This window comes from Pectobacterium polonicum, from assembly GCF_005497185.1.
In the GTDB taxonomy this organism is placed as follows: Bacteria; Pseudomonadota; Gammaproteobacteria; order Enterobacterales; family Enterobacteriaceae; genus Pectobacterium; species Pectobacterium polonicum.
The window spans coordinates 288357-345769 of the sequence record NZ_RJTN01000002.1 but is presented as its reverse complement, the minus strand read 5'-3'; the positions used below and the strand labels follow the sequence as shown (position 1 = coordinate 345769).

The following is a 57413-nucleotide window of genomic DNA, read 5'->3' as shown; positions in this document are numbered from 1 at the left end:
GTACGTGATACTTTCATGGTCATAGAAGACCAGTCAGTTAGCTTGAAGCGCAGGCCTGCATCCGCTTTCAGATAGATGGGTGCCGTGCCGTCAAATGAACGTCCCAATTCACCGTTGGTGAAGGCTTCAACGTTTTTGCTGAACAAATAGCGGTTGTACGCCCACTTTATCGCGCCAGAGTAGAAGTCATCATCGCCCTGATCGCGGTACACGAAGGTTTGGGAGTTGACCAGCGACGTCAGTGAGAACGCGCCTAAGTCGTTATCCCAGAACTGATAACCAGGACCGAGACCGAAAGAGCGGTTGATTTTAATGCTTTCAATCCAGTCACGTTTGTACTGATAACGGCCCTGCCAGAACCAGTTTTCATCCACGAATTTATCCAGCGCATATTCGCCAGCCGCATTCTTGGTGCTCTCGACTTTATCCTCTTTTGCCAAATGATAGCTGGCATCAAGGTTGTGTCGCCACGTATCGTGACGCGCTTTGGTGTTCAGCGTCACATCGTAATTATCGGTTTCTGTCGAGCTTTTCTTGTGCGACATGCCAGCATCGATGTTGCCTTTCCAGGCGAAATCGGTCACCAGCGGCTTCTGTGCCACGATGGAGGTGATCTCAGAAAGCGGCAATGTTTGCGGACCAGTTGCTTCGTTAGCCAGCGATGGGCTCGCGACGATGGCGCGGTTCTCACCGGCTTTCACCGCTGGGTACAGTACGCCTTTCTCGTAGCGTTCACCCTGAATCACCAGGCCATGATCGCTTTCAAAGGTTTTCACCTGATCCCAGGCTACCGAGATGGAGCCTGCATAGTCGGTGTTGACAAAGAGTTTGCCGCCGTCAAGCAGCGTGATTTTCCCTGTGACCTTGTCGCCATTGTTCAGCCAAATGGTGTCAGCGTGGCTTTGCGTAATGCCTGCGGAGAGGGCGATGACCAAGCTGAGGGAAGAAATTGCGTGTTTGGATAGTGTCATTATTGCCAAATAAACCGTGGTGACATGTAGTGAGACGTCCGTCAGAGACGAAGACGTGCAGCCGTTGATAACGAACCGGTTTAGCCCGGAACGGCAAACATTAACAGGAATCTGAGTGATGCTCTACCCGAAAACGATAATTGATTAGAATGTAAATAGTTATAAAAGTTGCTATTGATGATTAACCGCTATAACGCGATGTCTGTCACATTTTTAGCGGTGGCAGAGGACGCCGATGTGGGGGGGATCTCTGGCCCTGCGTGTTTCAGGCCAGAGAGCGTGTGCGATGATTGTGCTACGCGGTACGCTGCGTGCGTGATGTATTGCTGCTAAGGAAACGTGAGGTCAGGAACGTCCTTACGCGGAACACAATTCGTTCCTGGAAGAGAACGCATAGCGTCACGGTGCTGAGCAGGAAAATGATGTAGCCCGTCATGGACAACTGTACTTGACCGGCAGCGGCAATACACTGGTCCCAATCGCTGAAACAGGCCATTGGATTACCGCGTATCAGCTGTTCCAACGTGCGGAACAGATTGAAGAGCGGAACATGTAGCGCAAAGATGGAGAGCGATGCAGCCCCCAGTCGTGGTGACCAATGCCGCAGCCACTCGCTGTTAGGCTCACGCGCCAGTGCACTGAGACACACTAAACCAACCTGAGCTGGCAACAGCAAACCGTTGTGCAGCAGAAAGTACCAATAAGCATCACCTTTCGTGAATAGCCAGGTCGCCACGAGGAAGTTTATAGCGATAAACAGGGCAACGCTGTAGCGCTGGCCCTTGCTTAACGGTGAGCGATCTTTCTGGCGATAATGACGGAACAGCGCATAGCCTAAAATCCCGGCCAGAAATTCCGGCAAACGGAAGATCGGCCCACGTTGCAACAGTCCGGTGTACGGCATGCCGAACTGCTGCTGCCAGATCACCCAAATCGGCGGTAGCAGATACAGCAAGCAGACGATGCCCATCCACAGCCACGGATGACGGCTGTTCAACAGACGCGGAGCCAACAGCGGAAATGCCAGATAGAAAAAGAACAGCGTAGAAAGCGACCATAACGGGGCATTGAAGGTCAGGAAGTAAGGATTCCATGCCTGCAACATCAGTACCTGCAATAACCCGTTGAACGCCAGTTGTGCATTCGTCATGTAATGGCGCAGCGTTTCGGGGTCGGCAGCGGGGTCGTTGGTGTCATAAATGACGAACCGCGCACTGGCGACTTGTCCTTCCGGCGGCACCGCCAGCCACTGCATGAGCGTGACGACGGCAATAGAAGACAACAGGGCGATGATATGGATAGGGTAAAGATTAAAGAAGCGTTTAGCCCAGAACTGGCGAACAGGTTCGCGCAGACGCCCGTCCTTAATGTAGACATGCGCGAGCAAAAAACCAGACAGGACAAAGAACGTGCTGGTGGCGAAGAACCCCATACTCGTGAGTTCGCTCAAAAAAGGGATGCGCTCACGCTGGGGGTAGATGTGAACCGTGTGATAAATCATCACGTAGCAGCCGAGCAAAAATCGTAACCATTCCAGGCCGATAAATCGCTCCTTACTGACCTTCTTCATGTTGTTCCTCAACGTTAAACTCGGTGTAAAAGCTTAAAAATGCGATTACAAACTAGTTTAGACGAGAGCAACGTCACATTAATTAGGATAATGGCTATAAATGCCGGTATCGTTTAGCAACCGTTTAATTTGGTAGAATGGTGGTGGTATTTCCACCAACTTCTGCTGCATCCTCGCTCGCGCGAGGATAATCTCGATGGGAGGGGCGCCTGGGCGCCTTATCCTTACCGCTGATCATAACTGCCGGTTTTACACTTTGATTAAATAATTTTGTTACGATTTGATTAAATGACTTTTTCTTGCAATACCCAGACTGCCGCTTCAACGCGCGATTTGAGCTTCATTTTCTTCAACAGGTGTTTGACGTGAACTTTCACGGTACTTTCCGTAATGGTGAGCTTACGGGCAATCACTTTATTGGAGAGTCCCTGAGCCAGCAATTTCAGAATATCGCGTTCGCGTGGCGTGAGTTGCTGAATATCCCGGTCACTGCTGTGGCGACTTTCACGCAGGCTGGCGGCCAAAATTGGGGTCAACGTTTCACTCAGCACCATTTTCCCAGATGCCGCCTGATGCAGCGCGGCTAATAAATCTTCCGGCTCCATATCTTTCAGCAGGTAACCATCGGCACCATTCTTTAATGCATTGACCACATCGTCTTCATGGTTAGATACGCTAAAGACGACAATACGGCCGGACAGTGACTTTTCCCGCAGGCGATTTAGCGTTTCCAGACCATTCATGCCGGGCATATTCAAATCGAGCAAAATCAAATCCGGGTCCAACTGTTCCGCGAGTTCGACACCCTGTTCGCCGTGACTGGCTTCACCGGCCACCTGTAATTCTGGGTCCATACTGATGAGTTGTTTAACGCCATTGCGCAACATGGGATGGTCATCAATCAGCAGTAGGGTGGCGGCGTCTTCGTTAATCATGTGTTTCTCCTGTTAATGGTAGCCGGTGACGGTATTCGGAGAGGAAACTGACATTGACTTCAGTCCCCCCCAGTGGCCGGCGTCGAACAATGCATTCGCCGTGCAAACCTCGTGCACGGTCGCGCATGATAATCAGTCCATAGTGGTTGGCGCGGCTGGCATCATCGGGAATGCCGATGCCGTTATCTGTCACGCTAAGTTCGATACAACCCTGACGTAGTTGCAGCGTGATATCGACCTGCGTGGCCTGCGCGTGTTTATAAATATTGCTCAGTGCTTCACGCACAATTTGTAGAACGTGAATGCCTTGATGAGCAGAGACCGACTGTGGTGGCAAATGGTAATGCAGTTCGATGGGATACCCTAACCGCTTGCCGAATTCATCGACCGATGCCCGCAGCGCGGCAAGTAAGCCAGACTCAGAAAGTTTCAGCCGGAAGGTGGTCAACAGTTCACGCAGTTGGCGGTAGGCGGTGTTCAACTCTTCCCGCATTTCCGTCAGCAACTGCTGGGAAGCTGGGGGCAAATCGCCGCCCTGCATTTGCAGGCAGCTCACCTGAATTTTCAGGCAGGAGAGGGATTGTGCGATAGAGTCGTGTAGTTCGCGGGCAATGGTGGCGCGTTCTTCCATCAGCATCAACTGCTGCTGATGGTTGGACTGTCGTTCTAACGCCAGTGTACTGGTCAACTGCTCTAATAAGGTATTCAGCAACTGATTCTGATCGCGACTTAATGTGGTATTACCCGGCAAGGTGGCCAGCACAACACCGTATTGCCCGTGTTTATCGTGGAGATCCCAACAGTGAGGTTCACCCGGCAATTCTTCACGTTTTGCCTGCATACCGCAGCTCTGACAGCTGTTATCCGGGCAGTGGTCCGGTTGTAATTGGTTGCAATCGCTAAACTGGTGAAACTGTTCTTGATTGTTATCTTCATACAGCCGTAGTTGAATATTGCGCAGCGGCGTTAATGAAGGTAATTCGTTCAAGATCGGCATCAGCCGACTACACAGCGGCGCACCGGTATGTAGGCGTCGGCTGGCGCGATAAAGGAAAGAAAGCAGATCGTTCTTCTGTTGCAGATCGGCGGTTTTCTCTATCACTCGCTGTTCCAGACTGTGGTACATGGCGGAAAGCTCATCCGACATGCTGTTCAACACCTGTCCCAGCGTGCTCATTTCATCATGCCCGTTGATGGTGACGCGTTGGGTGAAGTCACCCTGTCCGATAGCCTGCGCCATCGAAACCAGACGCCGCCACGGTGTCAGCAAGCGGCGACGTAGATAAAAGAACGTGGTAACCAGCAGGATAAACATGATGCCGATGAAGATACGCTGCACCAGCGTGACCATCATTAACCGCTGCTCGGTTTTATGATCGATAGCGGAAACCAGATCGTCTAATTGTTTCACGAAACGAGCGACATCCGGCGCGGCATCGGCAGAGTGCGTCGCCTGCCGCAGATGCGGTTGCAGGCTCTCCAGCCAGAAAACGCGCAGCGCAGTGAATTGTTCACTAAGCCCTTCCCGGCGCACCGCCTGCTGAAGGTCGCTACTGATTTCGTCTTCTTCCAGTTCTTGCAGATAAATTTGATTCTCGGCAGAGAGTGGCACCATCGATAGCAACCGGTAGCTTTGCATACGCAGCGAGCCTGCTTTATTAATGGCGTGCGCATTCCCTTGGATGCTTTGTGACATCCAACTGGAAACCGACATGCCTGCAATACCCAACAAACCGAGTAGCAGCATCAACAGTGCAACCTGATTGACGAGCGACAGCGGCAGCAGGAAACGTTTCAACATAATAAAGCGACCTCTGCTGGAGGAGTAGAAAACCAGTACCGAGAAGGATAACCCTTTTGGCATTTTTCCCGATCCTACATGATAACCCTATACCCACTAGTGAGTACCACCGAATATCCATGTCTTGAAAGGGGATATGGCAGTAAGAAAAAAGAGAGATATAACAGATTGAATTATCGATGCTTATTTTTCTATTTTTATTACTCATTAAGGAGTGTGGTTATTTTTACCCGGTTTTTTTACCTGACAGCGCGTTGATTTGCATCAACTTTACCTGCTGTGTAATCCCTAATGTTGCGCCTTAATTCTACCGCGTTTTTATTTATCGAGGTTTTTATGACGCAGCCTTCATCACCCGAAAAAGTATCGCAAAGCACGCTGATAAGGGAATGGAATCCTGAAGATGCAAAATTATGGCAATCTGGTGGACAACGGATAGCACAGCGTAATCTTTGGATCTCCGTACCGTGCCTGCTGTTGTCGTTTTGTGTCTGGATGATTTTCAGCACCGTGGCCGTTAACTTAAACAAGGTCGGATTTAGTTTTACCACAGACCAGCTCTTTTTGCTTACCGCGCTGCCTTCCGTTTCCGGTGCGCTGTTGCGTGTCCCTTACTCCTTCGTTATCCCCATGGTTGGCGGCCGCCGGTGGACGACGTTAAGTACCATTATTCTGGTTATCCCGTGTATTTGGCTTGGGTTTGCCGTACAGAATCCGCAAACGCCTTACAGCATTTTCGTTACGATTTCCCTGATGTGTGGTTTCGCGGGGGCGAATTTCGCGTCCAGCATGGCGAACATCAGTTTCTTCTTCCCCAAATCACGTCAGGGCAGTGCATTAGGTATTAACGGCGGATTGGGCAACCTCGGCGTGAGTGTGATGCAGTTGCTGGTGCCGGTGGTGATTTTTCTGCCGATTCTGGGCTTTTCCGGTAATGGCGTTGTTCAGCCAGACGGTAACCAAATTTGGCTGCACCACGCCGCGTGGATGTGGGTACCGTTTCTGGTTATTGCTGCAACGGCTGCCTGGTTTGGCATGAACGATCTGTCGACGGCCAATGCGTCGATACGCAAGCAGTTACCGGTGTTGAAGCAAATGCACCTGTGGGTACTCAGCTTCCTGTATCTGTCCACCTTTGGCTCATTTATCGGTTTTTCGGCAGGTTTCGGTATGCTGTCGAGAACGCAGTTTCCCGACATTGTTATTCTGTACTACGCGTTCTTCGGGCCGCTGTTGGGGGCGCTGGCGCGTCCGGTTGGCGGAATGCTGTCCGATCGCTTTGGCGGTGTGAAAGTCACGCTGATTAACTTCATCCTGATGGCGATTTTCTCGGTGTTACTGTTCCTGTCTTTGCCGAGTGCGAACTCTGCCGGTTCATTCGGGATGTTCTTTGGCATCTTCATGATGTTGTTCCTGACGGCGGGTTTGGGGAGTGGGTCAACGTTCCAGATGATTGCCGTGATTTTCCGTAAATTAACGGGAGACCGGGTTAAAGCACAGGGTGGCAGCGATGCGGATGCACAGAGTTCTGCCGCTACAGATACCGCTGCGGCGCTGGGCTTCATTTCGGCCATTGGCGCGATCGGCGGCTTCTTCATCCCGCAAGCTTTCGGGATGTCGCTTGAGTTGACCGGTTCACCCACCGGCGCCATGAAAGTGTTTGTGGTGTGCTACGTGGTGTGCATTCTGGTGACCTGGTTGTTTTATGCCAGAAAGAAAAGCTGATTCGCCAGAAAGAAAAGCGGATTCCTCTCGCCGACGGAATTTCTCTATAACGTTCGGGGAGTAATCATCAGAACGTTCGGTGTCCGTTTCTCAGCGCCTCCTCCTTTTCGGGGAGGCGTTTTTTTTGCGCTGCATCCAGCTACCCCCTTTACTGAATCTGCACGATTTTTCGTCGCCTCCCGACTACTACCTCTAAATAGTCGTGTGTATGAATTCAGTATAAACACAAAATCAGTGGTTTTATTTTTATCCTTTAAAATCATTTATTTATGTGTTTTTTGCATAATAATTCTTTGGTGGTAGATGGTGATGTACTCCGTTTTTTACCGGGGGACACTCTTGATCGTTATCAAGTTTGGCGACGCGGTTGCTGGATACCCTAGCGCCAATTTGAGCGATGTGTCGTCAGCAAAAACAGATGTCTGCTACGAGCATTTCATAACGACAGGGGCCAGCAGGCTTCGCAGCAGGAGAGTCCGGATGAGCAAATTCCTTGACCGGTTACATTACTTCAAACAACTGGCCGAACCGTTTTCTGATGGTCATGGCCAGACCCTCAATACCAATCGTGACTGGGAAGACGGCTATCGCAGTCGCTGGCAGCATGACAAAATCGTACGTTCTACCCACGGGGTAAACTGTACCGGTTCATGTAGCTGGAAGATTTATGTGAAAAACGGTCTGGTGACGTGGGAAACGCAGCAGACTGACTACCCGCGTACCCGCCCGGACCTGCCTAACCATGAACCTCGCGGCTGCCCGCGCGGCGCCAGCTACTCCTGGTATCTGTACAGCGCCAACCGCCTGAAATACCCGATGATGCGTAAACGCCTGATGAAGCTGTGGCGTGAAGCGAAACTGACGCACAGCGATCCGGTTGATGCCTGGGCATCCATCGTCAATGACCCCGAAAAAACCAAATACTACAAACAAATTCGTGGCCGTGGTGGTTTCGTTCGTTCTGACTGGAATGAAGTTAACGAGCTGATCGCTGCCTCTAACGTTTACACCGCCAAAACCTATGGCCCAGACCGCGTTATCGGCTTCTCACCGATTCCTGCGATGTCGATGGTGTCCTACGCGGCCGGTGCGCGTTACCTTTCTCTGCTCGGCGGCGTGTGCCTGAGCTTCTATGACTGGTACTGTGACTTGCCACCGGCGTCACCGATGACCTGGGGTGAGCAGACTGACGTACCGGAATCGGCAGACTGGTATAACTCCTCTTACATCATTGCCTGGGGCTCTAACGTTCCGCAAACCCGTACGCCAGATGCCCACTTCTTTACGGAAGTTCGCTACAAAGGCACCAAAACCGTTGCGGTGACGCCGGACTACGCTGAAATCGCCAAGCTGTGCGACCATTGGCTGAACCCGAAACAAGGCACCGACAGCGCGATGGCGCTGGCAATGGGCCACGTTATTCTGAAAGAGTTCCACCTCGACAAACCGAGCCAGTATTTCAGCGAGTATGTTCGTCAATACACAGATTTACCGATGCTGGTGCTGCTGGAACCGCGTGAAGACGGTTACTACGCGGCAGGCCGTATGCTGCGTGCCTCCGATCTGGTGGACAACCTCGGCCAAGACAATAACCCGCAGTGGAAAACCATCGCGATTGACGATGAAAGCGGCAACCTGACGGCGCCGCAAGGATCGATCGGCTACCGTTGGGGCGATCAGGGCAAATGGAATCTGGAACAGCGCGACGGCGTGAGCGGTGAAGAAGTGAAGCTGCGCTTGAGCCTGCTGGGGTCGCACGACGATGTGGTTGATGTCGGCTTCCCGTATTTTGGCGGCGCGGTCAGTGAACATTTCAACAACGTTGCGCTAGAAGAAATCCTGCTGCACAAACTGCCGGTTAAGCGTTTGACGCTGGCTGACGGTAGCGAAGCGCTGGTGGCCTGCGTGTATGACCTGACCATGGCGAACTACGGCCTGGATCGTGGTCTGGGCGACGACAACTGTGCGCGCGATTACGACGATGTGAAAGCGTATAGCCCAGCCTGGGCTGAGAAAATCACTGGCGTTTCTCGTCAGAACATCATCCGTATTGCACGTGAATTCGCGGATAACGCCGATAAAACGCACGGTCGTTCGATGATCATCGTCGGTGCCGGTATCAACCACTGGTATCACATGGACATGAACTACCGCGGCATTATCAACATGCTGATTTTCTGCGGCTGTGTCGGTCAGAGCGGTGGTGGTTGGGCGCACTATGTCGGACAAGAAAAACTGCGTCCGCAAACCGGTTGGACGCCGCTGGCGTTTGGTCTGGACTGGCAGCGTCCGCCTCGTCACATGAACAGTACGTCGTTCTTCTATAACCATTCCAGCCAGTGGCGTTATGAAACCGTCGCGCCGCAGGAATTGTTGTCACCGCTGGCGGATAAATCCCGCTTTACTGGCAGCATGATTGACTTCAACGTGCGTGCCGAACGTATGGGCTGGCTGCCATCTGCACCGCAGTTGAACGTTAACCCGCTGGATATCGCAGAAAAAGCGCGTGCCGCTGGTGTCACGCCGCAGGAATATACCGTTGCCGCGTTGAAATCAGGTGAAATCAAATTTGCCGCTGAACAGCCGGATAGCCCGCAAAACTACCCGCGCAACCTGTTCATCTGGCGTTCTAACCTGCTGGGTTCCTCCGGTAAAGGCCACGAATACATGCTGAAGTACCTGCTGGGTACGGAGCACGGTATTCAAGGACAAGATCTGGGTACGGCGGGCAGCGTGAAGCCGGAAGAGGTGGAATGGCGCGATCAAGGCGTTGAAGGCAAGTTGGATCTGGTGGTAACGCTTGATTTTCGTATGTCCAGTACCTGCCTGTACTCCGACATCGTTCTGCCAACGGCAACCTGGTACGAAAAAGACGACATGAATACTTCGGATATGCATCCGTTTATTCATCCGCTGTCTGCGGCTGTCGATCCGGCGTGGGATTCCAAAAGCGACTGGGAAATCTACAAAGGCATCGCGAAAACCTTCTCCCGCGTCTGTCAGGGACACCTTGGTCAGGAAACCGATCTGGTTACGTTGCCGATTCAGCATGACTCCCCGGCAGAAATGGCGCAGCCGTTCGGCGTGGATGACTGGAAAAAAGGCGAGTGCGATCTGATTCCGGGCAAAACGGCACCCCACCTGATGATGGTGGAGCGCGATTACCCGAACCTGTACGAACGTTTCACCTCGCTCGGTCCGTTGATGGACAAGCTGGGCAACGGCGGTAAAGGCATCGGCTGGAACACACAGACCGAAGTCGATTTCCTGAAAAAACTGAACTACACCAAGGCTGACGGTGCGGCGGCGGGTCGTCCGAAGATTGAAACGGCGATCGATGCGGCAGAAGTGATTCTGTCTCTGGCCCCGGAAACCAACGGGCAGGTGGCCGTGAAGGCGTGGGAAGCGCTGAGCAAATTCACCGGTCGTGACCACACGCATCTGGCGTTGAATAAAGAAGACGAGAAAATTCGCTTCCGCGATATTCAGGCGCAGCCGCGCAAGATCATCTCCAGCCCGACCTGGTCTGGTTTGGAAGACGAACACGTCTCTTATAACGCCTGTTATACCAACGTTCATGAGCTGATCCCGTGGCGTACGCTGTCCGGTCGCCAACAGCTGTATCAAGACCATGAGTGGATGCGTGCCTTCGGTGAAAGCCTGCTGGTGTACCGTCCGCCGGTTGATACCCGTGCGGCTGAGCCGGTGATGAATAAGAAGCCTAACGGCAACCCGGAAAAACCGCTGAACTTCCTGACGCCACACCAGAAATGGGGCATTCACTCCACGTACAGCGACAACTTGTTGATGCTGACGCTGGGGCGCGGTGGTCCGATTATCTGGCTGAGTGAAGACGATGCCAGCGATTTGGGTATTGCGGATAACGACTGGGTAGAAGCGTTTAACGCCAACGGTGCGCTGACGGCGCGTGCGGTTGTCAGCCAGCGTGTGCCTGCGGGAATGACCATGATGTACCACGCGCAGGAACGCATTATTAACCTGCCGGGATCGGAAATTACTCAGCAGCGCGGCGGTATTCACAACTCGGTGACCCGTATCACGCCGAAACCGACCCATATGATCGGCGGCTACGCCCAACTGGCTTATGGTTTTAACTACTACGGCACCGTCGGGTCAAACCGCGATGAGTTTGTCGTGGTTCGTAAAATGAAACGCATCGACTGGCTGGATGATGAAGGCCAGGACTATGTTCAGAAAGCGGTACAGCAGGAGAAAGCCTGATGAAAATTCGTTCACAAGTGGGCATGGTGCTGAATCTGGACAAATGCATCGGCTGTCACACCTGCTCCGTTAGCTGTAAAAACGTCTGGACCAGCCGTGAAGGGATGGAATACGCCTGGTTCAACAACGTCGAAACCAAACCGGGCGTGGGTTATCCCCATGCCTGGGAAGATCAGGAAAAGTGGAAGGGCGGCTGGATACGTAAAATCAGCGGCAAGCTCGAACCGCGGATGGGTAACCGCATCAGCGTGTTGTCCAAAATTTTTGCTAACCCTGATGTGCCGGAAATCGACGACTACTATGAACCGTTCGACTACGACTATCAGAACCTGCGTAAAGCGCCGGAAGGTAAGCATCAGCCGGTTGCGCGTCCGCGCTCGCTGATTACCGGTCAGCGGATGAAGAAAATCGAAACCGGCCCGAACTGGGAAGACGATCTGGGTGGTGAATTCAGTAAACGCTCTAAGGATAAGAACTTCGATCCTGTCCATTTCAACGAAATGCAGAAAGAGATGTACGGCCAGTTCGAAAACACGTTCATGATGTATCTGCCGCGTCTGTGCGAGCACTGCCTAAATCCAGCGTGTGTGGCAACCTGTCCGAGCGGCGCGATCTACAAACGCGGCGAAGACGGCATCGTCCTGATCGATCAGGACAAGTGTCGCGGCTGGCGTATGTGCTTGACCGGTTGTCCGTACAAGAAAATCTACTTCAACTGGAAGAGCGGCAAATCAGAGAAATGTATTTTCTGCTACCCGCGTATTGAAAGCGGTCAGCCGACGCTGTGTTCAGAAACCTGCGTCGGACGTATCCGCTATCTGGGCGTGCTGCTCTATGATGCCGATCGCATCGAGCAAGCGGCCTCGGTGGAAAATGAGAAAGATCTGTACCAGAGCCAACTGGATGTGTTCCTTGATCCACACGACCCGAAAGTCATTGAGCAAGCGCTGAAAGATGGCATTCCAAACAGCGTGATTGAAGCGGCACAGAAGTCACCAGTTTACAAAATGGCGATGGACTGGAAGCTGGCGCTGCCGCTGCACCCAGAATACCGCACGCTGCCGATGGTGTGGTACGTGCCGCCGTTGTCACCGATTCAGTCTGCCGCAGACGCGGGTCAATTGGCGCACACTGGCGTATTGCCGGATGTCGAAAGCCTGCGTATCCCGGTGCAATATCTGGCGAACCTGCTGACCGCAGGCGATACCGAACCCGTATTGCTGGCGCTGAAACGTATGCTGGCGATGCGTCACTACAAACGTGCAGAAACCGTAGAAGGCAAAATCGATACCAGCGCGCTGGAGCAGGTTGGGCTGACTGAGGCGCAGGCGCAGGAAATGTACCGCTATCTGGCGATTGCTAACTACGAAGATCGTTTCGTGATCCCGTCAAGCCATCGTGAACTGGCGCGCGAAGCCTTCCCAGAAAGCAAAGGTTGCGGCTTCAGCTTCGGCGATGGTTGCCACGGTAGCGATACCAAATTCAACCTGTTCAACAGCAAGCGTATTGATGCCATTGATGTCAGCAACAAAACGCGCGACATGAACAGCAAAATCATGCGGGAGACGAACCATGATTAGCCTGCGGATTATTGCCCGCCTGCTGGACTATCCCGATAGCGAGCTGTGGGAAAATAGAGCTGAGCTGATCGAAGCTGTAGAGCAGGCTGACGCTTTACCGCTGCGTGAGGGTCATCAACTCATGCAGTTCATCAACACGCTGTGTGCGCAGGATCTGCTGGACAAACAGGCGGAGTATAGTGGCCTGTTTGACCGCGGTCGGGCGACGTCACTGCTGCTGTTCGAACACGTTCACGGTGAGTCTCGTGACCGTGGTCAGGCGATGGTCGATCTCATGCAGCAATATCAGGATGCCGGATTGGCGCTGGATTGCCGTGAGCTGCCGGACTACCTGCCGCTGTATCTTGAGTACCTTTCTCGTCTGGAACCCGCGCAGGGTCGTGCGGGTTTGATCGACATCGCGCCGATTCTGGCGCTGATTGGAGCGCGTTTGCAGCAGCGTGACAGCAGCTATGCCGTACTGTTCGATCTGCTGTTGACACTGTCTGGCAGCGACCTGAAAAGTGACGACGTCACACATTCGGTGGCTGACGAAGCGCGTGACGACACGCCACAGGCGCTGGATGCGGTGTGGGAAGAGGAACAGATTAAGTTTCTCGGTGAAGAAGGCTGCGCATCGGCCCAACAAACGCAACACCAACGCCGCTTTGCTGGCGCGGTGGTGCCGCAATATCTGAATCTTGACGCGACATCGGCGGGAGGGCAACGCTAATGAGTGCAATCACGAATTATTTTAATGTGTTCTTTTTTGACATCTATCCTTACCTGGCGATGGCGATTTTCCTGATTGGCAGTTGGCTGCGTTATGACTACGGCCAGTACAGCTGGCGCGCAGGTTCTAGCCAAATGCTGGATAAGAAAGGGATGCGTCTGGCGTCTAACCTGTTCCATCTGGGGATTCTGGGCGTATTTGCCGGGCACTTCCTCGGTATGTTGACGCCACACTGGATGTACGAAGCCTTCCTGCCAATGGATGTAAAACAGAAAATGGCGATGTTCGGCGGTGGTGCGGCAGGTCTGCTGACGTTTGTCGGTGGTGCGCTGCTATTAAAGCGCCGTCTGACTAATCCACGTATTCGTGCCACGTCCAGCGTTGGCGACATTCTCATTCTGTCTTTGCTGGTGATTCAGGCGGGTTTGGGGGTACTGACCATCCCGTTCTCTGCACAGCATATGGACGGCAGTGAAATGCTGAAGTTGGTCGGTTGGGCACAGAGCGTGGCGTACTTCCAAGGTGGTGCGTCTGCACATCTGGTGGGGGTCGCACTGATCTTCAAACTGCACATCGTGTTGGGACTGACGCTGTTCGTCCTGTTTCCGTTCTGCCGCTTGGTTCACATTTGGAGCGCACCGGTCGAATATCTGACTCGTCGCTACCAGCTTGTACGTAACCGCCGCTAGATATGATAGAAAACGGCGGCGTTATCATAACGCCGCCGTTTTACGTTATTCCTTTTCATTTTTCCCCGCCAACAGCACTCACCATTGGCAGTTCAATCGATTATTTGCTTCGTGACGTCGTCCATTGTACGGCGAAGACGCTGGCTAGTACGATCGCCAAACCTAAGAATGCGGTTCCCGTCATCGACTGGGAAAGTAACACCCAGCCTAGCACCACGGCGGTTAGCGGGCTCAGTAACCCCAATGACGCAACGGCAATTGTCGGCAAACGGGTTATGCCACGAAACCACAGCCCATAAGAGATCACAGCACCAGCCAAGCAGAGATAGATATAGGCGGCGTATTGCGACAGCGTTAACGCAGGCAGAGGCGCATCGACTACCCATGCAACGGGAGCCAGCATCAATCCGCCGAGGAAGAGTTGCCAGCCGGTCAGTGGCAGCACGGGTAAATCAAGTTGCCAGCGACGTGTTAACCAGACTCCCGTCGCCATACAGACCGCGCCCAGCAGTGCGGCCGCAACGCCCACGGGCTCAAATGTCGTCTGCGGTGACAGCAGTAAAATAGCCATGCCGACCACACCGATTATCGCCGACCACAGTGTCGCCAGTCTGGGCGCGCGATGATCCACTGCCCAGACCAACACCATCACCAGCAGCGGTTGGATCGCGCCGAGGACTGCCGCCAGCCCACCAGGCAAGCGATAAGCTGCGACAAACAGCAGTGCCTGAAAGACGCCGATATTCAAAGCGCCGAGCACAAGCACGCGCCACCAGTCTCGCCGGGCGGGGAAGCGGCGAGTGAATAAGAGCAGCAACAGGCCCGCAGGCAGCACGCGGATAAGTGCCGCGGTGAAGGGGCGATCCGGCGGCAGGAGTTCTGATGTCACAATATAAGTGGAGCCCCAAATCGCGGGAGCCAGCGCCGTGAGTATGACGTCACGCCAATAGTGTGGTGAGGATGTAGTGTTCATGACTTTACCTTTAATTCAAGATACTATGATAGTGTTGAATAATTACCTTGAAGTCAAGATAAATGAAAAATCAAACCAGCGAGCACGATGCGGTAGATGTCATTCTTGAACAGTGGCGGCGTGAGCGACCCGATTTGGATGCCAGCCCGATGGGGCCGATTGGACGGCTCAGACGCTGTGCTGTGCTTATGGATCAGCGTCTGGAATCCTGCTTTTCCAAATTCGATCTGAGCAGTTGGGAGTTTGATATGCTGGCTACGCTGCGTCGTGCGGGTGCGCCGTACTGCCTTAGTCCGACTGATTTGTTCTCCACGTTGATGGTAACGTCAGGCACCATGACCCATCGGCTCAAACGTCTTGAAATCCGAGGATTTATTGAGCGCGTGCAGAACGAACAGGATGCGCGTAGTACGCTCGTTCAACTTACCAGCACGGGGCTTGAGCTAATTAATCGCGCCGTTGAGGCGCATATTGAGAACGAGCGGCAGGTGCTATCTGCGTTATCTACGGATGTGCTGGCTGCACTTGATGCCAATCTCGCTACGCTGTTACGCGCGTTGGAAAGTCATAACAAAGGGAACTGATCCATGTCTGAATACCGTGCTTCAATCAGTTGGCAGCGTGATGGGCAAGATTTTATCGATAACCGCTACAGCCGACTGCATCAATGGCAGTTTGACGGCGGTATTACGCTGCGCGCCTCATCGTCGCCCCATGTCGTTCCGCTGCCTTTTTCGCGGGAGGATGCAGTCGATCCTGAAGAGGCTTTGGTGGCCTCTCTGTCCAGCTGTCATATGCTGTGGTTTCTGTCGATTGCAGCCAAAAAGCGGTTTTGCGTGGATGATTATCAGGATCACGCGGTGGGAACAATGGGCGTGAATGCGGCGGGAAAAATGGCGATGCTCGATGTCACGCTACATCCACAGGTCACATTCAGCGGCGAAAAACAGCCTACTGCCGAACAATATGCTACGCTGCACGAGCTGGCGCATGATGCCTGCTACATTGCGCACTCGGTGAATTTCCCGGTGAACTGCGAGCTGACGTTAGGGACGAACAATTGAGCCTAACGGATTGACGACGCACCGATATAGACGTGTGTGACACAAAAATCACCGCCCGGCCTGTTCTGGTCGGACGGTGCAGCAGATGCCGTTTGGCATGCCATTACCAGCCGGTAATACGCTGCCAGGTCTCTTGCTCACTCCTGTGTGATTTCAGTACTTGATAGTGTTGGTGCATAGCGGCCGTCGCACAGGCGTGGTTAGGCAATATCCGCAGTCGGGTGCCGACGGGGAAATGATCGACCGAAAATCCACGGCCGGCGGGTAGCGTGATGATGCCGTGTTCTTGATTGGTGATGGTTACGCAGAGGTCGTGGTAAGGGCTGCCATACCGGTCGCAAACTAGCCCGTAACCGTAATCTTTCGCCTGAGAGGCCGTACCGCGATCGCGAGAGAGCGCCATCCAGCCTGCGTCGATAAATACCCAACCTTTTTCGCGGTTGTGTCCAATCACGGTGCTAACGACCGACAGGGCGATATCATCCAGCGAGCAGACGCCGACATTTTTCATCACCAGATCGAACGTGGTGAATACGCCCGCCCTGACCTCGGTAACGCCAGTTAAGTCTTCAGCAAAGTGCGCCGTCGGTGTGGCACCCACGCTGAGCACAGGGCAGGCAATTCCCAGCGCTCGCACACGTTGTCCTGCGGTGTTGATGGCTGCGCATTCGGCACGCGCCGCCGCCCTGATCGCCTCGTCCGTGCGGCAGGCGTACGATTCCCCGGCATGAGTCAGTAGGCCGGTGAGCGTCGCGCCGTTGCCGTCGATCTGCTTCGCTAGCTCAAGCAGCGCATCGCTTTCTGGCGGAATACCGCCACGATGCCCGTCGCAGTCAATCTCAATAAACACCGAAAATATCACGCTATTGGCGCGTGCATAATCGGCCACCGACCGTGCCTGTACTGCACTATCCAGCAGAATATGAATATTCACGCCTTTACGGATTAAGTTGGCAATACGCGGCAGCTTGTGCGGGGCGATCCCGACAGCGTAGAGCAGGTTGGTATAACCGGCTGCGGCAAAGGCCTCCGCTTCTGCTAGTGTCGAAACGGTTGCGGGTGAGGCGAAATCTTTGAGCAAATAGCGACCCGCTTCAATCGAGCGTAGCGTTTTGAGATGTGGGCGAACCTGGCTGCCCAGATTTTCCGTACGCTGATAAAGCCTATCGATATTGCGTTGAAAGCGGAACTCATCAATCAGCAAAAAGGGCGTTTCCAGCGTGTTAAGCCACTCGACGTTACTCATTGCATGTCTCCATTTTGTTTCGCTGTCTGCCAGGCGGCAAGAATGCGTTGACCGATATATAAGTCCTGAATGGACAAGCCAGAACTATCAAAAATGGTGATGTCATCCGGCGTCTGTCGTCCCGCGGTGTTCTCGCTGATTACATCGCCGATGGCGGTCAGCGCCACATGGCCTGGCGCGTGTTGGAATTCACCGATGGTTCTGGATTGGGAAGGCAGGTCGCAAAACAGGCGGCCAGCGATGAACAATTCCGGCGGTAATTCCTGCTTGCCAACGGCGTCCGATCCCATGCTGACGACGTGCGTTCCTGCTTTAATCCATTCGGCATTAAACAGCGGCATGCGCGATGGCGTTGCAGTCACGATAATATCTGCGGCGCGGCACGCGCTTTCGGCATCGCTGACTTGTGCATCCAGCCCAATAGCTTTGAGTTCTTGTGCCATTTCTGCGGATTTGCTGTTATCACGCCCGACAATCAGCACGGTACGAATGGGGCGTATTCTTGCCAGCGCGGCGCATTCATAGCGGGCCTGGTGACCGGTTCCGAACACGGTCAGCACTGCGGCATCGGGTCTTGCCAGTAAATCGGCGGCGACGGCATCGGCGGCAGCGGTACGAAAGGCGTTAACTTTTCCGGCTTCTATGGCCGCAGTCATTTTCCCGATTTGCTGATCGAACAGCAGAATAAGGGAATTATGGCGGGGCAGTCCATTAGCGGGGTTTCCCGGCCAGAACGAACCGACTTTTAGTCCCGCGAGTTCACTGGTTGCTGAAGCCTTGATGCTGAAGGTGTTGACCGGATTGGAGCCTTGCCCGTGTACCACCGGAAAACTGCGTGCTTCCGGTTCGCTGGCGGCGAGCAGGGCTTCACGCACGGCGTCATAAGCCAGCTCATGGTTGATGAGTTCCGCTGATTCCGTTTCAGAAATAAAGATCATCGTTTTTTCCTCAAGCGCTACCGGTCAGAAATGCGCCGTAGCGGCTGATATCGACATTCCCGCCGCTGATAATGATACCGATGCGTTTACCGCGCAGCGATTCCCTGAGGTTGCGCGCTGCCGCAAAGCTGAGGCACCCGGTCGGCTCAACGACGATCTTCATACGCTCAGCGTAAAATCGCATGGCATCAATCAGGTCGTCATCCGTTACGGTCAGAATATCGTCGACGTTTTGGTGAATCAGAGGGAAGGTATAATTGCCGAGATGCTGGGTTTGTGCGCCATCGGCGATGGTTTTGGGCGTATCGATATGCACAATGTTGCCGCTGCGGAAAGATTGCTGTCCGTCGTTGCCCGCGAGAGGCTCGACGCCATAAATTTTACACTGTGGAGACAACTGACGAGCAGAAAGTGCAGAGCCCGCCAACAATCCGCCGCCGCCTAAACAGACGAATAGGGCGTCCAACTCACCGGTTTCTTCCAGTAGCTCTTTCGCGGCGGTGCCTTGCCCAGCAATAACGTGCGGGTGGTCGTAAGGAGGAATGAGCGTCAGACCCCGTTTTTCGGCCAGATCTCTACCGATCTGCTCACGATCTTCGGTATATCGGTTGTATTCCACCACGTTCCCGCCATAGCCGCGCGTGGCGGCGACCTTTGCCGCCGGGGCATCGTGTGGCATGACAATCGTTGCGGGAATGCCGAGTAATTTGGCGGCCAGGGCAATAGCCTGTGCATGGTTACCGGAAGAAAAAGTAACGACGCCTGCGGCTTTCTGCTCGTCCGAGAACTGCAACAGTGCGTTCATGGCACCGCGAAATTTGAATGCGCCCATGCGCTGGAAGTTTTCACACTTGAAAAAGATCTCGGCACCGAATAGGTCATTGACCGTGCGCGATGTCATCACTGGCGTTTTATTGGCATAGCCAGCAATACGTTTCGCTGCGGCTACCACATCGTCGAAGGTTGGGAGACGTAAGTCGCTCATATCTGGATCACCTGCTAGTAGTGATTGTGAATACCGAGGCTGTGACCTCGATGCTGTCGAATGCGTAATAAACAAAATATATAAAATTAGATAAATTGTCTAATTTGATTTATCTTTAGATTCTCAGCTTAGGTGAGACGTGCCGTGTGTTGCTGGAAAAGTGAGAAATGCACACCTTTCACGCAGCAAAGCGAGAAAAATGAAGAAACTGCGTGTGGTACTAAAGCAGATTTACTTACAGTACACTCAGCGCCAGAAAACGCACTTGCGTCGGTATGAGTATTTGGAGAGTAATATGTCTGCATCTGGAGAAGATCTGCTGCTGACGCAGTTAGATGCTATTGCTAAAGGGCTAAGTGAGACGTTTGCGCCATTCTGTGAAGTGGTCGTGCACGATCTGAAGAACCCAGAACACGCGATACTTTCCATTCACAATAATCTATCCGGCAGAGAGGTGGGGGCACCTGCAACGGAGCTGGGTCTTGCCCGTATCGCCTCGCCTGAATTTCCTAATATTTTGGCGAACTACGCCAACCAGTTTGCTGATGGACGTCCGGTAAAAAGCACTTCAGTCGGCATCAAAAATGCGCAAGGCGACTATGTCGCCGCGCTGTGCCTGAATGTTGATATGACGCTATTTCGTGGCATGCAGAATGCGCTGGCGCAGTTCACCCAGATCGCTTCCGACTCCGTAACGGAGCATTTAGAACCAAACGGTGCCGCGGCGATCAGACAACACATCGATCACTTCGCCGCCCGGCTTGCCACCACGCCACGGGCGCTAAAAGCGCAGGACAGAAAAATCCTGCTTCAGGAACTGAAAGACAACGGCCTGCTGGAAGTCAAAAAATCCATGGAAACCATTGCACAGCATCTTGGGGTATCACGGGCTTCGGTGTATTTGTATGCGAAGGAGTAGGGATGGTGATTAATGCCAGATAACTTTGATGCGCTAAATTGCCGATGTGATGATGGTCTGATTTTTTAAGTAAAATGGCCGCAAATAAAGACATACATGCGACCAGTAGACATTATTTAGTGGGTTTATAAATTGAACCAATTGCCTCAATTATAGGGTCTTTCTGGCGCTTGGTTCTTCTAGCGGAGGCTAATATGATAGAAAAAACCTCTTCTTTAGTAGCGGTAATGCATTTCCCGCGCGGCGTTATGTGGGCAAGAGCTTCCTGTGTGTATTTTACACCGTTATTATGAATCAGCCCAGCTTGATCTTCATCAAAATCAATGTCATGGTGATTTTGAGTTAGAGGCGAAGCATAAGTTTTTTTTCTTTTAGTTGCCATTTTCCCCTCCATCAAATTCGCTCTCGTTAAATTCATTATCGCCTAAAAAATACTCACCTTCAATGTCGTTGTTTGCTAACTGAATTTCTTCACTAAACCACTGAAGAAGATTTCCAGAAGATCGCCACAGGATCGCTTTGCTACCTCCCGTTATATCTTCAAAACCCTGAGCTAAATAATAGTTAGCCACGATATCATTAATAGGTTCGATTAAACGGACCCCGGTACACTCTGTCTCTACTATGAAAAATAGTACGGCGTAGAGCGCATACTTTAGGGTATTCCCATCCAGTTCAGAATCACGCAGATGAAAGTTTTGTAACATTTCAACATTTAGCGTTGGGCCCTCGTCGAAGTGTTCTCCATTTTCTGCCCATTCAGTTCGCGGGCAAAAGCTACACATGCAAGCGGCTGCGGGCCTGTCTTCTGTATCCAAGAGTTTAAAACTGAAGTTAAAAGTATCTGGATTTTCTAATACTCCACCGTTTTGAGCCCAAGGGAGCTGATGGATATTAATAGTATTTCGTGTATGGGCAATACACCACTCCAAATCCATAGCAGTCAATTGCGCAACACGAAAATCCTTGTCTGCAAGGCCCAATATCTCATTTGTAGATGCTAGCGCTCTTACACCAGCATCTAAAATATATAGTGCATCCGGCATTTCCCTCTCCGGTGTTGAGATCGATTCAATAATTTATCCTAATCGGATGAATCCATTTAATATATTGAAAATAAGATATTTTATGGTTAATTGGTTTTTTATTAATGAAGTTGAGATCGCTATCGAAATTATTTTCCCCTAAGCACTGTGGCCCTGAGTATCGATGAGCGAATTTTTGTATTCTTCAGTGAGTGATGCGCAGTGCTGCATCATAAAGTGCTCAACCAACAACTTCCCCAATCCTAACCTATACTTGCTTAACGGCCCGATTTGCCGATGAGTGGCAAAGTGTGGGTGTGGTGAAACGAAAACGCGAGGAGTAGGTATGGGTATTCTGTCCTGGATTATTTTTGGCTTGATTGCGGGGATTCTGGCTAAGTGGATTATGCCCGGTAAAGACGGCGGCGGTTTTATCCTGACGGTGTTGCTCGGGATTGTCGGTGCGGTTGTGGGCGGCTATATCAGCGTTTTCTTTGGGTTCGGCCGGGTTGATGGCTTTAATTTCGGCAGCTTTGTGGTAGCGGTTGTCGGCGCGATTGTCGTGCTGTGGGTATACCGCAAGATTCGAGACTAGTGCTATATCCGTTGCCCCTGTTCAGGGGCAACATGTTTATTTCCTGCCTGAGTTGTACCTTGATGCTGTCAGCGCGTCACGATTAATGCGTGATGATGCTATCCAGCGCGCGCAGGTGCTCCGGTTGCCACGATAGATTGACCTCAGTGCCCGTTTTCCAGTGTGGTTGAATCTCGCTGGCGGGGAGTTTCACCATAAACTGCGGCTGACCGGCGACTTCCGTCATCATCCTGACGTGATCGCCAAGATAGATGAACTGCTGAATGCGGGCTTTGACATGCTGCATTGTGTCGTCGGTATGAGCCGCGTTGACGTGAATACGTTCCGGGCGGATGCAGAGTGTGATTTTACGACCCGGCGAGCTGGGGCGGACTTTCAGTGCGCGTAGCGAGGTGCCGTCGTCCAGCGTTGCCCGATAGAACGCGCCTTCGGCCTCGGCGCGGGTGGCGAGCAGCGTATTGTTTTCGCCGATAAACTGCGCCACAAAGGCGTTCTCCGGTTTTTCGTAGATATCGCTCGGGCTATCCATCTGCTGAATCACACCGTCGTTAAACACGGCAACGCGGTTGGACATGGTCATCGCTTCGCTCTGGTCATGGGTGACGTATACCACGGTCAATTCCAGCGATTGATGCAACTCTTTAATTTCCAGTTGCATATGTTCACGCAGTTGCTTATCCAGCGCGCCCAGCGGTTCATCCATCAGTACCAATTTCGGTTCGAAGACCAGCGCACGAGCCAGCGCGACACGCTGCTGCTGACCGCCGGACATCTGGGCGGGGTAGCGATCGGCCAGGCTGGTGAGCTTCACGCGATCCAATACCCGATCCACTTTCTCTTTGATATCGGCACGGTTCAGGCGGCGGATGGAGAGTGGAAACGCCAGATTTTCCGCCACGGTCATGTGTGGGAACAGGGCGTAGTTCTGAAATACCATGCCGATGTCACGCTGATGCGGGGGAAGATGGTGCAGTGGGGCGTCGCGCAGCAGAATTTCCCCCTGCGTCGGGGTTTCAAACCCGGCGAGCATCATCAAACTGGTGGTTTTTCCCAAGCCGGAAGGCCCGAGCAGGGTCAGAAATTCACCTTCACGGATATCCAGATTGAGGTTTTTAACGATCAGGCGATCGCCGTCGTAGGTCTTCTGAACATTCCTGAAGCTGACATAATTTCTCATTTTTCACTCTCCGGCAGTCACTGTTATTCATAAGAATGCATAAACCATGCCGGATGCTTAGCGAGCAGAAAATACCGCGCGGTAGTGCGCTAAAATGCGGTTGATCATCACAATGGATGCGCTGCCATGGGGCGCACAGGGGTAAATGGCACCGTAATGGTGCGAATTGGCTCGAATGAAAATGAGAACTGTCAGACGTCTGAATGGTGGGTATCCAGTGCTTTAAGACATGCCACAATCACGGAAAAAGCCTGTTCCATTTGAGGCTCCTCGACGCTGGCGTAGCCCAGCAATAAACCGCGCTGCTGCGTCGGTTGCAGATAGTAGCTGGAAAGCGGTTTCACCATCACGCCACGGCGCAGGATCGTAGCGCTTAGCACGACATCATCAATGTGGGGCGGCAGGCTAAGCAGCATATGCAGGCCGGCGTTGCTATTGTCCCCGATGTAATCCGTTCCCAAATGCTGTTCGATCAGCGATGTCAATAACGCGCGCCGTTTGGCATACAGCAAACGCATGCGGCGGATATGCGCGGCGTAGTGGCCTTCGCGGATAAACTGCGCAAGCGTTGCCTGTGTTAGCCAGTGTCCGCCGCGGTAGAGCTCGGAGTGCGCCGTCTTTAGCGACTGTGCCAGCAGCGGTGGCAACACCATGTAGCTGACGCGCAGGCCGGGGTAGAGCGTTTTACTGAATGTACCGATGTAGATCACCGGGGATTGCGACTGGAGTCCTTGTAGCGCGGGGATCGGGCTGCCGGAAAAGCGGAATTCGCTGTCATAATCGTCTTCCACCACCCAGCAGCCGTGCTCCTGCGCCAGTGCCAGCAATCGTTGGCGGCGTGCCAGACTCATCACCGCGCCCAGCGGATATTGATGTGACGGTGTCACGCAAATCAAACGCGGTGCGGTATCGGGCGAAAGCGTTTCTGGCGGTGCCAGACCCTGTTCATCGACATCAATAGGAGCAACGCGCAGGCCGTTAATCGTCAGGACATTACGAATCCCCCAGTAGCAGGGATCTTCAATCCATGCCAAATCGCCGGGGTTGCACAGCATTTTAGCCAGCAGATCCATTGCCTGATGGGTGCCTTCGGTAATCAGAACCTGTTCCGGCGTACACTCGACGGAACGGGCGACACGTAGGTAATCTACCAGCGCCAACTGGAGTTCGGGGCAGCCACCAATGGGCGAGTAAGAAAGTTGTTCAGGACGAACGCGCCGTGTCAGACGCGTCTGAATCCGCCGCCATAAATCATGTGGGAAGCTGGCGATATCAGGAATACCGGGCATAAATGCCCCCCATTGGCGAATGGAAGCCCCTGCATAACCCAGCAGATGCATGCCGCGGCGCGAAAGCTCATGTTTAGGCTCTCGTATTTCCCCCGCACTACTGCTGTTCACCGGTAGCATATTGCCATCGGGTAACTGTTCCGTGACGAAGGTCCCGCTTCCTTTGCGTGCGTCAATATAGCCTTCTGCCAGTAGCTGCTCGTAAGCCGTCAGCACAGTATTGCGTGACAGCGACAGCTGCTGCGCCAGATCGCGTGACGACGGCAAGCGCTCGCCAGCGGTAATGGCACCATCGAGAATCGCCAGCCGAATGCTGTCGTACAAACGCTTGTTTAGCGCACCAATTTGCTGGTTGGCCAAACGCTGAAGCAATAAGTCGGTCAGGAGTGAGCGCAAAAGTGGACCCTTCAAATATTCAAAAATGGCACTGGATTATAGAACCATCTCGCGTCTAAATGACATCATCATCTTGCAACTACACTAACAGTCATCATTCAACGACTAACAGATGTGTTTAGGATACCGGAGCCGATCATGAAGAATAGCGAACTGAATCAACGCCGTCTGGCCGCCACGCCGCGTGGTGTGGGCGTCATGTGTGATTTCTATGCTGAGCGTGCGGAAAACAGCACCCTATGGGATGTTGAAGGGCGAGAGTTTATCGATTTCGCTGCCGGGATTGCGGTACTGAACACCGGGCATCGTCACCCGAAAATTGTCGCCGCGGTGCGCGAACAGCTGAATCGCTTTACCCATACTGCCTATCAGATTGTACCTTACGGCAGCTACGTTACGCTGGCTGAGCGTATTAACGCGTTGGCACCCATTCAAGGCGCGGCAAAAACCACGTTCTTTACCACCGGAGCCGAAGCGGTGGAAAACGCGGTGAAGATCGCCCGTGCTTACACCAAACGCCCCGGCGTGATCGCCTTCAACGCGGCGTTTCATGGCCGCACGTTACTGACCATGACGCTGACGGGCAAAGTGGCTCCGTACTCAACGGGATTTGGCCCGTTCCCTGGTTCCATTTTTCACGCGCTTTACCCGAATGAAAAGAGTGGCATCACCGTTGAACAGGCACTGGAAAGCGTCGAACGTTTGATGCATACCGACATCGCTGCCGATCAGGTCGCCGCGATTATTTTGGAACCGGTACAGGGCGAAGGCGGATTTCACGTCGCGCCTCCTGCCTTTATCAGCGGGTTGCGCGAGCTGTGCGATGAGCATGGCATTCTGCTGATTGCCGATGAGGTGCAGACCGGCTTTGCCCGTACCGGTAAACTGTTTGCGATGGAGTATTATACTGAGAAAGCGGATCTGATCACCATGGCGAAAAGCCTGGGCGGCGGTTTCCCGATTTCTGGCGTGGTCGGCCGTGCTGAGGTGATGGATGCGCCATCGCCTGGTGGCTTGGGTGGTACCTATGCGGGCAACCCGCTGTCGGTTGCTTCAGCACTGGCGGTATTGGATGTGATTGAAGAAGAAAAATTGTGCCAACGGGCACAGCGGCTGGGTGCTGCGTTGGTCGAAACGCTGGAAAAAGTGAAAGCGCAGTGTCCGGCACTGGTGGCGATTCGAGCACAAGGATCGATGGTCGCGGCTGAATTTAGCGATCCGAACACGGGTAAACCCTCGGCAGAGATTACTCGCCAATTTCAGAAAAGCGCGTTAGACGCGGGCTTGCTGCTGCTGACCTGCGGTGTACATGGCAACGTGATTCGTTTCCTGTATCCGCTGACGGTTCCTGATGAGCAGTTCAGCAAGGCGATGAACATCCTGACGCGCGTATTAACACAATAGAAGAGATGCTATGCAACTGAAACAGTCTATTTCACTGAAACAACAAACCTTATTCCGTCAACACTGCCTGATTGACGGCGAGTGGCAAGACAGCCAAAACGGTGAACGTCTGGAGGTGACTAATCCGGCGACGGGTGAGGTGTTGGGTAGCGTGCCACTCGTGACGGTGTCACAAACTCAGCAGGCGATTGCTGCTGCGGAACGGGCGTTGGTTGAGTGGCGCAAGAAGACGGGAAAAGAACGTGCCGCGCTGTTGCAGGCATGGGCGCGTCTGATTATGGACAATCAGGAGGATTTGGCGGCGCTGCTGACGGCGGAACAGGGAAAACCATTGGCGGAAGCGCGCGGCGAAATTGCCTACGCCACCAGTTTTATCGACTGGTTTGCGGAAGAAGCCAAGCGCATTGAAGGCAGCGTATTGCAATCGCCGCAGGGGCAGCAGCGTCTGCTGGTGATTAAGCAGCCTATTGGCGTGTGTGCAGCGATTACGCCGTGGAATTTCCCGGCGGCGATGATTACGCGTAAGGTCGGGCCCGCACTGGCGGCGGGCTGTACGATGATCGTTAAGCCTGCCGAGCAAACGCCGTTTACCGCGCTGGCGCTGGCGGAACTGGCGCAGCAGGCCGGTATTCCGCGCGGCGTATTGCAGGTGATTGTCGGTGATGCGCAGTCGGTCGGTAAAGTACTGTGCGATAGTCCGGTGGTACGCAAGCTGAGCTTTACCGGCTCGACGGAAGTGGGTCGTATCCTGATGGCGCAGAGTGCGCCAACGGTGAAAAAGCTGTCGCTGGAGTTGGGTGGCAACGCGCCGTTTATCGTGTTCGATGATGCCGATGTGGATCAGGCGGTGAAAGGCATTTTGGCCTCCAAGTTCCGCAATAGCGGGCAGACTTGCGTCTGTGCTAACCGAATCTATGTGCAGAATGGGATTTACCCGACGCTGGTCGAACGGCTGGTAGAGGAAGTGCGCAAGTTGAATGTGGGCGACGGTACGCAGTCGGGTGTGACGCAAGGGCCGCTGATTGATGCCGATGCGGTGAGCAAGGTTGAGCAGCACATTGCTGATGCGTTATCGCACGGGGCAACGCTGCTGCTGGGCGGTAAACGCCACGAGCTGGGCGGTACGTTCTTCACGCCAACCATTATCGGCGATGTGACCCGCGAAATGCGTTTCGCCCGCGAAGAGACGTTCGGACCTGTGGCACCGCTGTTCCGCTTCAGTGATGAGGCCGAGGTGATTGCAATGGCGAACGATACCGAATTCGGGCTGGCCGCTTATGTCTACACGCGCGATGCCGTGCGTCAGTGGACGGTGCCGGAAGCGCTGGACTACGGCATGGTCGGCATTAATACCGGATTGATCTCGAATGAAGTCGCGCCGTTTGGCGGGGTGAAGCAGTCAGGGCTGGGACGCGAAGGGTCACGGTTCGGTATCGAAGACTATCTGGAAATGAAATATCTCTGTGTCGATCTTTCACGATAGAACGTCGGTAAGAAACGCGTGTCGACAGCCCACGTCGACACGCACACAGCAAACGCGCAATGCGTCTGGGTGGTGCAGAGATAGGCTGGCTTGCACCATGATATGGCAAAAATGGCGAAATACAACCAGGGTAAAATGTTGACTGCACAACCTTGTTGTTTCTCAGCACCGTTCCCGCCGTCGTTTTAGTAAAACATCAATAAAATTTCTGCATTGGCACAGTTTATGCTCATCTCTTTTTGCATAATTATGCTGATGCATCATGTATCAAAAGTACAGTGCACGAAAATAGAGTACGCAAATTAGTGATACGCATTTGACCGTTACGTTGACTACCACTCCAGGAGCGAAATTATGTCTATATTCAAGCCCATGTCTATATTCAAGCCCATGTCCAAACTTAGCAGCAACACCAAAGCGAAAGGTCTCTTCAATCGTCCGGTACTGAAGAGAATAGCGGCCACGACTTTTCTGGTGACGATGGCCTGTCAGGCGCAGGCGGAATCCGTCACGGTGATCTCATTTGGCGGTTTGAACAAAGATGCGCAGGATAAGGCGTTTTACAAACCGTTCGCTGCGGCGGGCAAAGGCACGGTGGAAGCCGGTGAGTATAACGGTGAAATGGCACGTATCCGGGCAATGGTAGAAACCGGGCAGGTAGGCTGGGACGTCGTGGAAGTCGAAGGCCCTGAACTGATGCGCGGCTGTAGCGAAGGGCTGTTTGAACCGCTGGACTGGTCAAAACTGGGCGATCAATCTCAGTTTGTCAAAGGCGCGGTGACCGAGTGCGGTGCGGGGATCTTCCTGTGGTCTACCGTGCTGACCTACAACGCAGCGAAACTGAAACAGGCACCGAAAAGCTGGGCCGACTTCTGGAATGTGAAAGATTACCCCGGCAAACGTGCGCTGCGTAAAAGTGCCAAATTTACGTTGGAAATCGCGCTGCTGGCCGATGGTGTGAAGCGTGAGGATCTCTACACGGTGCTGGCGACGCCAGAGGGTGTCGAGCGCGCTTTCAAGAAACTGAATCAGATCAAATCGAACATTCAGTGGTGGGAGTCTGGCGCACAGCCGCTGCAATGGCTGGTGTCGGGTGATGTGGTCATGACCTCTGCCTATAACGGCCGCGTCGCGGCAGCGCAGAAAGAAGGGCATGACTTCAAGATTGTCTGGGCCGACAGCATTTACGATCTGGACAGTTGGGCAATCGTCAAAGGTTCCAAGCACAAGGCACTGGCGGAGCAGTTCATTGCGTTTGCCAACCAGCCGGAAAACCAGAAAGTGTTCGCTGAGAACATTCCATATGGTCCAACGCACGTCAAAACCACCAGCCTACTGGCTCCTGCTGTTGCCGCCAATCTACCGACCGCACCGGATAATCTGGCACAGGCCTTGCAGGTCGATACTGAGTTTTGGATCGATCACGGTGAAGAGCTGGAGCAACGCTTTAACGCCTGGGCCGCCCAATAAGGTCGTAGTGATTTACCGTACGTGATGATGGAGAAAGTGCCTATGTCCCAGAGCGAAATTGTCGCCTCTGCACCGCCTGGCGGGAGCGAGGAAAATGCGACATTGAAACAGCAACTGTGGATCGCGCAGAAAGCCTATAAGAAGCGCTCTTTGCTGCTGATTGCACCGCTGTTTCTGTTTATCGTGGTGAGCTTTTTGTTCCCAATCACCTCGATTTTGGGGAAAAGCGTCTCCGACCCGGAATTGCGCGACAACATGCCGCAGACCATTGCCGCGATGCGGCTCTGGTCGGGCAACAATATACCGGATGAGGCGGTCTTTCGGGCGCTGGTCAGCGATCTGCGCGATGCCCGCAGCAGCGGCAAGTTAAGCACGATCACCAAACGGTTGGGGTATGAAGGGGCGGAATATCGCACGCTGATTACCCGTACATTGCGCAAGCTGCCCGCGGAGGGCAGCAGTGATGTACGTGACCAACTGATACGTGAGCAGCCGATGTGGGGGGAACTGGCGACCTGGCAAACGTTCGATCGTGCCGCGCGGCCTTTCACCAGCTATTACCTGCTGGCGGTGTTTGACCATAAAGTCGATGCCACTACCCAACAAATCGTTCCGCAGCCTGCCGATCAGTCACTGTATGTCGATGTACTGCTGCGTACGCTGCTGATGGCTGGCGTGGTGACGCTGCTGTGCGTGGGGCTAGGGTATCCGCTGGCGTACTGGCTGGCAAAACAGCCTTCGAATCGCGCTAATTTGCTGCTAATTCTGGTGCTGCTGCCGTTCTGGACATCGCTGATTGTGCGGACGGCAAGCTGGATTGTGCTATTGCAGTCCGGCGGGTTGATCAACCGCTCGCTGATTAACATTGGTATTATCGACGAACCGCTGGTGCTGGTGTTCAACCGCATCGGTGTCTATATCTCGATGACTCACATCCTACTGCCGTTCTTCATTCTGCCGTTATACGCGGTGATGAAAGGCATTTCCCCGAATTACGTACGTGCGGCGATCTCGCTGGGTGCGCATCCCTTTATCGCCTTCTGGCGGGTTTACGTGCCGCAAACCTACGCGGGCGTGACGGCGGGGGCGCTGCTGGTCTTTATGATGGCGATTGGCTACTACATTACACCTGCGCTGCTGGGCGGGCCAAGTGACCAGATGCTGAGCTACTTTGTTGCGTTCTTCACCAATACCACCATGAACTGGGGAATGGCAGCCGCGCTGGGTACGCAACTGCTGATCATCGTGACGCTGCTGTACGTGGTGTATATCCGTGTGACGCGCACCAATGCGGAAACGGCGGCGCATTAAGCTCGATATCCATAACCTTATACTGGGGAGAGAATAAATGAGACAGCAGGGTGAAGTGGGTATCCGTTTGTGGAACACGTTCTTTAATTTTTACGGCGCGGCGATGCTGTTGTTTTTAATCGTCCCCGTGCTGGTGATTGTTCCGCTCTCGTTTAATGCGGGGTCGTTTCTGAGCTATCCGCTGACGGGATTTTCCCTGCGTTGGTATCGCGAGTTTTTTAGCTCTAGCGAGTGGTTGGGGGCGTTGGGCAACAGCCTGCTGATTGCGCCGCTGGCGACGTTACTGGCAACGGTGCTCGGCGTGCTGGCCTCGGTCGGGCTAGTGCGCGGTGAATTTCGCGGTAAATCGCTGGTGATGGCGGTACTGATTTCGCCGATGATTGCACCCGTGGTGATTGTTGCGGTCGGGATGTTTTTCTTCTTTGCCAAGCTGTCGCTGCTAAACAGCTATTTAGGGCTGGTATTGGCCCATGCGATGCTGGGCGTACCGTTCGTTGTTATTACGGTCACGGCAGTGTTGAAGAACTATGATCATAACCTGACGCGTGCGGCTGCCAGTCTGGGTGCTTCACCGTTGCTGGCTTTTCGCAAGGTGACGTTTCCGCTGATTGCGCCTGGGGTATTTTCCGGGGCGCTTTTTGCCTTCGCGACGTCGTTTGACGAGGTGATCGTCACGCTGTTTCTCGCCAGCCCACGCCAGCGCACCTTGCCGCTACAGATGTTTGCTGGCATCCGTGAGAATCTCGACCCAACGATAGCCGCCGCCGCCACCATGATGGTCGGTGCTGCGCTCGTTCTGCTGATCGTGATGGAGATTTTACGCCGCCGTTCGGAGCGGCTACGGAGTGGGGGTTAATCAGTGTCAGAGTTATGTTTCGTGCGCGTTAATATTGTATTTTTCCCTTTGCATGGGAGAGCGCACGACCAAGGGCGGCTCAGTTGCCGTCGCCCTTGGAACCCTGGCTTTTTGGCGGTTCATGATGCCGCTACGCGGTGCCTTCAGAGATAACGTTTTCCTGACGGACCGCCAGTGACGCGTTCCCGACGCGGCACTGGCTTTCGCAGCATCCATGCTGCTCATCCTGAAAAACGTTTTCTCTTCAGCATCATTCTACGCCAAGAGAAAAGATTAGATTTCGCTGAAATTTTTTCAGCTTTTTTTAAAACTCAATTTATGATGCATCAAACACCATTTTGATGTGTGTTGTGTAAAAAATGATGGTACAAAGGCTCAGGAGGTTCGGTATGACAGCGCAAAAAACGTTACTGCTGACCGGTGCCAGCCGGGGGATTGGACATGCTACCGTTAAGCATTTCCACGCGGCAGGGTGGCGGATCTTTACCGCTTCACGTCAGAACTGGGCAGAAGAGTGCCCGTGGGCGGAAAAGCTACTCAATCATATTCATCTCGATTTGGAAGACATCGATAGCCTGCAACAGACGTTGCCGCTGATTAAGGAAAAACTGGGCGGGCGTCTGGATGCACTGGTCGATAATGCGGGGATTTCACCAAAGGGGGCGGGCGGGCAACGTCTTGGCATACGCGACACGGACTATGCTACCTGGCTGCGCGTTTTCAACGTCAACCTCTTCTCCAGCGCACTGTTGGCAAACGGTTTGTTCGATGAGCTCAAAGCATCACAGGGATGCGTCATCAATGTGACCTCGATTGCGGGGTCGCGTGTGCATCCCTTTGCTGGCGTAGCCTATGCCACCTCAAAAGCGGCGCTATCTGCACTGACGCGGGAAATGGCATTTGATTTTGGTCCGCACGGTGTTCGCGTCAATGCGATTGCACCGGGGGAAATTGAAACCTCAATACTGTCACCGGGTACGGATGACATTATTACGCGACAGGTGCCGATGCAGCGCTTAGGTAAACCCGAAGAGGTGGCCAGTTTGATCTATTTTCTCTGTACCTCCGGGGCTTCTTACGTCAACGGTGCAGAAATCCATGTTAATGGAGGACAGCATGTCTGACGTTTCCCCCGTGTTGCAATGTCCCGCTTCCAACCAGCCGGTGTTTGCCGAGGCTTTACCACTCGATGACGAGTTAATGATGCAGCCTGTACCGCAGGTTTCCTGCCAGCAGGCGTTGGCAATTGCGCAGCAAGAATATGGCCTGTTCGGGCAGATGACCCTGCTTCAGGGCGAACGTGATATGAATTTCTGTCTGACGGTCACGCCAGACGAACGCTATATGCTGAAAGTGATCAACGCGGCGGAACCCGCTGACGTCAGCGATTTTCAAACTTCATTATTGTTGCATCTGGCTAGCCATGCGCCTGAACTGCCCGTACCGCGTATCAGGTTGACAAAAAATGGTCGGGCAGAAACAGGCGTTGATATCGGTGGCGTACTGCTGCGTGTGCGGCTGGTGAGCTATCTGGCAGGCGTGCCGCAGCATCTGGCCTCATCTTCAACGGCGCTGATGCCGCAGTTGGGAGGCTCGCTGGCGCAGTTGGATAACGTACTTCTCCGCTTTACACATCCGGCAGCAAACCGTTCGCTGCTGTGGGATATCAGCCGGGCGGATCAGGTGCGTCCTTACCTCGATTTTGTGTCTGAACCCCAGCAGTATCAGCATCTTCAACGTATTTTTGACCGCTATGACAGTCACGTTGCCCCTGAGTTGGCGATGCTGCGTCATCAGGTCATTCATAACGATCTTAATCCGCATAATGTGTTGGTGAGCAGTTCGTCGCCGACGCGGGTGACCGGCATTATCGATTTTGGCGACGCCGTCTTTGCCCCATTAATCTGCGAAGTGGCGACCGCACTGGCGTACCAGGTGGGTGAGGGGCAGGATCTGTTGGAGCATGTTCTGCCGTTTGTTGCGGCGTATCACCACCATATGCCATTAACGCGGGAGGAGATCGCGCTGTTGCCCGATCTGATCGCGACCCGCATGGCGCTGGCGCTAACTATTGCGCAGTGGCGCGCATCACGCTACCCCGACAATCGAGAGTATCTATTGCGTAATGTACCGCGCAGTTGGCACAACTTACAGCGCATGGCGATCTATTCCCATGCGCAATTTGTGACTCGTCTACAGCAGGCTTGCCCGGAGAACGTACGATGAATCAGAGTGGAATGATGTCTGAAATGACTGCGACAAATGCCTTGCTGGCGCGCCGCCAGCGGGTGCTGGGCAGTGGTTACCGCCTGTTTTATGAAGAGCCGTTGCACGTTGCGCGCGGCGAGGGCGTATGGCTGTTTGATCACCAGGGAAAACGTTATCTGGATGTTTATAACAATGTGGCCTCGGTCGGGCATTGCCATCCTGCGGTGGTTGAGGCGATGGCGCGCCAGAGCGCACTGCTCAATACTCACACACGTTATTTACACCCTGCGATTGTCGATTTTGCGGAAGATTTACTGAGCGAATTTCCCGCTGAACTGAACAATGTGATGCTGACCTGTACTGGCAGTGAGGCTAACGATCTGGCGCTGCGCATCGCCCGACATGTTACGGGGGGGACGGGTGTTCTGGTGACGCGTTGGGCGTATCACGGCGTGACCAGTGCGCTGGCGGAACTGTCGCCGTCGTTGGGGGATAGCGTGGCGCGCGGAAATCATGTGAAGCTGATCGACGCGCCGGATACCTATCGTCAGCCCGGTGCATTTCTTACCAGTATTCGTGATGCTCTGGCACAGATGCAACAAGAAGGGGTTCGTCCTGCTGCGCTGTTGGTGGACACCATTTTTTCCAGCGACGGGGTGTTCTGTGCGCCGAAAGGCGAAATGGCGCAGGCGGCGGCGCTGATTCGTCTGGCTGGCGGGCTGTTTATCACAGATGAAGTGCAGCCGGGCTTTGGACGCACTGGAGAATCGCTGTGGGGCTTTGCGCATCACGGCGTCGTCCCGGATTTAGTGAGTTTAGGGAAGCCGATGGGTAATGGACACCCGATCGCCGGATTGGTGGGGCGTTCCGCGCTGTTCGATGCCTTCGGACGCGATGTGCGCTATTTCAATACCTTCGGCGGTAATCCGGTGTCCTGTCAGGCAGCGCATGCGGTGCTGCGGGTGATTCGGGAAGAGCAGTTACAGCAGAATGCCCAGCGGGTTGGCGCTTATTTGCGCCAGGGATTGCAGCAGTTGGCGCAGGATTTCCCGCTGATTGGTGACATTCGGGCTTACGGCCTGTTTATCGGCGTGGAATTGGTCAACGATCGTGAAAGCAAATCTCCGGCACGTGAATCCGCATTGCAGATAGTGAATGCGATGCGTCAGCGCGGTGTACTTATCAGTACGACAGGACCCGCGGCGAACGTGCTGAAAATTCGCCCGCCGCTGGTGTTTCTGGAAGAGCATGCCGATGTATTTTTAACCACGCTGAGCGACGTATTAGCGATAATCGGCTCCCCCGCGTGCGGGTAAACGATTGCGCGGGGGAGGTGAACAAGAGGGGGGGGACGTTAGATACGGAACGCGGCAACGGCATGGCTGAGTTCACCCGCACGCTCGGACAGCGAACCCGCGGCAGCGGCGGCTTCGTTAACCAGCGCGGCGTTTTGCTGCGTGACCGTTTCCATCTGTGAAATGGCGGTGTTAATCTGCCCAATACCCAGACTTTGTTCATTGCTGGCAGTGGAAATTTCGGTCACGAGCGATGCTACGCGTTTTATGTCTTCCACCACGCTCTGAATCGTACTGCCCGCATCGATGACAACAGCATGGCCGAGAGTTGCCTGTTCGACGGACGTCCCGATCAGGCTTTTAATCTCTTTGGCCGCGTTTGCACTGCGTTGCGCCAAAGTGCGAACTTCACCTGCAACGACCGCAAAGCCTCGCCCCTGTTCTCCCGCGCGAGCGGCTTCCACGGCGGCGTTCAACGCGAGGATGTTGGTTTGAAACGCGATACCGTCGATTACGCTGATAATATTGGTGATTTTTTCTGCGGATGACACCATGTTTTGCATCGCTGATGTGACATCACCCATCATCCTGCCCCCATCAACAGCGCGTTGCGACGCGGTTGTCGCCAACTGACTGGCGTGGGCGGCGTGGGTAGCATTCTGCTTGACGGAGGAGGTCATCTGTTCCATTGATGCTGCGGTTTCTTCCAGTGAACTGGCCTGCTGCTCGGTTCGGGAGGAGAGATCGATATTGCCGCTGCTAATCTGGCTGGATGCGGTTGCGATAATATCGGCGTTGCTGTGTACGCGCTCTACGATATCCGTCAGATTCAGCACCATTTCTCGTAGTGCGGTTTGCAACTGTCCCATCTCATCGCGCGAGGTAATAGCGATACGGTGCGTCAGATCGCCACTTGCCACTTTTCTTGCCAAATCTACGGCATTCTTTATCGGCACGGCAATTGACATAATCAACCGCCAGCCTGATAACGCAACGATAATTATTCCCGCCAGAAGGATAATAACTACGGAAAATAATATTTTATTGAAACTACTTTGTGATTCAGAATAGAGTTCTTGGCCAACATCAGATTGTAATTTAATCAGCTGGTCGGCAATTTTTTGCAGGGGTTCATATTCGCTTTTTAAGGTGTGATTGATAATATATTCTAATGCGTTAGTGTCATTTTTCTGTATTGCATTAATAGCGGGAATAACGGCTTTTTCATTGTACTGTTTGTATAAAACGGCAAACTGTTCTTCTAAGGTTTTTTCTTCGCCGGTTAAATAAGTCTTACTGTATAAGTCCCATTGCACGTCATAAATTTTTTGTGCTTCTGCGATGTGCGCCAGTCCTGCTCTGACATTGTTTGGCTGCGAGAGATCAACGCTGGCAATTTCAAACATCACGTTGTTCACCTGCCTGGTGATATTATCCAGATAGCCCAGTGCAATCAGCCGATCCTGATACAGCGTTTTTATCGATTGATTGGTATTATTCATGCCAAACAAACCGGTAACAGAGACAACCAAAAGCAATAATGCCATTAACAACATAACCGAAATTAATTTAAGTTTAATGCTCATAAGTACCTCTAAATTACTCCCGAATAAGGAGCGGTATTTCTATATCGACGGGAGAAAGAGAAGGTTTATGTTGAGATTAACTAAAATTTAAAAGTGGCATTAGGGGGCTTGTGACAGCAGTGGTTTACATTGATTTACAAACTGTTCGATATTCTATGCTGATTGCTTGATAATAATTAAAATATTATCCTAGCCGGAAAGTTACCGTTACAGCTAAGTGAATAAAATAATCGTTAAGGTAATGCTATGAAGCCCGTTTTTTACGCCATGGTATCGCCGCTATGATTATTTTAAAAAAACAGCATGGTTATTTTTTAAGAAAAATGAAACACCGCAGAGGTGAAGATAATCGTAAGGATGATAAATTTCCGTTATTAATTTTTATCCTTAAGGATAACCCTCTTCCCCGCGTGTGCGAAAACGGAGCAAGAGGGTAACCGTTAACGGTGTTGAGCTAACTTCACAGCCTCATGAAGATCAAGGCGCTGCCAGAAATTCTGCGCGCCTTTATCACCCGGCTCGCCGGAAAGCGGGTAGCCATCGGCCAGCGCGGTTTTCACCATCAGGTTTCTGCGTTGGGCGGCGGAGAGTTTTGGCAGTACAGCGTCGAGCAAGACTTCGGCACCTTCGGGAACGCTAACCGGAGACGCCGCGCCAGGCTGAGCTGGTAGGCCATACGTCATGGTGTAGTGATAAAACGTTTTCATTTCCGGTGCGGCGTAAGGATCGTCCTGTGGTGAGTTTTTAGCGCAGTCGCTCAACGTGGTGCCACAGGCTTTCTCTAACGCGCTGCGTAACTCGGCTTTGGCCTGTTCAAACAGCTGGCGATACTGCGGATCGTTGAGATAATGTGCCACGTTGCGTTCGGCAATCATGCGTGAACCGATCACGTCCAACGGATAATGCACACCCAGCACAACGCGTGAGTAGCCATAGCGTGCACCGCGATCGATCAGCGGAACGAAACGCTCAGGGATCATTTCCGCTAGCAGCAAGGCATCAGTGTAACCCGTATTGGTATGTCCGCTCGGAAATGCGCCGCCGGTAGCGGTATACGGTTTGTTATCGCCAATCACAGCGGTATCTGGCACCAGATGAATCGTATTGTTCGGCTGTAGGAAAGGGCGAGGATAGTTAAAATGTTGCTTGGCAGCGGACGTGCTGACGGCGGATAGCTTGAGCAATACGGCGGCCTTACGGATTTCACCGCGGTCATAGGCGCTGATAAATACCTTGCCCAGCCGTGGACCCAATGCATCAGCCAGATAGTAGAGATACCCCTGACCCTCAGCATCCACTAGCGCCTGTTCGCGTTGACCCGCTGTGGCTTCGCGATTAATGCGCGTCACGATAGCCGTGTTTTGTTGCAACACATCGGTAGAAAGGTGTGAGAAGGATTCCAGTAGCGCAATGCCTGCTTGCTGGTTGGTTTTTACTGCGAAGTCATAGCCGCTGTTGTTGAGCCAGTTGATATCCGCCTGCTGTGGTGTTTCTTGTGCCTTTTCCAATTGCGCGCGGGTGAGTTGTGGGGCATCTCCCTGTATCGCCTTGCGTAGTGCGGCCTGAATGGATTGTTCCAGTTCTATAACGCGGGGGCGGCTACTGGCCTGTGTGGTGGTATCGACAATCGTGCTGATAGTCGCACTCTCCGGCTGAGGTGGGGCTGCAAACCCGGAAAGCGGTAGTAGAAAGAGACTGGCAATCGGTAATGTTCCGATCGTCGCAAACAGAGTCGTGCGATGACGCATGATGGCATCCTTAATGGAGAGGATAAACGTTGGTCGGTGCAGGATCAGGCTAGATGCAGATTATGACAGTAATGTTTCAGGATATATGTTGAGATACTTATCAACGAATTATCATGCTTTGTTATATTTTAGAACCAATCATGGCTTATTCTTGGATAAGCCTAAAAGGAAATATCAAGCCAGAAAATCAAACAAAGGGGAGGTGTCGGTATGAATATAATTTTTGATTTAGATGGAACCATCATTGATTCTGTTCCGGGAATTAAAGAGAGCCTTATTTATGCCATTCGAAAGCAAGGGCATATGATTGATGACGACATTGACATTTCATCGCTCATTGGGCCTCCCATGCATAATATTGTCAGAACACTGCTGGAGCCTTATGGTGACAGCAGAGTAGAAGAAACAATAAACATTTATCGTGCGCACTATGGTCAATTCGGACTTTACAATAGCGTTATCTATGAAGGGATGCAGCCAATGCTGAAAACCTTAAAACAGCGTGGCGATAAACTCTTTATTGCGACATCTAAAAGACAACTATTCGCTGGGAAAATACTCGATGAGATGAAGATAAGCCCTTTCTTCTCAGACATCATTGGGACGCCGTCGGATGGAAACATGGATGATAAGACTAAACTATTAGCTTATTTACTGACTAAAAATGGGTTGGAACCACGTTGTTCAATCATGGTGGGAGATAGAGAAGACGACATGATTGCAGCACGGAACAACCATTTATTATCCGTCGGTGTACTGTGGGGATACGGAACGGCCAATGAGCTAGCAACCCATCAGGCTGACGCCCTGTGTGCTCAGCCAACTGCGTTATGCCATGTGATCGACAAGATAATGTCATCACATCCTGCATAAAACTGCACGTGACTATATACCCGTCATACTTCAAGTTGCATGTGCGTTGGCTGCGTTTAAATACTCGGCCCGTCGTGGGCCTCGCCCTAAAGGGCCGCTGCAAGCAGCGTTCAAATCTGCTCCCGGCAGATTTGTCACCCGAATCACTTACCTGTGTAAGCTCATCGGGATTCTCTCTCTCTTGCCGCCTGCCTGAAACTCGAATTATTTAGGGTATATAAGTAAAAAGCATAAAAAAGCTTCTAAAAAACAGAAAGGTGATTTGCTTTTTTTATCATTGACGCAAAGCTCATTTCTCTCTAACTTAAATAGACGATAATTTTTCAATATTTTATTGATTTATAAGAAATTAATCTAATTATAACCAAAATGGTAGCCAAAAATAGCCCGGTGATTCCTCAATCTAAAAAGGCGTTTATCCCCAAAAGTTATACGAAAACAATAAAGGAAAGCTTTGCCCTAATATCGGTCACTTAAGCCCGTTATTAGGGGAAACTCAGGGGGAGATTCCCGCAGAGAAGCCTCACCCCTGTGGCCGCCCCGTGTACCTCGATGCTTAAACGATGGGTATTTAAGCCTTGCCCTTATATCAAACAGACATACGTTTGCGTATATCGCTGTGTCACCTCTTAAAACAATGAGTAACGAGCAGGAGTGAGTCAGGTAATGATTCGGTTAGAAAACGTGAGCGTTGATTTCCCCACCGGGAAAACTGCACAGTCCAGGGCGGTAAACAACGTCAACCTGACCATTCAACAGGGTGAAGTTTTTGGGATTGTCGGCACCAGCGGCGCAGGGAAAAGTACGCTGCTGCGGACGATCAATTTATTGCAGCGCCCCACCGAAGGGCGGATATTTCTGGGTGATACGCTGATCAGTAATGCTTCTGGCCGCGAGCTGCGCCAGCATCGGCAACGTATTGGCATGATCTTCCAGCATTTTAATCTGATGCACACTCGCAATGTCTATGACAATGTGGTGTTCAGCCTGCGTGCCGCAGGTAAAAGCAAAGCGGAGATTGCTGAGCGCGTGCCGGAAATTCTGGCGCTGGTTGGATTGCAGGATAAAGGAACCGCTTATCCGGCGCAGCTGAGCGGTGGGCAGAAGCAGCGTGTTGGCATTGCCCGCGCCATTGCCAACCATCCCGAAGTGCTGCTGTGTGATGAACCCACCTCGGCGTTGGATCTGGAAACGTCGGCATCTATTCTGGCGTTATTGAAGAGTATTAATGTCCGGTTAGGTATCACGATCGTGCTGATTTCCCACGAAATGAGTGTGATTAAAAGTATTTGTCAGCGTATGGCGGTGATGACGGGCGGGAATATTGTGGAAGAGGGGGAAGTTTTTACGATCTTCTCTGCGCCTCAACACGCTTATACCAAACAACTGGTTAGCCATACCACGCCGGTCGAATTACCTGAACGCTTTAAGAAAAATAATAAGGGCGTCTTGTTAAAAATACTTTTCGCCGATGATTCGGTAGAACAACCGATATTATCCGACGTTGCACAGCAGTTTCAGGTTTCGGTAAATATTCTGCACGGCAATATTGAATATATTAACGATCGCGCGTTGGGGCATATTATCGCCCAGATTTCATACCGTGACGATCCGGCAGCGGAAAATCTCACTGCGGCTATTGCTTATATTCGACAGAATACCTTTGGGGTGGAGGTCATCAATGACTGAGTTAATCGGTGAATTAATCTTCGCCTTCGGTGAAACCTTCACCATGGTGTGCATTTCAACGCTTTGTGCGGTGGTGTTCGGCCTGCCGTTAGGCATCGCGATTTATGTGACCGATCGTCATTTATTCTGGCAGAACCGTTTTATCTATCTGATCTCGACCATTCTGGTGAATATCATCCGCTCGATCCCCTTTGTGATCCTGCTGGTGCTGCTGTTGCCATTAACGCAGTTGTTGTTGGGAAACACGATAGGGCCCGTGGCGGCGTCGGTGCCGATGTCCGTAGCAGCGATTGCGTTTTATGCCCGTCTGGTAGATTCCGCGCTGCGTGAAGTCGATCCGGGCATTGTGGAAGCGGCAGAGGCCTTTGGAGCCAGCCCGACGCGCATTATCGCTACCGTGCTGTTGCCGGAAGCCTTGGCTGGCTTATTGCGTGGTCTGACGATCACGCTGGTCAGCCTGATTGGTTACTCGGCGATGGCTGGGATTGTTGGCGGCGGCGGTGTCGGCGATCTGGCGATTCGCTTTGGCTATTACCGTTATGAAACTGAAGTCATGGTGGTGACGGTGATTGCGTTGGTCGTGTTGGTGCAGGTCGTGCAAACGCTGGGTGATATGCTGTCACGACGGGCGAATAAGCGCGAGCGCCGCTAAACCACGACAGAATACGTTATTCAGGACAGCAGAGAGATGTCATGAAAATAGACAAAATTGTATTACGAAAAATGAAAATGGCGTTGAAAACGCCATTTACTACCAGCTTTGCGACGCAGACGGAAAAACACTTTTCCATCGCGGAAGTTCATGCCGATGGGCAGATTGGTTACGGCGATTGTTCCGCCATTTCCCTGCCATTTTATAACGAAGAAACCAACGTCACCGCCTGGCATATTATGCGTGACTTCCTGATCCCGATGGTTAAACAGGCGGGGGATATTGAGCATCCTTCTCTGGTTCGCGATATTTTCGCGCCGGTAAAGCGTAATAACTGTGCTAAAGCGGCAATCGAAGGCGGCATCTGGGATGCGTACGCGAAGATGAAAGGTGTACCGCTGCATCAATTACTGGGCGGTGTGCGAGATAAAGTCGAAGCGGGTGTCAGTATTGGTATTCAGGACACGCCTGATAAATTAGTCAGCGTGGTTGATAATTTCCTGAAGGAAGGCTACAAGCGCATCAAAATAAAAATCAAGCCGGGAAAGGACTACGACTATATTGCGGCTCTGCGTCAGACGTTTGGTGATATTACGCTGATGGTGGATGCCAATTCTGCCTACACGCTGGACGATATTGATTTCTTTAAGCGCATCGATAAATTTAACCTGCTGATGATTGAGCAGCCGCTAGCGCACGACGATATTATTGACCATCGCAAACTTCAGGCCGCAGTGAATACGCCGATCTGCCTGGATGAAAGTATTGCCTCGGTAGAAGACGCGCGTAAAGCAATAGAGCTGGGCAGTGCCAAAATCATCAATATTAAAGTGGCGCGCGTGGGCGGTATTACTGAAACCAAGTTGATTCATGACTACTGTCAGGCGCACAACATTCCGGTATGGTGCGGCGGCATGCTGGATACGGCGGTCGGTAAAGCGCACAACATTGCGGTGTCAACGCTGCCGAACTTTATCTATGCGCACGATATTCCACCGTCTTCCCGCTACTGGCATGAAGACTTCATGCTGCCGTTTGTTGAATTGGACAATGACAGCTGCGTGGCAGTGCCAAATAAACCGGGAATCGGCTTCGATATTAACCCTGCTCTGTACGATCAATATTGCTACGGACAGGAAACCTTTTTGTTTTAACTGATTCTTTCATCAGAAATTTTAAATCATATACCCTAAATAATTCGAGTTTCATGAAGGCGGCAAGAGAAGGAATCCCGATGAGCTTACATAAGTAAGTGATTCGGGTGAGTGAACGCAGCCAACGCACATGCAACTTGAAGTATGACGGGTATAAGTGTGAGCAGTAAAACGTTATCCAACACCAGGGAATAACGTTATAAGAATAGAGAAAAATAATGAGCGATGTTGCACCACGCGTAAGGGTAGGGATTTAGGGAGAAACACGGTGATGAGGTTCCCGCAGGGATATCTCGCACCGTGGTCGCTCCCGGTATCTCGATCTTAACCGTGGCTACAGACGCCTAACATAACGAGAATGCCGTTAGCAAAACGGCGAATACTGACTAAATCGGACAGACAGGAACGCAACGATGCGATTGAAAAAACTCATTCCACTCATGCTGGCGTTAGGTATCTCTCAGGCTTACGCAGCAGATTCAGGCAAAGAAATCACCATCGGCGTATCGCCGGGGCCGTATGGCGATATGGTCACGAAAGCGATCAAACCGGAAATGGTGAAAAAAGGCTATGACGTGAAAGTGCGCGAATTTAGCGACTACATTCAGCCGAACTTGGCGCTGTCGAATAACAGTATCGACGCTAACCTGTTCCAAAACCGCCGCTATCTTGACCGCTTCAGCGCGGATAAAGGGCTGAAACTGACGGAAGTGATCACCGTGCCGACCGCCAGCATGGGATTTTACTCCAACAAAGTGCACTCGCTGAATGAACTGAAAGCCGGTGATATCATTACGTTGCCGAACGATCCGTCCAATCTGGCACGTTCACTGGACTTCCTGCAAAAATACGGTCTGATCAAGATAAATCCAGAGATTACGCCGACTAAAGCTTCTGTGCGTGATATTACAGAAAATCCGAAGGGGCTGGTCTTTAAACCGTTGGAAGCGGCACAACTACCCCGTGCGTTGGGCGGTGTAACCGGTTCATTGATTAATGCGAACTTCGCGATGGCTGCGGGTCTGAACCTGTCTGATGCGATTCAGCTAGATGTGCTGCCGGAAGACTTGAAAAACATGATTGTTGTGCGTGCGGAAGATGCCGACAAACCGTTTGCTCAGGATCTGAAAGCCGCTGTTCAATCCCCTGAATTCGCCGCATTCTTTGAAGATAAAAACTCCATGTTCCACGCGTTCCAAAAGCCTGAGTGGATGAAGCAAGGCACGCAATCCGAATAAACGATACCTGCATCGATTGACGTGATTGCCCGATATCACTATGGTAGTGGTTACCATAGTGATATCGGGCAGTCTTTTATGGGAAAAATAGGGCAAAAAAGGATTTTTGTTGCTCGTCACTACGATAAATCTCGTAGAAAATCAGGCATAACCGATCGGCAGTTACGTGATATTGCGACTGACATTATTGATCATCCAGATAAAGGAGGTCTCGGTGGCGGTGTGTATAAGAAACGAATTGCGACTGGTCTGGGTAAACGTGGTGGCGCACGAACAATAGTGGCTTATCATCGTGCAGGTAACGTATTTTTCTTTGAGGGATGGGAGAAAAACACAGTATCAACGCGCGGGAAGGAAATCCCCGATGATGTATTGGCTGCTTTTAAAATTGCGTCAACGGTGTTTAAAAACAAATCTGATGCCGATCTTGAAATAGACCTTAAAAACAAAGAGCTTGTTGAGGTGATAAATGGTTGATAAGCGCTTGTTAAATATACAGAGTATGATTCAGCGCCAATATGCCGCAGGTACGGTCAGCGATGTCGATCTCGACGCTATCAACCGCTTGGTTGCGGAAAGTCGAAAGATGGAATCACGCGCCAGCATGGATGCGAGTAGAGTTCGGGCCATCCGTGAGCGTGAAAAAATCAGTCAAAGCCAACTGGCGGGTATCATTAATATGTCGGCCAATAGCGTTCAGAAATGGGAACGTGGCGTAAGCTCACCAACCGGGGCGGCATTACGAATACTTGAGGTAATCGAGAGAAAAGGGTTAAGTGCTATTCTCTGATGCTACCATGATGAAAGATAAATTATGTTCAGTGGCCGCTTAATACGGCCACTTTTCGTTTATTCGGTATGACGATCAGGTTCTAAACATCACCTCTGATTCGCATATTCACGATGTTCTTCTAATAACGCTTGCCCTTCCTCCCCCAGCTCCCAGAACAGGCCGGTCATGATCGCTAACCCTTCGCGGGCGACGGATTTCAGCAGGTGTTCGTTAACGGCGTGCTGGCCACATGCCGGATAGGAGTGGGGAATCCACAGCGTTGGCAGGCCGAGAATGTCGGCGAAAACGTCATTAGGCAGCGATCCGCCTAAATTCGGTAACAGCGCGGGCTGTTTGCCGCTGATTTGCTGCATCAGTGCCAGCGTCCAGTTCACCAGCGGATCTTCGGGGTTAAAACGCGTTGCTGGGGACGTGTTAAGAACTTCAACGTCCACCTGCGTAAAACCATGCCGGTCGAGGTGTTGACGCACATGCTGTGCCAGATGCTGCCAGTCGGTGCCGACCACAAAGCGCAGTTGGCAAATGGCGATGGCATCAGCGGGAATGGCGTTCACCGGCTTGTTTGGGTTCCCGGTAATGAATGACAGTACTTCCAGCGTGTTCCAACCAAACAGCCGCTCGGCAGGCGTGAGTCCCTCTGCTCCCCAGTTTTCATCAATCGCCGGATCGCCTTCGCTACCTGCGGGATCAATCGTGCTAAGAATTTCGCGCAGCGCTGGCGTCAGGGGCGGTGGAAGCAGGGTGTTGATCTTCATTCGACCTTGCCCGTCCACCAGGCTGGCTACGGCGTTCGCTAACTGCGTACCCGGATTGCTCAGCAGCCCGCCCCAGTTGCCTGAATGGTATGCCTGCTCGCGTGATTTGATGCGTAAACGGAAATTGGCGCAGCCGCGAGAGCCAAGAAACAGCGTTGGACGTTCTGCATTAAGGCGTGGCCCATCGGACGCGATAAGAATATCGGCGGCCAGTTCCTGTTTGTGCTGTTGGCACAGGTCGGCAAGCCCCGGCGAACCAATTTCTTCGCCCATCTCGAACAGCCATTTGCAGTTGAAACCCAGACGCTGACCGCGCGCCTGAAACACCTGCTCCAGTGCCATCAGATTAATACTGTGCTGACCTTTATTATCGGCGCCGCCGCGTCCGTACCAGCGATCGCCTTCTTCTACTAATCCCCAGGGCGATAGCCCATCGCGCCAGTTTTCGTCATCACCGAAAACCACATCGCCGTGGCCGTAAGACAGTATTGTCGGCAGGCTAGGGTCTTCAATGCGTTCGGCCAGCAGAAAAGGGGGATGACGTTCATCCGACGAAGCAATCAGCCTTACGCTGAATCCCATCGCCTGCAACGCGGGCTGGATCTCGTCCGTCAGATAGCGGTTCAGTGCGGGCTGGTTATTTGCTTTCTGGCTTTCGCTGGCGTGAGCAATACGCCGAGCCAACGTTTGTTTAAATTCTTCGCGATCGAAACGTTCACAGGCGATACGAATAAGGTCTGCGCTGGTCATGCCTTTCCTTGCTGGATAATGTGCCGAAGTTACCGATATTTAAAGAAAAAATGAGCTTTGCAACAATAATAAAAATTGCAATTAAGCTTTGCTTTTAATATAAACCTTCGAATCCTCAGCACATTCTGAAAGGAACGACGCCATGCACAGCTCCGAGATCCGTTATTTTTTGGTGGTTGCCACCACCGGTTCGCTCAGCGCCGCCAGTCAGCACCTGTTTGTTGCCGTTTCTGCTATCAGCCGCCAGATTCAGCGGTTAGAAGAACGCATCGGTGTGCCGCTGTTCGAGCGTCATGCACGCGGCATGGTGTTAAACGATGCCGGGCGTATTCTGGAAAACCATGTGCGTAAGAGCATGATGGACATGGATGCCGCCGTGGCGGAAATTCAGGGGCTGAAGGCTAGCCGCCGGGCGCTGTTGCGTATTGGTTGCACGGAGGGGATGGCGTTTGATCTGCTGCCGACCTTGTTTGCGCGTTTCCGCCAGCATGACCCGGATACCACCTTTGCGCTGAAGGTGGATTCGGCGATGCAGGTGTCGCAAATGATCCGCAACGGCGAAGTGGATATCGCGCTCCAGTTTGCACTGGCACCCGAACAGGGCGTGAATGTGGAACTGGCGCTACCTGCGCCGCTGATGCTACTGATGTCGGACGAACATCCGCTGGCGCAGCAGTCTATCCAACTGGCGGATCTGCATCCTTTCCCGCTGGCGCTGCCGGAATCGTCTACCACGCTGCGACAGCTGTTTGACCTCTCATGCCGCATGAACGGTACTTTTTTGGAGCCGACGCTGTGCTGCAACAATTTCACCACGCTCTATTACTATGCGATGAGCACGCCGGGGGCGGTCACCGCCTGTAGCTTCTATTCCGTGATGTATAAATGCTTACAGCAACCGATGCGCCTGAAGCCGCTGAATATTAAGCAGCTCGACCAGCGTTCGCTTCAGATCCAAACGCTGGCAGGCAAGGCTCATGCGCCACAGCAGCAGGCTTTCCTTGATTTCATGACGGCGGAACTGCGTCAGGGGGAAGCGTATTATCTAAGCCAGGTGGCCGAAGGCTAACTATCCGTCGAAAATTTGCCTTCACTCCATCTCGATAATGTCGTGTTTTTGCTCGTCTTCGAGCTGGCGCAGGACGCGATACACCTGTGCGACCGCCTGAAGCGTTTCGCGCGGAATGTAATGGCCTTCCGGTGTAGTGCGATATAGCGTCCGAGTCAGCCAGATGAAGCGAATCACCGGGATGTCCGCTTGTTGTGCTTGTGCGATGAGATCGCGAGCGGCTTGGTTTTCCCCTTTAAACAAGATGCGCGGCAGCGGCGTTTTTCCGGGTCGATAGTAGAGCCCCACCGCATAGTGCGTTGGGTTGACCAGCAGCATATCGGCGTCTTCTATTTTGGCCTTGGGACGCGGGGCGGCAGATTCGTTCATCAGTTCGTGCGCCAGCGATTTGCGGTGGCCTTTCATGTGCGGATCGCCTTCAGAATCCTTGTGTTCGTTGCGTAAATCCTCGTGGCTCATCCGCTGCTGCTTGAGAAAGAAATACTTTTGCAGACCGAAATCCATGGCGGACAGCACCAGCAGCGACGTCAGCGTGGTACGGGCAATGCGCGTCAGCAGCGCTTTAACCCCTTGCCAGAAACCGTGTAGATCGCCATAGGCCAATTCAACCAGCGTCTCTAACTCCGGCACCACCACTTTATAAAAGACGGTGCCGATCACCACCGCTTTGAGAATATTGGTCAGCATTTCCACCAGTTTGCGCATGGAAAACATCTGCTTGAACTGATTGATCGGGTTCAGTCTATTGAGATCGAGCTTCAGCGCTTCGGGTGCAAACAGCGGGCCATACTGGAGCCAACCGCCCGCGATGCGTAGCAGAACGGCAAGTGCCGCAGCCAACAGACAGAGCGTCCCCGCTAGCACGGCCGCGTCGTGAAACACTTCTTTCGCCACTTGGGTAAACGGTGTGCCAAGCCGTTGCAGCGGCAGTTGTACCAGCGCTTGCAGTTTCCCCATGGTGCTGTCCGCCAGCGCCAGCACACACTCCAACAGGCCGACGCAGATCAGCAGCTTGGGCACATCCTGACTTTGCCCGACTTCCCCTTTGCGGCGGGCGTCTTCCAGTTTCTTTTCGGTGGGTTGTTCCGTTTTCTCACTCATCGATTCCGCCTTGTTAGCTGTTTGATGCGGTAAAAAGCAGCGGGAGCAGGTGTTTGAGATCCGGCAGCCCCTGAAGTTTGTGGTCGCCTAAGTAGTACAGCACGGGCAGATAAATGATGAAAAACGCCATCCCGACCAGACATTTCGCCGGAATCGACAGAACGAAGACCTGAAGCTGCGGGCTATACAGGCTGAGTAACGCAATACTGAACTCCAGCAGCAGCAGTAGCGCCACCAGCGGCCCGGCGTACACCACCAGATGGGTGAAAGTGTCGGCCAGCAGGCTGAGATACACCTCAAACCCTTTTTCACTCGGTGCAGGCAGCCAGGAGAGTACCGGCCAGATCTGGTAACTGTCCCACATCAACTGCGTCAACCCCTTCAGACCGATACCGATAATCAGCAGCAGAATCAGCGTCTGTTTCAGCAGATGACCGAGCGGCGTGGCGTCCGAGCCCAGCGCGGGGTTGAGTTGGCCGCCCATCAACGCGCCGCGCTGGTTATCGAACAGCGCCCCGACGGACTCAAACAGCCAGAACGGCATCGCCAGAATCAGCGCGATCAGCAATCCCACCATGAGTTCTTTGAACAACAGACCGGGCAGCATCGGCCAGGACAGTGGTGTCAACAGGAGTTGCTGCTGCACGATGGGGGCGGGCAGCAGCGTCAGAGAAATCACCACGGCGTTGCGCATCATGCCTTTCAACACGTTGAGTGAAAAAACCGGCACCAGAATAAAGCAGGGATACAGCCGGGCGATGCCGAGCGTCATGGCGATGATAAAGTCGTAAACGTGCTGAATGGTGGCGATCATACGGATTTATACCCCAGTCTGCGCAATCATGTTGAACGCGGTAATCGCCAGTTGCATTAGCTCTACGCCAACCCAGCGCCCGCAGAGTGCCAGCGTCAGCCCGACAGAGATCAGTTTGACGGCAAAGGGCAGCGTCTGATCCTGCAATTGCATCACTGCCTGTAGCAGCGAAATCAACACGCCGACAGTGACCGCAACCAGCAGCGGCGGCGCAGAGAGCAGGACGACCATCACCATGGCCTGACGGAAAAGCGTGATTATTTCCATTGTGGCCTCACAGGTAGCTGTAGAACAGGCCGTCCAGCAGTCGCGTCCAGCCGTTGACCAGCACAAACAGCAGCAGCTTTAACGGCAGCGAGAGCGTCATCGGTGCGACCATTTGCATCCCCAGCGCCAACAGCACATTGGAGACGATGAGGTCGATGACGATAAACGGGATATAGATCAGGAAGCCGATTTTGAACCCGGCCTGTAGCTCCGACAGCACAAACGCTGGGATCACCAGCAGCAGGTTTTGTGTATTCACTTTCTCGGATAGCGAGGCGGGCCACATTTGCAGGCTGTTCTCATGCAGGTGGGTGAGGATGTCTGGATCAACGTTACGCGACATAAAGGTTTGCAGCGGTTCCAGTCCGTAGGTCACGCTGGCCTGAAGCGAGGTGATGTCGGTCATATCCAGCGGTTTTTCCTGCACGCGCTTGTTGATGTCCTGAAATACCGGAGCCATGACAAACAGCGTCGCCGCAAGTGCGATACCGTATAGTGCCATATTAGGTGGCACCTGCTGCACCCCGATGGCGTTGCGGGTAATCAGCAGCACAATCGCAATCTTCAGAAAGCAGGTACAGACAATCATCATCAGTGGAATAAGGGAGAGCGCGCCCAGAAAGAGCGCAAACATCAACGGATCGAATGCGCCGGAGGTCATGGTGCCAGCTCCGGTGTGGCGATGTTGCCTTCATCCTGCATTGGCCGCTTATGCGTTGGCGCGGAAAAGCGCTGGGTAACCTGTAGCCCCAATCGGCCTTCTACATCGACCAGATCGCCGCTCGCCAGCGCAATATCACCGTGATACAGCCAGGCTTGCCCCGGCACCACATCGCGCAGCGTCAGCACGCTACCGCTGGCAAGGTGTTGCAACTCCGTCAATGTCATCGTCAGGCTACCGCAGCGAATATGTAAGGCGATCGGCAGCGGTGGTAAATTTTCAGTGACGTTGTCACTCGCGCGCGTAAATTCATTCGCTGATATATCAGCGTGGGCATCGGTTAGCATTGTGTCGGTAGCTGATGAGGGCATTGAGACAGTCTCCATGTCGGTAACGGTAAAGGTGTAGGGCGCGTTTTCTGTGAGCTGTAGCGTGCCGTTCAGGCGCAACGTGCCGAATGACAGCGTTCCCTCGCCGGACGGCGTAAACCACGGGTGATTAGGGAGAACAATGTCGCCGGTCTGGAGCGGTTGTAGCGCGGTAAACGGCAGCACGACGTCAGCCAGCGTGAGCGGGATAGTGATAGCCATTCTTGCCGGCAGTGCACGGCGCTGGCGCTGCCAGTCAGCGCGGGCAAACAGTGCCAGCCAGACGGCATCAGCGGCCTGTATCCGGCTGCGCACGGTAATCCCGTTCCAACTGGCGCTAAGCCAGGCGCAGAGCGTGGTATCGTTGTCGTGCTGTTCTGCTGAATCTCGTTCTTCCGGGGTTGCTCGCGTTGGATACACTTCCCCCACAAGCGCGCGCAGTACGGGGTTGAGAGACTGGTTATAGAGCGTCCAGTACCACTGCGCCGCATCATCGTCTTCGGTAAGGGGTAACAGCGGGCAGTCGGACAGCAGGCTGAGCACAGGAAACGGATCGGTCAGTGAGAGATTGCCGATGTCGCTACGCCAACGGCTTGCCTGTGCGGCAGACGTTTCTTCTATCAGCCCACGTTGATGCGTCAGTTGAAGATGCAGACGGCCAGCAACCCCATCGCGGACAAAAGGTAGCCATAGTCCTGCCGCCAGCGTCGATCGGATGCGGGCGTGTTGCACGCGCATAGTCGGCAGCGTCAGCGGTCTGACGTGCATTGAATTGTCGGGGATGTTCGTGTTCATCGCTCATACTCTCTGGCGTCAAAACGCAGGTTGATCGGGCAATCCAGCTCGGTGGCGATCGCGCGACGGCAGGCTTCACGCCGATCTTTTAACTGGTGGTAACTTTCCCGGCTAAAGCGCAGAGAAATGTCCCAGCCGCGCGGCACCAGAGTGGCTAAGCGCGCATCGATGTCACCCAACTGCGGCAGTTGCAGGCTGAAGGCAAACGGTGGGGCGCAAATGTTGTCCATCGCTTCAATCAGCTCACATTGCAGGGGCAGCCACTGTGACGGTGTCACATTTTGTGGGCTATCCATTGTTTCGCTATGCAGCGACAGCGGTGCGTTGATGGGGTTGCCCGGTGGCAAGACGACAGGTGCTTCCTGATAAAATGCGTCTTCGAAGCCGTCCGAAAACGTGAAGGCTTCCCAGAAATCCGAATGGTGCCGATCGTCTGAACGTGAGGATTTACCGTGCAGCGCAGCCTGTGGGTTCTGCGTCGCCTTGGATTCGGATGACGCAATTTGTCGGTTATTCATACGTGCTCCTGAGGTAACGTAAGCAGATATTCCAGTTTCTCCACCGCCTTCTGGCATTGGCAGGTGGTGTGTCGGGCGTGATCAACCTGACGCTGCTGGTCGTCGTGCTGTTGCTGTGTAGCCTGTACCTGCTGTGCTTCTGCCGCTATCTCGCCGAGTAAACGCTGTTCGGCGGCAAGGTGCTTCTTCAGGTTTTCCAACGTTTGGCGTTGCCCCTGGGTTTCCTGAGCAAACTGGTCGCGCTGCGTGTGGCTGGCCTGTCGCAGCACCTCGACCTGCTGCTGGTGATGGCGTTGCTGCTCTGCAATCCTGATAAGTTGCTGTTCCTCCTGCCGCTGCTGACGCTCGCTGCGGCTTAAGCGCTGGCGGCGTATCGGCATCAGCTGGTTCAATACGCCCTGTAATTCCGCATCGCGTTCGGTGTTATGGGGCATAGCGGCTGACTCCGGCGAGCTGTTGTTGAATCACGCCATAAGGCATCGGTTCACGCATCGGCTGGCGCAGGAACTGCGCGATCGCTGAATGGGCGTTGACCGCGGAATCGGTTAACTCATCATGACCGGGCTGGTATTCACCCAGGCGGATCAGCATCTCAACCTGTTTGTAAGCGGCCATCAGACGCCGTACACCGCCCGCATTGCGGGTATGATCGGTATCCACGACATTACTCATGGTGCGGCTTAGGCTGGCGAGCACGTCGATAGCCGGATAGTGCCCCTGTTCCGCCAGACGTCGGGCGAGCACGATGTGCCCGTCGATCAACGAACGTACTTCATCGGCGACCGGATCGTTCATGGAGTCCTGTTCGATCAGCACGGAGTAGAGCGCGGTGATAGCGCCGTCTTCCGTTTGTCCGGCGCGTTCGACCAGACGCGGTAGCAGCGTATAGACCGATGGCGGCAACCCGCCGCGCCCCTGCGGTTCCCCAAGCGCGAGGCCGATTTCTCGTTGGGCGCGGGCAAAACGCGTCAGGGAATCAATAATCAACAGCACCTGACGGCCTTCGGCGCGGTAGGCTTCGGCGATGGCGGTAGCGGTGAACGCCGCGCGGGCGCGTTCCATGCTGCTGCGGTCAGAGGTAGAGCACACCAGCACGGTGCGGCTGCGTAGCTCGTCGTCCAGTTCGTGATCGAGAAACTCGCGTAGTTCGCGGCCACGTTCGCCAATCAGCCCGAAAACGATGGCATCGCACGGCGTATTACGCGCCAGTTCAGCCAACAGCGTGGTTTTTCCGCAGCCCGCACCGGCGAAGATGCCGACGCGCTGCCCCTGACCGATGGTCAGCAGGCCATCAACGGCGCGTAATCCGGTAGGAAGCGGCTGGCTGATGCGCGGTCGGGAGGTCGGCGGTGGGGCGTCTCCCAGCACTGGCTGCGTGCGCCCCGTGGGTTGCCCCGGTTCGACGAAGGCGCTCTCGCCGCCGTCTTCCAATGCCCGACCAAATCCGTCCAGCACGCTGCCCAGCAAACGTTCCGACACCTGAATGCAGTGTGGCTGATACAGCGGCGTTACGGCGGCACCCTGTGCGATGCCGTCCAGCGCACCGAGCGCGGAGAGAAAGGTGTTGTCCAGGCTGAATCCCACCACTTCTGCCATCATCTGGCTGTCGTCCTGACGCGCCACCCAGCACAGATCGCCAATACGTGCCTGCGGTAGGCTGCACTCCAGCAAAATACCGCTGACGGCCATGACGCGGCCTTTTTTCTCCACGGGCGCGTAACCCGCCAGGTGCTGGCGCTGCTGGGTGACCCACCGATCGAGCAGCGGAAAAGAAGAAGGTTGTGTCTGCATTACCAGTTCACCGTTATCTGTTGTCTGCCGCTGAATTCAATCTGGTGCTCATCAATTCGCACCAGACGCAAGTTGTCGATCTCATCGCCGATAAAAAAGCGCTGACCGTCCGCCGTGACGACGTTGGCACGCGACCCGCTGGTCACCTGAACGATCTGAAACGGCAGTTGCTCCGTTTTCAACTGCGTGCGGTTATCCACGGACAGCGCGGTTCTATAACGTTGGTGGAGTTGGGCGAGCATCCGTTCCAGCTTTTTTTGATCGTCCGGCGTGACTTGCCCGGTGAGCGTGAGGCGATCCTGATACGCCGCCACTTTCACGGCTGCGCTCAGTTCCCGTTCCTGCAACATCAGGCGCAGCGTGCTTTCCAACTGTGGCAGCGTGCCAAGCGGCTTGCGGGTATCCTGTGGCGGCGGTGCGGCAGGCATCGCGACGCTCTCCTGTAGCTGCCAACTGCCCACCATCACCAGCAGCAATGCGCCAAGCAGCAGGTAGCTGGCTTTGGCCCACAGCGGCAGGCGCGGTGCGGGTTGTGGCGTAGGCGCAGCGGTATAAGCCAGTGGCTCGTCGGTGGATATCTTCGCGGCGGGGATATCCTCTTCCGCCGTTGGAGGCGTTTCACTGTCATCAGGCCAGGGGGTCTCTGCGGCCACAATGCAGAGCCAAATCTGCCCCAGTGAAAACGGTGTGCCGGGCGGCAGCGCGTCAATTTGCTCAACGGCGTGACCTTCCGCATTACACATGGTGCCATCCTGTGCGCTCAGCGCCCAGCCGTCAGCGCTCTTCTCCAGTTGGCCGTGATAAGGCGCAATGCCGGGATCGTAAAGTACGAGATCGGCATCGTCGGCGGCACCGATGCGCCAGGCGTTGCCATACAGCGGCAGCGCCGCACCGCGATGTAAACCAGTCAGCACGCGTAATTCAAACATGATGTCTTCCTATGCGCTAAAGGGGTCAGGGGAGTCATACAGATCAAGGCGTCCGATGACGTTGATCGACAGGGTAGATTCCAGCTCGGTGAAGGACAGCACGGGGACGTGGTGAAATTCGTCCTGCAACAACGTGCGCAGCGGGCTGCGTAAATCCTGTGCTACCAGCACCAGACTGCTTTGTGACGAGAACGGTGGAAACGCCTGTCGTAGCTGACCGAGCAGCGTGGAGGCATAGTCCTGCGTCAGGGCGAAGAAGGTTTCGTTCTGCGTTTGGCGCAGTGCATCGCGCAGTAACTCTTCGCTTTCTGGCGTCAGCAGCCAGACGGCGAGGCTGTTTTCATCGCTGTACTGGTGGCAGATTTGTGATTTGAGCGCCAGACGCACGTAGTCGGTCAGCGCCAGCGTATCCCGCTCGTGCTGGCCCACTTCAATCAGCGCTTCGGCGATAGGGCGCACTGAGCGCAGCGGTACGCGTTCGGAGGCCAGCCGCTGTAGCACGCTGGCAAAACGCGAAAGCGGCATGATGCGCTGAAGCTCCTGCGCCAATTCTGGCTGCTCGCTCTCCAGCCAGGCCAGAATGGATTTGGTTTCCTGCAAGCCGATAAACTGTGAACCCGTGCGGTGAATGGCCTGTTCCATGCGCGCCAGAATCAGCTCATCCGCCGTCCAGCGCGGCACGTCGTCGGGCTGCTGCGCGACATGCGCCAACGGCAGCCAGAGCCATTGGCTTTCATCGCGCAGCGTGTGACCCGATATGGCGGTCGTCGCATCAGCGAGCGCGATGGCGCTATGGGCCACAGCCAGTTGGTCGGTGACAAACGTGGCTTTAACGTAGGGAATCTCATAGACGCAAAACTGAAATTCATCTTCCGCTAGCCGATCGCTGAATTCGATATCAAAAGACGGCAGCGTAAACCCGAAGCGGTAAACCAGTTTGTTACGCAGGCGGCGGATATTCTGCACCAGCGCCGTCGCCGTCGGCTGTCCTTGCCAGATGGGATGAAACAGCAGCAAATAGGCACGCGTGGGGTTAAAGCGTCGTAGATCCTGATAGCCGTTCTGTTCGGCAGGTATGTTATCCGCTTCCAACTGGCTGGCATCTAACTGGCCTTGCTGTTTGATGCGCCAGAGCTGAAACAGACCGCTGCCGAGCGAGGACACGCTGATGGCGACAAATACCAGCGTTGGCATTCCCGGCAGCAGTGCAAAGCCAAACATGCCGATGGAGGAGATGATCCACGCTTTGGGCTGGCTGGTGAGCTGTTCCGCAATTTCCCGACCAATATTGGCATCCACTTTTTGCCCGTCGGCCGAGACGCGGGTGATGATCATCCCGGCGGTCAGTGAAATCAGCAGCGCGGGGATCTGGGCGATCAGCCCATCGCCGATGGTCAATACCGAATAGACGTGCATCGCATCGGATGCCGCCATGTTGTGTTGCAGCACGCCGATGGCGAAGCCGCCGATCATGTTGATGAACACGATCACCAGCGATGCAATCGCATCGCCTTTAACGAACTTCATCGCGCCGTCCATGGCCCCGAATAGCTGACTTTCTTTCGCCAAATTTTCCCGCCGCTGTCGTGCCTGATGGGCTTCAATAAGCCCGGCACGCAGATCGCTGTCGATGGACATCTGTTTTCCGGGCATCGCATCCAGCGTGAAACGTGCCGCCACTTCGGCCACACGCTCGGAGCCTTTGGTGATCACCAGAAAATTCACCACCGTCAGAATCAGGAAAATCACCAGCCCGACTGCCAGATTCCCGCCGACGACGTAGTTACCGAAGGCTTCCACGATATGGCCTCCGTCCTGCTGGAGCAGGATCTGACGCGTGGTGGAAATGGAGATCGCCAGCCGGAACATGGTGGTCAGCAGCAGTACGGCTGGAAATGTTGAGAAGGCCAGCGGTTTGGGCAGGTACATCGCCAGCACGATCAGCAGGGAAGAGGCACAGATGTTGAGGGCGATCAGTACATCGATCAGCCCGGTGGGCAGCGGAATGATCATCATGAAGACGATAGACATCACGATAACCGCACCCACGACTTCCGAGCGTTGCATCGCGCTTAGTGCAATGCGATTTAGCCAGATAATCAACAGATTCATGGCTGCCCCTTATCCGATTCGCGTGCGTCCTGCTTTTGGCGGGGGGAGACGTCACGTTGCACATTTTGCGCCTGCTGTTTTTCGTATTGGGCGATATCGCCAATCATGCCGCGTATCAGCTGGAGTGCCGTTTGTCGGTTTTTGCTGTCTCGCCACAGTGGATGGGGCAGGTCGCTGACGAGCGGCAGCAGGGCGCTGAAAAACATCGCCTGATGCTGCACCTGCGTACCCGCGACTTCGCGGCCGAGATTATGTAAATCGCGTGCATAGGCACCGTTGGCGCTTAGGCCAATCAAACGGCGAGTTAATTCCACGGCTCCGAGCGTAAAAGCGGGCACTTTGTTTGCCAACCGCGTGAGTAGCGTCTGGCTGGATGACAGCGTGTGGCTCAGGTGACGGGAGTCGTTGAGGTTGCTCAGCATTTTGCTGAGAACGGCTTTCGAAATAGAGGGCGTCAACGAGGCAATATCTGCCGCGAGCGCCCGCTGCAACGTGCGCAGCCCTATGGAAAACGTCGTGGCATCAAAGCGTTCCAGCAGGGAATCCAGCAGCGCACTGGCTGACTGCTGATGCACGATTTTCTGATAGTACAGCTCGCGCATCGCCTGTTTTTGTTCCGGCTGGGTGCTGAACAGCGCAATGGCCGTTGCCGTATTCAGACCAGCCCGGACTTCCGGCCCTTTTGCCTGATGCAACTGCTGTAGCGCATTGTCAGCCGCCGTTGCCAGTTCAGGCTGCTGCGCTGACTGCTGCTGGATGTGGCGCAGCAGAATATCGCCGCGCGCCGGGTCGTTGCCTGCGGCCTCCAGCACGGCTTCAAGAGACGGTGAACCTTGTCGTGTCAACAGATCGCGCAGGCGGCTCAACTGCTGGTCGAGGGTACTCTGTGAC

The 57413-nt window shown here is 53.6% G+C and carries 52 protein-coding genes (2 of these 52 cut by a window edge); 26 read left to right on the top strand and 26 right to left on the bottom strand.

Annotation, left to right across the window (positions count from 1 at the left end):
• From EDI29_RS03925 to narX, 4 genes are all read right to left on the bottom strand, one after another.
• On the bottom strand, positions 1-971 hold the 5' portion of the coding sequence (locus EDI29_RS03925) for a DUF481 domain-containing protein (RefSeq protein ID WP_137739812.1). It extends 70 nt beyond the left edge of the window; 971 of the gene's 1041 nt are visible here — the first part of the coding sequence; its start codon is at positions 969-971; its stop codon lies off the left edge, out of view.
• 295 nt (positions 972-1266) lie between these two features.
• Positions 1267-2541: an acyltransferase family protein gene (locus tag EDI29_RS03920; protein ID WP_137739811.1), complete on the bottom strand. Its 1275-nt coding sequence runs from the start codon at positions 2539-2541 to the stop codon at positions 1267-1269.
• Between the two features lie 284 nt (positions 2542-2825).
• Positions 2826-3476, bottom strand: a complete 651-nt coding sequence (narL, locus tag EDI29_RS03915) for a two-component system response regulator NarL (protein WP_010276892.1) — start codon at positions 3474-3476, stop codon at positions 2826-2828.
• Positions 3469-5277: a nitrate/nitrite two-component system sensor histidine kinase NarX gene (narX, locus tag EDI29_RS03910; protein ID WP_193555638.1), complete on the bottom strand. Its 1809-nt coding sequence runs from the start codon at positions 5275-5277 to the stop codon at positions 3469-3471. The genes narL and narX overlap by 8 nt, the downstream gene beginning before the upstream one ends.
• A gap of 336 nt (positions 5278-5613) precedes the next feature.
• Between narX and EDI29_RS03905 the strand changes: the two genes are divergently transcribed.
• The 5 genes from EDI29_RS03905 to narI all read left to right on the top strand — a co-directional run bounded on the left by EDI29_RS03905 (position 5614) and on the right by narI (position 14225).
• Positions 5614-7002 (top strand): NarK family nitrate/nitrite MFS transporter, encoded by a 1389-nt coding sequence (locus EDI29_RS03905; protein ID WP_137739809.1) that lies wholly within the window; start codon positions 5614-5616, stop codon positions 7000-7002.
• Positions 7003-7482: 480 nt separating this feature from the next.
• Entirely contained in the window at positions 7483-11244 is a 3762-nt protein-coding gene (locus EDI29_RS03900; protein ID WP_137739808.1) for a nitrate reductase subunit alpha, read from the top strand.
• Positions 11244-12824 (top strand): nitrate reductase subunit beta, encoded by a 1581-nt coding sequence (narH, locus tag EDI29_RS03895; protein WP_137739807.1) that lies wholly within the window; start codon positions 11244-11246, stop codon positions 12822-12824. The genes EDI29_RS03900 and narH overlap by 1 nt, the downstream gene beginning before the upstream one ends.
• Positions 12817-13536, top strand: a complete 720-nt coding sequence (narJ, locus tag EDI29_RS03890; RefSeq protein WP_137739806.1) for a nitrate reductase molybdenum cofactor assembly chaperone — start codon at positions 12817-12819, stop codon at positions 13534-13536. Before narH ends, narJ begins: the two co-directional genes overlap by 8 nt.
• On the top strand, positions 13536-14225 hold the full coding sequence (narI, locus tag EDI29_RS03885) for a respiratory nitrate reductase subunit gamma (protein ID WP_137739805.1): 690 nt from the start codon (positions 13536-13538) through the stop codon (positions 14223-14225). The genes narJ and narI overlap by 1 nt, the downstream gene beginning before the upstream one ends.
• 100 nt (positions 14226-14325) lie before the next feature.
• Here the strand turns inward: narI and EDI29_RS03880 are convergent, their stop codons facing one another.
• A complete protein-coding gene (locus EDI29_RS03880) occupies positions 14326-15198 on the bottom strand; it encodes an EamA family transporter (protein WP_137739804.1) in 873 nt (290 codons plus the stop codon).
• Positions 15199-15260: 62 nt separating this feature from the next.
• Here EDI29_RS03880 and EDI29_RS03875 point away from each other — a divergent pair, with 62 nt between their 5' ends.
• Positions 15261-15782, top strand: a complete 522-nt coding sequence (locus EDI29_RS03875) for a MarR family winged helix-turn-helix transcriptional regulator (RefSeq protein ID WP_137739803.1) — start codon at positions 15261-15263, stop codon at positions 15780-15782.
• Between the two features lie 3 nt (positions 15783-15785).
• Positions 15786-16262, top strand: a complete 477-nt coding sequence (locus EDI29_RS03870; protein ID WP_137739802.1) for an OsmC family protein — start codon at positions 15786-15788, stop codon at positions 16260-16262.
• A 103-nt stretch (positions 16263-16365) separates the two neighbouring features.
• On the opposite strand, the gene EDI29_RS03865 is transcribed toward EDI29_RS03870, so the two are convergent.
• The 3 genes from EDI29_RS03865 to EDI29_RS03855 are packed head-to-tail and all read right to left on the bottom strand — an operon-like array spanning position 16366 to position 19431.
• On the bottom strand, positions 16366-17508 hold the full coding sequence (locus EDI29_RS03865; protein WP_137739801.1) for a DSD1 family PLP-dependent enzyme: 1143 nt from the start codon (positions 17506-17508) through the stop codon (positions 16366-16368).
• Positions 17505-18446, bottom strand: a complete 942-nt coding sequence (locus tag EDI29_RS03860; RefSeq protein ID WP_137739800.1) for an ornithine cyclodeaminase family protein — start codon at positions 18444-18446, stop codon at positions 17505-17507. Before EDI29_RS03860 ends, EDI29_RS03865 begins: the two co-directional genes overlap by 4 nt.
• A 10-nt stretch (positions 18447-18456) precedes the next feature.
• Complete coding sequence (locus EDI29_RS03855; protein WP_137739799.1) at positions 18457-19431, bottom strand: threo-3-hydroxy-L-aspartate ammonia-lyase; 975 nt, start codon at positions 19429-19431, stop codon at positions 18457-18459.
• 295 nt (positions 19432-19726) lie between these two features.
• On the opposite strand from EDI29_RS03855, the gene EDI29_RS03850 reads away from it, so the two are divergent.
• Positions 19727-20350: a helix-turn-helix transcriptional regulator gene (locus tag EDI29_RS03850; protein WP_137739798.1), complete on the top strand. Its 624-nt coding sequence runs from the start codon at positions 19727-19729 to the stop codon at positions 20348-20350.
• Positions 20351-20462: 112 nt separating this feature from the next.
• Here EDI29_RS03850 and EDI29_RS03845 read toward each other — a convergent pair whose 3' ends face one another.
• Complete coding sequence (locus EDI29_RS03845; RefSeq protein ID WP_241664885.1) at positions 20463-20732, bottom strand: hypothetical protein; 270 nt, start codon at positions 20730-20732, stop codon at positions 20463-20465.
• Positions 20722-21396: a hypothetical protein gene (locus EDI29_RS03840; RefSeq protein ID WP_193555634.1), complete on the bottom strand. Its 675-nt coding sequence runs from the start codon at positions 21394-21396 to the stop codon at positions 20722-20724. The genes EDI29_RS03845 and EDI29_RS03840 overlap by 11 nt, the downstream gene beginning before the upstream one ends.
• A gap of 325 nt (positions 21397-21721) precedes the next feature.
• Between EDI29_RS03840 and EDI29_RS03835 the strand changes: the two genes are divergently transcribed.
• A complete protein-coding gene (locus EDI29_RS03835; RefSeq protein WP_010300843.1) occupies positions 21722-21970 on the top strand; it encodes a GlsB/YeaQ/YmgE family stress response membrane protein in 249 nt (82 codons plus the stop codon).
• Between the two features lie 82 nt (positions 21971-22052).
• Here EDI29_RS03835 and EDI29_RS03830 read toward each other — a convergent pair whose 3' ends face one another.
• Both EDI29_RS03830 and pdxR read right to left on the bottom strand, forming a co-directional pair.
• Complete coding sequence (locus EDI29_RS03830; protein WP_137739796.1) at positions 22053-23147, bottom strand: ABC transporter ATP-binding protein; 1095 nt, start codon at positions 23145-23147, stop codon at positions 22053-22055.
• Between the two features lie 191 nt (positions 23148-23338).
• On the bottom strand, positions 23339-24832 hold the full coding sequence (gene pdxR, locus EDI29_RS03825) for a MocR-like pyridoxine biosynthesis transcription factor PdxR (RefSeq protein WP_137739795.1): 1494 nt from the start codon (positions 24830-24832) through the stop codon (positions 23339-23341).
• Between the two features lie 138 nt (positions 24833-24970).
• On the opposite strand from pdxR, the gene EDI29_RS03820 reads away from it, so the two are divergent.
• The 8 genes from EDI29_RS03820 (at position 24971) to EDI29_RS03780 (ending at position 34880) form a co-directional block, all read left to right on the top strand.
• Positions 24971-26236 (top strand): 4-aminobutyrate--2-oxoglutarate transaminase, encoded by a 1266-nt coding sequence (locus EDI29_RS03820; protein WP_137739794.1) that lies wholly within the window; start codon positions 24971-24973, stop codon positions 26234-26236.
• Between the two features lie 10 nt (positions 26237-26246).
• Entirely contained in the window at positions 26247-27719 is a 1473-nt protein-coding gene (locus tag EDI29_RS03815) for an NAD-dependent succinate-semialdehyde dehydrogenase (RefSeq protein ID WP_137739793.1), read from the top strand.
• Between the two features lie 390 nt (positions 27720-28109).
• Positions 28110-29189, top strand: coding sequence for an ABC transporter substrate-binding protein (locus EDI29_RS03810; RefSeq protein ID WP_137739936.1), 1080 nt, complete (start codon positions 28110-28112; stop codon positions 29187-29189).
• Between the two features lie 42 nt (positions 29190-29231).
• Positions 29232-30500 carry an ABC transporter permease gene (locus EDI29_RS03805; RefSeq protein ID WP_137739792.1) on the top strand — a complete coding sequence of 423 codons (1269 nt, stop codon included), beginning with the start codon at positions 29232-29234 and terminating at the stop codon, positions 30498-30500.
• 37 nt (positions 30501-30537) lie between these two features.
• Positions 30538-31356 (top strand): ABC transporter permease, encoded by an 819-nt coding sequence (locus EDI29_RS03800; RefSeq protein WP_137739791.1) that lies wholly within the window; start codon positions 30538-30540, stop codon positions 31354-31356.
• Positions 31357-31745: 389 nt separating this feature from the next.
• The gene (locus tag EDI29_RS03790; protein WP_137739789.1) at positions 31746-32480 is read left to right on the top strand and encodes an SDR family NAD(P)-dependent oxidoreductase; all 735 of its coding nucleotides are present in this window, start codon (positions 31746-31748) and stop codon (positions 32478-32480) included.
• Positions 32473-33582 carry a phosphotransferase gene (locus EDI29_RS03785; RefSeq protein WP_241664884.1) on the top strand — a complete coding sequence of 370 codons (1110 nt, stop codon included), beginning with the start codon at positions 32473-32475 and terminating at the stop codon, positions 33580-33582. Before EDI29_RS03790 ends, EDI29_RS03785 begins: the two co-directional genes overlap by 8 nt.
• Positions 33579-34880, top strand: coding sequence for an aspartate aminotransferase family protein (locus EDI29_RS03780; protein WP_137739788.1), 1302 nt, complete (start codon positions 33579-33581; stop codon positions 34878-34880). The genes EDI29_RS03785 and EDI29_RS03780 overlap by 4 nt, the downstream gene beginning before the upstream one ends.
• Before the next feature lie 38 nt (positions 34881-34918).
• On the opposite strand, the gene EDI29_RS03775 is transcribed toward EDI29_RS03780, so the two are convergent.
• The gene (locus tag EDI29_RS03775; RefSeq protein ID WP_137739787.1) at positions 34919-36445 is read right to left on the bottom strand and encodes a methyl-accepting chemotaxis protein; all 1527 of its coding nucleotides are present in this window, start codon (positions 36443-36445) and stop codon (positions 34919-34921) included.
• 281 nt (positions 36446-36726) lie between these two features.
• Here EDI29_RS03775 and EDI29_RS22680 point away from each other — a divergent pair, with 281 nt between their 5' ends.
• Positions 36727-36882, top strand: a complete 156-nt coding sequence (locus tag EDI29_RS22680; RefSeq protein ID WP_167494472.1) for a hypothetical protein — start codon at positions 36727-36729, stop codon at positions 36880-36882.
• 3 nt (positions 36883-36885) lie between these two features.
• On the opposite strand, the gene EDI29_RS03770 is transcribed toward EDI29_RS22680, so the two are convergent.
• A complete protein-coding gene (locus tag EDI29_RS03770; protein WP_137739786.1) occupies positions 36886-38193 on the bottom strand; it encodes an acid phosphatase in 1308 nt (435 codons plus the stop codon).
• Between the two features lie 210 nt (positions 38194-38403).
• On the opposite strand from EDI29_RS03770, the gene EDI29_RS03765 reads away from it, so the two are divergent.
• From EDI29_RS03765 to EDI29_RS03735, 7 genes are all read left to right on the top strand, one after another.
• Positions 38404-39066 carry an HAD hydrolase-like protein gene (locus EDI29_RS03765; RefSeq protein ID WP_137739785.1) on the top strand — a complete coding sequence of 221 codons (663 nt, stop codon included), beginning with the start codon at positions 38404-38406 and terminating at the stop codon, positions 39064-39066.
• A 666-nt stretch (positions 39067-39732) separates the two neighbouring features.
• Positions 39733-40755: a methionine ABC transporter ATP-binding protein gene (locus EDI29_RS03760; RefSeq protein WP_137739784.1), complete on the top strand. Its 1023-nt coding sequence runs from the start codon at positions 39733-39735 to the stop codon at positions 40753-40755.
• A complete protein-coding gene (locus EDI29_RS03755; RefSeq protein ID WP_005972206.1) occupies positions 40748-41407 on the top strand; it encodes a methionine ABC transporter permease in 660 nt (219 codons plus the stop codon). The genes EDI29_RS03760 and EDI29_RS03755 overlap by 8 nt, the downstream gene beginning before the upstream one ends.
• Before the next feature lie 41 nt (positions 41408-41448).
• A complete protein-coding gene (gene menC / locus EDI29_RS03750) occupies positions 41449-42561 on the top strand; it encodes an o-succinylbenzoate synthase (RefSeq protein WP_137739783.1) in 1113 nt (370 codons plus the stop codon).
• 413 nt (positions 42562-42974) lie between these two features.
• Complete coding sequence (locus tag EDI29_RS03745) at positions 42975-43799, top strand: MetQ/NlpA family ABC transporter substrate-binding protein (RefSeq protein ID WP_137739782.1); 825 nt, start codon at positions 42975-42977, stop codon at positions 43797-43799.
• Between the two features lie 78 nt (positions 43800-43877).
• Positions 43878-44276 (top strand): type II toxin-antitoxin system RelE/ParE family toxin, encoded by a 399-nt coding sequence (locus EDI29_RS03740; protein WP_137739781.1) that lies wholly within the window; start codon positions 43878-43880, stop codon positions 44274-44276.
• Positions 44269-44589: a helix-turn-helix domain-containing protein gene (locus EDI29_RS03735; RefSeq protein WP_137739780.1), complete on the top strand. Its 321-nt coding sequence runs from the start codon at positions 44269-44271 to the stop codon at positions 44587-44589. The genes EDI29_RS03740 and EDI29_RS03735 overlap by 8 nt, the downstream gene beginning before the upstream one ends.
• A gap of 89 nt (positions 44590-44678) precedes the next feature.
• On the opposite strand, the gene EDI29_RS03730 is transcribed toward EDI29_RS03735, so the two are convergent.
• Positions 44679-46097: a M20 family metallopeptidase gene (locus tag EDI29_RS03730; protein WP_137739779.1), complete on the bottom strand. Its 1419-nt coding sequence runs from the start codon at positions 46095-46097 to the stop codon at positions 44679-44681.
• Positions 46098-46239: 142 nt separating this feature from the next.
• On the opposite strand from EDI29_RS03730, the gene EDI29_RS03725 reads away from it, so the two are divergent.
• The gene (locus EDI29_RS03725; RefSeq protein ID WP_137739778.1) at positions 46240-47166 is read left to right on the top strand and encodes a LysR family transcriptional regulator; all 927 of its coding nucleotides are present in this window, start codon (positions 46240-46242) and stop codon (positions 47164-47166) included.
• Positions 47167-47187: 21 nt separating this feature from the next.
• Here EDI29_RS03725 and sctU read toward each other — a convergent pair whose 3' ends face one another.
• The 11 genes in view from sctU to sctW are tightly spaced (at most 13 nt apart) and all read right to left on the bottom strand, a layout consistent with a single transcriptional unit that may run on beyond the window.
• A complete protein-coding gene (sctU, locus tag EDI29_RS03720; protein ID WP_137739777.1) occupies positions 47188-48267 on the bottom strand; it encodes a type III secretion system export apparatus subunit SctU in 1080 nt (359 codons plus the stop codon).
• 13 nt (positions 48268-48280) lie between these two features.
• Entirely contained in the window at positions 48281-49081 is an 801-nt protein-coding gene (gene sctT / locus EDI29_RS03715; protein WP_137739776.1) for a type III secretion system export apparatus subunit SctT, read from the bottom strand.
• 6 nt (positions 49082-49087) lie between these two features.
• A complete protein-coding gene (gene sctS / locus EDI29_RS03710) occupies positions 49088-49348 on the bottom strand; it encodes a type III secretion system export apparatus subunit SctS (RefSeq protein WP_107169627.1) in 261 nt (86 codons plus the stop codon).
• Positions 49349-49355: 7 nt separating this feature from the next.
• Complete coding sequence (gene sctR / locus EDI29_RS03705; RefSeq protein WP_137739775.1) at positions 49356-50009, bottom strand: type III secretion system export apparatus subunit SctR; 654 nt, start codon at positions 50007-50009, stop codon at positions 49356-49358.
• Entirely contained in the window at positions 50006-51172 is a 1167-nt protein-coding gene (gene sctQ, locus EDI29_RS03700; RefSeq protein ID WP_137739774.1) for a type III secretion system cytoplasmic ring protein SctQ, read from the bottom strand. Before sctQ ends, sctR begins: the two co-directional genes overlap by 4 nt.
• The gene (locus EDI29_RS03695; protein ID WP_137739773.1) at positions 51169-51690 is read right to left on the bottom strand and encodes a type III secretion system HrpP C-terminal domain-containing protein; all 522 of its coding nucleotides are present in this window, start codon (positions 51688-51690) and stop codon (positions 51169-51171) included. The genes sctQ and EDI29_RS03695 overlap by 4 nt, the downstream gene beginning before the upstream one ends.
• Positions 51687-52124, bottom strand: coding sequence for a type III secretion protein (locus EDI29_RS03690; protein ID WP_137739772.1), 438 nt, complete (start codon positions 52122-52124; stop codon positions 51687-51689). The genes EDI29_RS03695 and EDI29_RS03690 overlap by 4 nt, the downstream gene beginning before the upstream one ends.
• Positions 52114-53481 carry a type III secretion system ATPase SctN gene (gene sctN / locus EDI29_RS03685; protein ID WP_137739771.1) on the bottom strand — a complete coding sequence of 456 codons (1368 nt, stop codon included), beginning with the start codon at positions 53479-53481 and terminating at the stop codon, positions 52114-52116. The genes EDI29_RS03690 and sctN overlap by 11 nt, the downstream gene beginning before the upstream one ends.
• Positions 53481-54410: an FHA domain-containing protein gene (locus tag EDI29_RS03680; RefSeq protein WP_137739770.1), complete on the bottom strand. Its 930-nt coding sequence runs from the start codon at positions 54408-54410 to the stop codon at positions 53481-53483. The genes sctN and EDI29_RS03680 overlap by 1 nt, the downstream gene beginning before the upstream one ends.
• 9 nt (positions 54411-54419) lie before the next feature.
• Entirely contained in the window at positions 54420-56522 is a 2103-nt protein-coding gene (gene sctV, locus EDI29_RS03675) for a type III secretion system export apparatus subunit SctV (RefSeq protein WP_137739769.1), read from the bottom strand.
• Positions 56519-57413, bottom strand: partial view of a type III secretion system gatekeeper subunit SctW gene (gene sctW / locus EDI29_RS03670; protein WP_137739934.1) — the 3' portion only. Its footprint extends 296 nt past the window's final position; the window shows 895 of its 1191 coding nt (coding positions 297-1191); its start codon lies beyond the right edge, outside the window — the gene reads right to left on this strand; it ends in the stop codon at positions 56519-56521. The genes sctV and sctW overlap by 4 nt, the downstream gene beginning before the upstream one ends.

Bases quoted from the DNA above. Each gene is read 5' to 3' on its own strand.
- EDI29_RS03920 (WP_137739811.1), bottom strand. From the start codon at position 2,541: ATGAAGAAGGTCAGTAAGGAGCGATTTATCGGCCTGGAATGGTTACGA.
- narL (WP_010276892.1), bottom strand. From the start codon at position 3,476: ATGATTAACGAAGACGCCGCCACCCTACTGCTGATTGATGACCATCCC.
- narX (WP_193555638.1), bottom strand. From the start codon at position 5,277: ATGTTGAAACGTTTCCTGCTGCCGCTGTCGCTCGTCAATCAGGTTGCA.
- EDI29_RS03905 (WP_137739809.1), top strand. From the start codon at position 5,614: ATGACGCAGCCTTCATCACCCGAAAAAGTATCGCAAAGCACGCTGATA.
- EDI29_RS03900 (WP_137739808.1), top strand. From the start codon at position 7,483: ATGAGCAAATTCCTTGACCGGTTACATTACTTCAAACAACTGGCCGAA.
- narH (WP_137739807.1), top strand. From the start codon at position 11,244: ATGAAAATTCGTTCACAAGTGGGCATGGTGCTGAATCTGGACAAATGC.
- narJ (WP_137739806.1), top strand. From the start codon at position 12,817: ATGATTAGCCTGCGGATTATTGCCCGCCTGCTGGACTATCCCGATAGC.
- narI (WP_137739805.1), top strand. From the start codon at position 13,536: ATGAGTGCAATCACGAATTATTTTAATGTGTTCTTTTTTGACATCTAT.
- EDI29_RS03880 (WP_137739804.1), bottom strand. From the start codon at position 15,198: ATGAACACTACATCCTCACCACACTATTGGCGTGACGTCATACTCACG.
- EDI29_RS03875 (WP_137739803.1), top strand. From the start codon at position 15,261: ATGAAAAATCAAACCAGCGAGCACGATGCGGTAGATGTCATTCTTGAA.
- EDI29_RS03870 (WP_137739802.1), top strand. From the start codon at position 15,786: ATGTCTGAATACCGTGCTTCAATCAGTTGGCAGCGTGATGGGCAAGAT.
- EDI29_RS03865 (WP_137739801.1), bottom strand. From the start codon at position 17,508: ATGAGTAACGTCGAGTGGCTTAACACGCTGGAAACGCCCTTTTTGCTG.
- EDI29_RS03860 (WP_137739800.1), bottom strand. From the start codon at position 18,446: ATGATCTTTATTTCTGAAACGGAATCAGCGGAACTCATCAACCATGAG.
- EDI29_RS03855 (WP_137739799.1), bottom strand. From the start codon at position 19,431: ATGAGCGACTTACGTCTCCCAACCTTCGACGATGTGGTAGCCGCAGCG.
- EDI29_RS03850 (WP_137739798.1), top strand. From the start codon at position 19,727: ATGTCTGCATCTGGAGAAGATCTGCTGCTGACGCAGTTAGATGCTATT.
- EDI29_RS03845 (WP_241664885.1), bottom strand. From the start codon at position 20,732: ATGGCAACTAAAAGAAAAAAAACTTATGCTTCGCCTCTAACTCAAAAT.
- EDI29_RS03840 (WP_193555634.1), bottom strand. From the start codon at position 21,396: ATGCCGGATGCACTATATATTTTAGATGCTGGTGTAAGAGCGCTAGCA.
- EDI29_RS03835 (WP_010300843.1), top strand. From the start codon at position 21,722: ATGGGTATTCTGTCCTGGATTATTTTTGGCTTGATTGCGGGGATTCTG.
- EDI29_RS03830 (WP_137739796.1), bottom strand. From the start codon at position 23,147: ATGAGAAATTATGTCAGCTTCAGGAATGTTCAGAAGACCTACGACGGC.
- EDI29_RS03820 (WP_137739794.1), top strand. From the start codon at position 24,971: ATGAAGAATAGCGAACTGAATCAACGCCGTCTGGCCGCCACGCCGCGT.
- EDI29_RS03815 (WP_137739793.1), top strand. From the start codon at position 26,247: ATGCAACTGAAACAGTCTATTTCACTGAAACAACAAACCTTATTCCGT.
- EDI29_RS03810 (WP_137739936.1), top strand. From the start codon at position 28,110: ATGTCCAAACTTAGCAGCAACACCAAAGCGAAAGGTCTCTTCAATCGT.
- EDI29_RS03805 (WP_137739792.1), top strand. From the start codon at position 29,232: ATGTCCCAGAGCGAAATTGTCGCCTCTGCACCGCCTGGCGGGAGCGAG.
- EDI29_RS03800 (WP_137739791.1), top strand. From the start codon at position 30,538: ATGAGACAGCAGGGTGAAGTGGGTATCCGTTTGTGGAACACGTTCTTT.
- EDI29_RS03790 (WP_137739789.1), top strand. From the start codon at position 31,746: ATGACAGCGCAAAAAACGTTACTGCTGACCGGTGCCAGCCGGGGGATT.
- EDI29_RS03785 (WP_241664884.1), top strand. From the start codon at position 32,473: ATGTCTGACGTTTCCCCCGTGTTGCAATGTCCCGCTTCCAACCAGCCG.
- EDI29_RS03780 (WP_137739788.1), top strand. From the start codon at position 33,579: ATGAATCAGAGTGGAATGATGTCTGAAATGACTGCGACAAATGCCTTG.
- EDI29_RS03775 (WP_137739787.1), bottom strand. From the start codon at position 36,445: ATGAGCATTAAACTTAAATTAATTTCGGTTATGTTGTTAATGGCATTA.
- EDI29_RS22680 (WP_167494472.1), top strand. From the start codon at position 36,727: ATGATTATTTTAAAAAAACAGCATGGTTATTTTTTAAGAAAAATGAAA.
- EDI29_RS03770 (WP_137739786.1), bottom strand. From the start codon at position 38,193: ATGCGTCATCGCACGACTCTGTTTGCGACGATCGGAACATTACCGATT.
- EDI29_RS03765 (WP_137739785.1), top strand. From the start codon at position 38,404: ATGAATATAATTTTTGATTTAGATGGAACCATCATTGATTCTGTTCCG.
- EDI29_RS03760 (WP_137739784.1), top strand. From the start codon at position 39,733: ATGATTCGGTTAGAAAACGTGAGCGTTGATTTCCCCACCGGGAAAACT.
- EDI29_RS03755 (WP_005972206.1), top strand. From the start codon at position 40,748: ATGACTGAGTTAATCGGTGAATTAATCTTCGCCTTCGGTGAAACCTTC.
- menC (WP_137739783.1), top strand. From the start codon at position 41,449: ATGAAAATAGACAAAATTGTATTACGAAAAATGAAAATGGCGTTGAAA.
- EDI29_RS03745 (WP_137739782.1), top strand. From the start codon at position 42,975: ATGCGATTGAAAAAACTCATTCCACTCATGCTGGCGTTAGGTATCTCT.
- EDI29_RS03740 (WP_137739781.1), top strand. From the start codon at position 43,878: ATGGGAAAAATAGGGCAAAAAAGGATTTTTGTTGCTCGTCACTACGAT.
- EDI29_RS03735 (WP_137739780.1), top strand. From the start codon at position 44,269: ATGGTTGATAAGCGCTTGTTAAATATACAGAGTATGATTCAGCGCCAA.
- EDI29_RS03730 (WP_137739779.1), bottom strand. From the start codon at position 46,097: ATGACCAGCGCAGACCTTATTCGTATCGCCTGTGAACGTTTCGATCGC.
- EDI29_RS03725 (WP_137739778.1), top strand. From the start codon at position 46,240: ATGCACAGCTCCGAGATCCGTTATTTTTTGGTGGTTGCCACCACCGGT.
- sctU (WP_137739777.1), bottom strand. From the start codon at position 48,267: ATGAGTGAGAAAACGGAACAACCCACCGAAAAGAAACTGGAAGACGCC.
- sctT (WP_137739776.1), bottom strand. From the start codon at position 49,081: ATGATCGCCACCATTCAGCACGTTTACGACTTTATCATCGCCATGACG.
- sctS (WP_107169627.1), bottom strand. From the start codon at position 49,348: ATGGAAATAATCACGCTTTTCCGTCAGGCCATGGTGATGGTCGTCCTG.
- sctR (WP_137739775.1), bottom strand. From the start codon at position 50,009: ATGACCTCCGGCGCATTCGATCCGTTGATGTTTGCGCTCTTTCTGGGC.
- sctQ (WP_137739774.1), bottom strand. From the start codon at position 51,172: ATGAACACGAACATCCCCGACAATTCAATGCACGTCAGACCGCTGACG.
- EDI29_RS03695 (WP_137739773.1), bottom strand. From the start codon at position 51,690: ATGAATAACCGACAAATTGCGTCATCCGAATCCAAGGCGACGCAGAAC.
- EDI29_RS03690 (WP_137739772.1), bottom strand. From the start codon at position 52,124: ATGCCCCATAACACCGAACGCGATGCGGAATTACAGGGCGTATTGAAC.
- sctN (WP_137739771.1), bottom strand. From the start codon at position 53,481: ATGCAGACACAACCTTCTTCTTTTCCGCTGCTCGATCGGTGGGTCACC.
- EDI29_RS03680 (WP_137739770.1), bottom strand. From the start codon at position 54,410: ATGTTTGAATTACGCGTGCTGACTGGTTTACATCGCGGTGCGGCGCTG.
- sctV (WP_137739769.1), bottom strand. From the start codon at position 56,522: ATGAATCTGTTGATTATCTGGCTAAATCGCATTGCACTAAGCGCGATG.